General features: G+C 71.3%; 39 protein-coding genes. 15 read left to right on the top strand and 24 right to left on the bottom strand.

Going from position 1 to position 51,187, the window contains the following annotated elements:
* Window positions 1–230 precede the first annotated feature (230 nt).
* From QH270_RS08885 to QH270_RS08925, 9 genes are all read right to left on the bottom strand, one after another.
* Entirely contained in the window at window positions 231–1,076 is an 846-nt protein-coding gene (locus QH270_RS08885) for an ABC transporter permease (RefSeq protein WP_432420327.1), read from the bottom strand.
* A 41-nt stretch (window positions 1,077–1,117) separates the two neighbouring features.
* Window positions 1,118–2,107 (bottom strand): ATP-binding cassette domain-containing protein, encoded by a 990-nt coding sequence (locus tag QH270_RS08890; RefSeq protein ID WP_280340061.1) that lies wholly within the window; start codon window positions 2,105–2,107, stop codon window positions 1,118–1,120.
* Complete coding sequence (locus tag QH270_RS08895; RefSeq protein WP_280340063.1) at window positions 2,104–15,768, bottom strand: non-ribosomal peptide synthetase; 13,665 nt, start codon at window positions 15,766–15,768, stop codon at window positions 2,104–2,106. Before QH270_RS08895 ends, QH270_RS08890 begins: the two co-directional genes overlap by 4 nt.
* Window positions 15,769–15,970: 202 nt before the next feature.
* Window positions 15,971–17,527: an apolipoprotein N-acyltransferase gene (gene lnt / locus QH270_RS08900; protein WP_280340110.1), complete on the bottom strand. Its 1,557-nt coding sequence runs from the start codon at window positions 17,525–17,527 to the stop codon at window positions 15,971–15,973.
* A 292-nt stretch (window positions 17,528–17,819) separates the two neighbouring features.
* Window positions 17,820–19,412 carry an amidohydrolase gene (locus tag QH270_RS08905; protein ID WP_280340065.1) on the bottom strand — a complete coding sequence of 531 codons (1,593 nt, stop codon included), beginning with the start codon at window positions 19,410–19,412 and terminating at the stop codon, window positions 17,820–17,822.
* 30 nt (window positions 19,413–19,442) lie between these two features.
* Entirely contained in the window at window positions 19,443–19,646 is a 204-nt protein-coding gene (locus QH270_RS08910; protein ID WP_280340068.1) for a hypothetical protein, read from the bottom strand.
* Window positions 19,647–19,664: 18 nt separating this feature from the next.
* Complete coding sequence (locus QH270_RS08915) at window positions 19,665–20,183, bottom strand: FxsA family protein (protein WP_280340070.1); 519 nt, start codon at window positions 20,181–20,183, stop codon at window positions 19,665–19,667.
* Between the two features lie 65 nt (window positions 20,184–20,248).
* Window positions 20,249–20,908 carry a response regulator transcription factor gene (locus QH270_RS08920; protein ID WP_280340072.1) on the bottom strand — a complete coding sequence of 220 codons (660 nt, stop codon included), beginning with the start codon at window positions 20,906–20,908 and terminating at the stop codon, window positions 20,249–20,251.
* Window positions 20,909–20,929: 21 nt separating this feature from the next.
* Window positions 20,930–22,096: a sensor histidine kinase gene (locus QH270_RS08925; RefSeq protein ID WP_280340073.1), complete on the bottom strand. Its 1,167-nt coding sequence runs from the start codon at window positions 22,094–22,096 to the stop codon at window positions 20,930–20,932.
* 88 nt (window positions 22,097–22,184) lie between these two features.
* Between QH270_RS08925 and QH270_RS08930 the strand changes: the two genes are divergently transcribed.
* Window positions 22,185–22,952, top strand: coding sequence for a TSUP family transporter (locus QH270_RS08930; protein WP_280340075.1), 768 nt, complete (start codon window positions 22,185–22,187; stop codon window positions 22,950–22,952).
* Here the strand turns inward: QH270_RS08930 and QH270_RS08935 are convergent.
* Window positions 22,949–23,593: a TetR/AcrR family transcriptional regulator gene (locus tag QH270_RS08935; protein WP_432420322.1), complete on the bottom strand. Its 645-nt coding sequence runs from the start codon at window positions 23,591–23,593 to the stop codon at window positions 22,949–22,951. The genes QH270_RS08930 and QH270_RS08935 overlap by 4 nt on opposite strands.
* 103 nt (window positions 23,594–23,696) lie before the next feature.
* Here QH270_RS08935 and QH270_RS08940 point away from each other — a divergent pair, with 103 nt between their 5' ends.
* Entirely contained in the window at window positions 23,697–25,226 is a 1,530-nt protein-coding gene (locus QH270_RS08940; RefSeq protein ID WP_280340076.1) for a TldD/PmbA family protein, read from the top strand.
* On the top strand, window positions 25,223–26,617 hold the full coding sequence (locus QH270_RS08945) for a metallopeptidase TldD-related protein (RefSeq protein ID WP_432420323.1): 1,395 nt from the start codon (window positions 25,223–25,225) through the stop codon (window positions 26,615–26,617). Before QH270_RS08940 ends, QH270_RS08945 begins: the two co-directional genes overlap by 4 nt.
* A 40-nt stretch (window positions 26,618–26,657) precedes the next feature.
* Here the strand turns inward: QH270_RS08945 and QH270_RS08950 are convergent, their stop codons facing one another.
* The gene (locus tag QH270_RS08950) at window positions 26,658–27,941 is read right to left on the bottom strand and encodes an acetyl-CoA C-acyltransferase (protein ID WP_280340077.1); all 1,284 of its coding nucleotides are present in this window, start codon (window positions 27,939–27,941) and stop codon (window positions 26,658–26,660) included.
* Between the two features lie 83 nt (window positions 27,942–28,024).
* Window positions 28,025–28,405 carry a PPOX class F420-dependent oxidoreductase gene (locus QH270_RS08955; protein WP_280340078.1) on the bottom strand — a complete coding sequence of 127 codons (381 nt, stop codon included), beginning with the start codon at window positions 28,403–28,405 and terminating at the stop codon, window positions 28,025–28,027.
* 150 nt (window positions 28,406–28,555) lie between these two features.
* On the opposite strand from QH270_RS08955, the gene QH270_RS08960 reads away from it, so the two are divergent.
* From QH270_RS08960 to QH270_RS08975, 4 genes are all read left to right on the top strand, one after another.
* Entirely contained in the window at window positions 28,556–29,764 is a 1,209-nt protein-coding gene (locus tag QH270_RS08960; protein ID WP_280340079.1) for a glycosyltransferase, read from the top strand.
* Window positions 29,765–29,802: 38 nt separating this feature from the next.
* Window positions 29,803–30,531 (top strand): glyoxalase, encoded by a 729-nt coding sequence (locus tag QH270_RS08965; protein ID WP_280340080.1) that lies wholly within the window; start codon window positions 29,803–29,805, stop codon window positions 30,529–30,531.
* A 190-nt stretch (window positions 30,532–30,721) separates the two neighbouring features.
* A complete protein-coding gene (locus QH270_RS08970; protein ID WP_280340081.1) occupies window positions 30,722–31,495 on the top strand; it encodes a 2-phosphosulfolactate phosphatase in 774 nt (257 codons plus the stop codon).
* A gap of 50 nt (window positions 31,496–31,545) precedes the next feature.
* Window positions 31,546–31,809 carry a helix-turn-helix domain-containing protein gene (locus QH270_RS08975; protein ID WP_280340083.1) on the top strand — a complete coding sequence of 88 codons (264 nt, stop codon included), beginning with the start codon at window positions 31,546–31,548 and terminating at the stop codon, window positions 31,807–31,809.
* Here the strand turns inward: QH270_RS08975 and map are convergent, their stop codons facing one another.
* From map to QH270_RS08990, 3 genes are all read right to left on the bottom strand, one after another.
* Window positions 31,810–32,577, bottom strand: a complete 768-nt coding sequence (gene map, locus QH270_RS08980; RefSeq protein ID WP_280340085.1) for a type I methionyl aminopeptidase — start codon at window positions 32,575–32,577, stop codon at window positions 31,810–31,812. It abuts the gene before it with no gap.
* Between the two features lie 58 nt (window positions 32,578–32,635).
* Window positions 32,636–33,445 carry a mycofactocin-coupled SDR family oxidoreductase gene (locus tag QH270_RS08985; RefSeq protein WP_280340087.1) on the bottom strand — a complete coding sequence of 270 codons (810 nt, stop codon included), beginning with the start codon at window positions 33,443–33,445 and terminating at the stop codon, window positions 32,636–32,638.
* Window positions 33,446–33,565: 120 nt separating this feature from the next.
* The gene (locus tag QH270_RS08990; protein ID WP_280340088.1) at window positions 33,566–34,150 is read right to left on the bottom strand and encodes a hypothetical protein; all 585 of its coding nucleotides are present in this window, start codon (window positions 34,148–34,150) and stop codon (window positions 33,566–33,568) included.
* Between the two features lie 198 nt (window positions 34,151–34,348).
* On the opposite strand from QH270_RS08990, the gene QH270_RS08995 reads away from it, so the two are divergent.
* The 4 genes from QH270_RS08995 (at window position 34,349) to QH270_RS09010 (ending at window position 38,696) form a co-directional block, all read left to right on the top strand.
* The gene (locus QH270_RS08995) at window positions 34,349–35,524 is read left to right on the top strand and encodes a Rieske 2Fe-2S domain-containing protein (RefSeq protein WP_432420324.1); all 1,176 of its coding nucleotides are present in this window, start codon (window positions 34,349–34,351) and stop codon (window positions 35,522–35,524) included.
* A 31-nt stretch (window positions 35,525–35,555) separates the two neighbouring features.
* Window positions 35,556–36,734, top strand: coding sequence for an acyl-CoA dehydrogenase family protein (locus tag QH270_RS09000; RefSeq protein ID WP_280340091.1), 1,179 nt, complete (start codon window positions 35,556–35,558; stop codon window positions 36,732–36,734).
* A 26-nt stretch (window positions 36,735–36,760) separates the two neighbouring features.
* Window positions 36,761–37,666 carry a biphenyl-2,3-diol 1,2-dioxygenase gene (gene bphC, locus QH270_RS09005; protein WP_280340092.1) on the top strand — a complete coding sequence of 302 codons (906 nt, stop codon included), beginning with the start codon at window positions 36,761–36,763 and terminating at the stop codon, window positions 37,664–37,666.
* A 181-nt stretch (window positions 37,667–37,847) separates the two neighbouring features.
* Entirely contained in the window at window positions 37,848–38,696 is an 849-nt protein-coding gene (locus tag QH270_RS09010; RefSeq protein WP_280340093.1) for an IclR family transcriptional regulator, read from the top strand.
* 39 nt (window positions 38,697–38,735) lie between these two features.
* On the opposite strand, the gene QH270_RS09015 is transcribed toward QH270_RS09010, so the two are convergent.
* The 4 genes from QH270_RS09015 to QH270_RS09030 all read right to left on the bottom strand — a co-directional run bounded on the left by QH270_RS09015 (window position 38,736) and on the right by QH270_RS09030 (window position 42,836).
* Window positions 38,736–39,368: a Dabb family protein gene (locus QH270_RS09015; protein ID WP_280340095.1), complete on the bottom strand. Its 633-nt coding sequence runs from the start codon at window positions 39,366–39,368 to the stop codon at window positions 38,736–38,738.
* Window positions 39,361–39,708, bottom strand: a complete 348-nt coding sequence (locus QH270_RS09020) for a hypothetical protein (RefSeq protein ID WP_280340097.1) — start codon at window positions 39,706–39,708, stop codon at window positions 39,361–39,363. Before QH270_RS09020 ends, QH270_RS09015 begins: the two co-directional genes overlap by 8 nt.
* A gap of 65 nt (window positions 39,709–39,773) precedes the next feature.
* Entirely contained in the window at window positions 39,774–41,759 is a 1,986-nt protein-coding gene (locus QH270_RS09025; RefSeq protein ID WP_280340098.1) for a hypothetical protein, read from the bottom strand.
* A gap of 36 nt (window positions 41,760–41,795) precedes the next feature.
* On the bottom strand, window positions 41,796–42,836 hold the full coding sequence (locus QH270_RS09030) for an ATP-grasp domain-containing protein (protein ID WP_280340114.1): 1,041 nt from the start codon (window positions 42,834–42,836) through the stop codon (window positions 41,796–41,798).
* Between the two features lie 416 nt (window positions 42,837–43,252).
* Here QH270_RS09030 and QH270_RS09035 point away from each other — a divergent pair, with 416 nt between their 5' ends.
* Window positions 43,253–43,669 (top strand): ATP-binding protein, encoded by a 417-nt coding sequence (locus tag QH270_RS09035; RefSeq protein ID WP_280340099.1) that lies wholly within the window; start codon window positions 43,253–43,255, stop codon window positions 43,667–43,669.
* A 125-nt stretch (window positions 43,670–43,794) separates the two neighbouring features.
* A complete protein-coding gene (locus QH270_RS09040) occupies window positions 43,795–44,760 on the top strand; it encodes an alpha/beta hydrolase (RefSeq protein ID WP_432420325.1) in 966 nt (321 codons plus the stop codon).
* On the opposite strand, the gene QH270_RS09045 is transcribed toward QH270_RS09040, so the two are convergent.
* The 4 genes from QH270_RS09045 to QH270_RS09060 form a co-directional block, all read right to left on the bottom strand.
* Window positions 44,757–45,551, bottom strand: a complete 795-nt coding sequence (locus tag QH270_RS09045) for a carboxymuconolactone decarboxylase family protein (RefSeq protein ID WP_280340102.1) — start codon at window positions 45,549–45,551, stop codon at window positions 44,757–44,759. The two genes, QH270_RS09040 and QH270_RS09045, sit on opposite strands and share 4 nt — an antisense overlap.
* A gap of 65 nt (window positions 45,552–45,616) precedes the next feature.
* Window positions 45,617–46,456, bottom strand: a complete 840-nt coding sequence (locus QH270_RS09050; RefSeq protein ID WP_432420326.1) for an ABC transporter ATP-binding protein — start codon at window positions 46,454–46,456, stop codon at window positions 45,617–45,619.
* Window positions 46,449–47,540: a FecCD family ABC transporter permease gene (locus QH270_RS09055; RefSeq protein WP_280340104.1), complete on the bottom strand. Its 1,092-nt coding sequence runs from the start codon at window positions 47,538–47,540 to the stop codon at window positions 46,449–46,451. Before QH270_RS09055 ends, QH270_RS09050 begins: the two co-directional genes overlap by 8 nt.
* Window positions 47,537–48,583 (bottom strand): FecCD family ABC transporter permease, encoded by a 1,047-nt coding sequence (locus QH270_RS09060; RefSeq protein WP_280340106.1) that lies wholly within the window; start codon window positions 48,581–48,583, stop codon window positions 47,537–47,539. Before QH270_RS09060 ends, QH270_RS09055 begins: the two co-directional genes overlap by 4 nt.
* A gap of 67 nt (window positions 48,584–48,650) precedes the next feature.
* Here QH270_RS09060 and QH270_RS09065 point away from each other — a divergent pair, with 67 nt between their 5' ends.
* Window positions 48,651–49,586, top strand: a complete 936-nt coding sequence (locus QH270_RS09065) for an ABC transporter substrate-binding protein (protein ID WP_280340107.1) — start codon at window positions 48,651–48,653, stop codon at window positions 49,584–49,586.
* Between the two features lie 34 nt (window positions 49,587–49,620).
* Here the strand turns inward: QH270_RS09065 and QH270_RS09070 are convergent, their stop codons facing one another.
* Entirely contained in the window at window positions 49,621–50,310 is a 690-nt protein-coding gene (locus QH270_RS09070; protein WP_232999221.1) for a PadR family transcriptional regulator, read from the bottom strand.
* A 130-nt stretch (window positions 50,311–50,440) separates the two neighbouring features.
* On the opposite strand from QH270_RS09070, the gene QH270_RS09075 reads away from it, so the two are divergent.
* Window positions 50,441–50,947: a flavin reductase family protein gene (locus tag QH270_RS09075; RefSeq protein ID WP_280340109.1), complete on the top strand. Its 507-nt coding sequence runs from the start codon at window positions 50,441–50,443 to the stop codon at window positions 50,945–50,947.
* Window positions 50,948–51,187: the final 240 nt, after the last annotated feature.

The following is a 51,187-nucleotide window of genomic DNA, read 5'->3' on the forward strand; positions in this document are numbered from 1 at the left end:
GGACGACGAGGTCGAACAGGTGCGACGGCTCTTCGAGCGCACGCTGCTGGACTGGCCCCGAGCCTGAGCCCGGGCCGGCGCCGGGGCCGGCCCGCCCCGTGAGGACAAAGAAAACAGGAGGCCGCCATATTTACCCGGGCCACGCTACCCCGGCGGGCTGGCCGACAACGGCGGAACCCACCGCCGCCCCCCCCCTTGTGGGGGGGGGGGCCGGGCGTGGTTCCGCGCCGCTAGTGGCTGGCGACCTTGCGGTACTGCAGCAGCGCGGCGGGCATCGCGGTCGCCAGGATGACCACCGAGCAGATCACCGCGTACAGGATGCAGTTGTCGGCCGCCCAGCCGGTGGCGGGCGCGAACGACGGCGGGGCGTCGTTGTCGAACAGCTTGCGACCGGCCGCCGACACCGCGGTGATCGGATTCCATTCCGCGATGGTGCGCAGCGGGCCGGGCAGGGTCTCGGCGGAGATGAACGCCGAGGAGATGAACGACAGCGGGAACATCCAGATCAGGCCCGCGCTCTGCGCGACCTCGACCGTCGGCGAGATCAACCCGGTCAGCGCGCCCACCCAGGACATCGCGAAGGCGAACAGCAGGATGATGGCGAACGCCAGCGCGGCGTCGGCCAGACTGCCGTGGATGCGCCAGCCCACGATGTAGCCGCAGATCACCATCACGCCCAGGCTCAGAATGTTGACGACGAGGTCGGACAGCGTGCGCCCCATCAGCACGGCCAGCCGCGACATCGGCAGCGTCCGCATCCGGTCGATGATGCCCTTCTGCAGGTCACCGGCCAGGCCGACGGTGGTGAAGGCGGCGTTGAACGCCACCGTCTGGGTGAAGATGCCCGCCAGCAGGAACTCGCGGTACTGATCGCCGCCGAGGGACGCGCCGAAGATGTAGGCGAACAGGAACACGAACATCAACGGCTGGATCGTCGCGGTGACCAGCAGCGTCGGCACCCGCAGGATGGTCAGCAGGTTGCGGTGCGCCACGATCGCGCTGTCGCGCAGGAACCTGGCGCGCGGCTGGGCTCCCTCCGGAGCGGCGGGCCGCGGTGTACTCGCCGGGATCGGCATATCGCGGGTGTCGGGATCTTCCGCGACGTCCGGTGCCACGCTCACGACAGAATCTCCTCTTGCACATCGTCGGTTTCGGGCTCGACGGCCGGTTCGGCCGGGGTGCCGGTGAGGGACAGGAACACGTCGTCGAGGGTGGGCCGGACGACGACGGCGTCGACGACGCACACGCCCGCGTCGTCGAGGCGGCGCAGCGCCTCGACCATGGTGCGCGAACCGTTGCCGACCACCACGGACACTTCGTCGCTGCCCGGTTCGTGGATGGGTTCGCCGAGACCGACCTGTCCGAGCACCGAGATCGCCGGCGCGGAGTCCTGCCCGGCCGCCAGGGTGACGGTGAGCCGGTCGCCACCGATCGAGGTCTTGAGCTCGTCGGCCGAGCCGCGCGCGATCACGGTGCCCTTGTCGATCACCGTGATCCGGTCGGCGAGCAGGTCGGCTTCCTCGAGGTACTGGGTGGTCAGCAGCACGGTGGTGCCGTCGTCGACGAGCTCACCGATCACCTGCCACATGTCCAGCCGACCACGCGGGTCCAGGCCGGTGGTCGGCTCGTCGAGCACGACCACCGGCGGCCGCGCGACCAGCGCGCCCGCCAGGTCGAGCCGGCGCGCCATGCCCCCGGAATAGGTCCCGGCCCTGCGGCCCGCCGCATGGTCGAGGCCGAGCGCGGTGAGCAACTGCTCGGCCCGCTCGACCGCCTGCTTGCGGGACATGCCGTACAGGCGGGCCACCATCCGCAGGTTCTCGTAGCCGGTCAGGTTCGCGTCGACCGCCGCGTACTGGCCGGACAGGCCGATCCTGGTCCGCGCGGTGGCCGGGTCGGCCAGCACGTCGATCCCGGCGACCCGGACCGAGCCGGCGTCGGGGCGCAACAGCGTGGTGACGATCCGCACGGTCGTCGTCTTGCCCGCGCCATTGGGCCCCAGCAGGCCGAGCACGGTGCCCGCCGGGATCTCCAGGTCGATCTCCTTCAGTACCCGCACCTTGCCGTAACTCTTGGCGAGGCCGCGTACTTCTACCGCCAAACTCACGGACGCATCTCCTTCTGGCCGCCGCCGCACACGGTGATCTCCGGGACGGCGTCGAGGTGGCGATGCAGCACGGGGCCGATCACCGCCAGCGATTCCGGCGTCGTCATCGCCGCGTGCCTGCAGGGCAGGTCGTGGTTGTGGATGTTGCCGGTGACGAACGGCTGCCACGCCTCGGCCCGGCGGGCCGGATCGGCGGCGTTGATCTCGTCCGCCGCTGCGGTGAAGAACAGCAGATCACCGTCGAAGGTGCGGGGCCGGAACCGGTTCGCCATCACCGTGCCGTCGGCGTAGCCGGTGTAGAGCCGTTCGAGGTTCTCGACCGAGAGCGCGGCGAACGGGCCCGGCTGTGCCCGCAACAGATCCGCCGCTTCGTGCAGGTCGATGTCGGCGGGCACCGGTGCCCCGCCGAGGACGTCGGCGCCGAACTCGCCGAGGATGTCGGCGACGCTGGGCATCGAGGTGTCGAGCCAGCGGTCACCGAGCTGGTAGCTGTCCAGCATGGCCAGCAGGGCGACGTCCTCCCCCGCGTCCTGCAGCTGCACCGCCACCTCCTGCGCGATCAGGCCGCCGAGCGACCAGCCGAGCAGGTGGTAGGGACCGTGCGGCTGGATCGACTTGATATGAGCCACATAGTGTCCGGCGGCTTCGGGGATGGAGGTAAAGCGTTCGTCGCCGGAGACGTGGGGGGCCTGCAGGCCGTACACCGGGCGCCCCGGCGCCAGGTGTGCGAGCAGTCCCGCGTAGCACCAGGACAGGCCGATCGCCGGGTGCACGCAGAACAGCGGGGTGTCGTGCGGGCCGGTGGACGGCCGGATCGGAAGGACCGGTCCGGTGGCCGCCGCCATCGCCGCACTCACGTCGGCCCCGTCGAGGCGGGCCGCGATCGCGGCCGGGGTCGCGTCGCCGAACATCAGCTGGACCGGCATGTCGTAGCCCTGCTCGCGCAGCGCCGCGACGACCTTGGTGGCCAGCAGCGAGTTGCCGCCGAGTTCGAAGAACCCGTCGTCGGCGCCGACCCGTTCCACCCCGAGCACCTCGGCGAAGACCGCGCACAGCGCCACCTCGGCCGCGGTCACCGGCGCGCGGTAGCCCTCGGTCGCGGTGAAGACCGGTTCGGGCAGCCTGGCCCGGTCGAGCTTGCCGACCGGGTTCAGCGGCACCTCGTCGAGCAGCATGACCGACTGCGGGACCATGTAGTTCGGCACGTGCGCACCGACGTGGTCGAGCAGTTCCCGCACCGTCGGCGCGAGGCCTGCCCGCGCCTTCACGTACGAGACCAGTGCCGTCGCGCCCGCGGTGGTCTTGTGCCCGATGGTGAGCGCGAACTCGACATCGGGGTGGCGGCCGAACGCGACGTCGATCTCGCCGAGTTCGATGCGGAATCCGCGCACCTTCACCTGATGGTCGGTGCGGCCGACGTACTCCACGTCCAGCGCCGACTTCGCGCCGTCGCGCCAGCGCACCAGGTCGCCCGTGCGGTACATCCGTTCGCCCGGCGCGCCATAGGGATTGGCGACGAACCGCTGGGCGGTCAGCCCCGGCCGGTTGTGGTAGCCGCGAGCCAGCGCCGAACCGGCGAGCTGCAGTTCGCCGGTGACCCCGATCGGGGTCGGATGCAGGCGCCGGTCGAGCACGGTGGCCGCGACGCCGCGGATGGGGCCGCCGATGGTGATCGGCCCCTGCGGGCTCATCGGCTGCGGCATCAGCGTGACGATGGTGGTCTCGGTGGGCCCGTACACGTTGTAGAAGTTGCGGCCGGGCGCCCACCGCGCCAGCAGATCCGGCGGCAGCGCCTCACCGCCGACGAGCACGTGCGCCAGCGAGTGCACCCCGGTCGGGTCGACGGTGCCGAGCGCCGCGGTGGTGACGAAGGCATGCGTGATTCGCTCGCGGATGTAGAGCTGCCGCAGTTCCTCGCCACCGACGATCCCGGTCGGCGCGATCACCAGTGTCGCGGCGCCGCCGAGCGCGAACAGGATGTCGAGCATGGCGCCGTCGAAACTCGGGGTGGCGAAGTGCAGGATCCGGCTGCCCGGGCGCACGTCGTAGCGGTCGGCGCACTCGGCGGCGAAGTTCGAGATGCCACCGTGGGTGACGACCACGCCCTTCGGGGTGCCGGTGGAGCCGGAGGTGTAGACGATGTAGGCCGGGTTGGCCACCCGCAGCGGCCGGATCCGGTCCGCGTCGGTGATCGGCGCGTCGTCGGTGCCGAGCACGGTGGCGCGGGTCTGCGGGTCGTCCAGGACCAGCCAGCGGCAGTCGCCGGGCAGCCGGTCGCGGTGCGCGAGCAGGGTGAGCCCGACCGCCGCGCCGGAGTCGGTGAGCATGTGGCTGATCCGCTGGGCGGGGTAGTTCGGGTCGACCGGCACGAACGCCGCACCGGCCTTGGCGACGGCGAGCATCGTCGCCACCGACTCCACCGAACGCGGAATGCCGAGGGCCACCAGGCTTTCCGGCCCGATACCCTGCCCGATGAGGACCCGGGCCAGCCGGTTGGTCCAGCGGTCGAGGGCGTCGTAGGTGACGACGGTGTCGCCGGAACTCAGCGCCACCCCGTCCCTGGCCCTGGCCACCGCCGCGTCGAACACCGCGGGGAAGGCGACCGGGACGTCGGCGCGGGCGCCGTGCACCGGTGCCAGCGCGGTCCATTCGACGGCGTCGAGCAGCGCGAGATCGCCCACGGCCGTGTTCGGGTCGGCCGCGACCGCGGTGAGCAGCCGCACCAGGCGGTCACCCAGCCTGCGCGCGGTGACCTCGTCGAACAGGTCGGCCGCGTAGTTCACCGACAGCCCGATCCCGTCGCCGACGCGCTCGGTGGTCTGGGTCTCGGTGAACGTGAACTGCAGATCGAACTTGGCGATCCCGGCGTCAGCGTCGACCGCCTCGATGCGCAGGCCGGGCAGTTCCAACATCCGCACCGGGGTGTTGCGGACCGACAGCATCACCTGGAACAGCGGGTGATGCGACTGCGAGCGCGCCGGGTTGAGCACCTCGACCAGCCGCTCGAACGGCATGTCGGCATTGGCGAAGGCGTCCAGATCGCGGTCGCGGACCGAGCGCAGCAGGTCGACGAAGGCGCGCTCGTCGCTCACCTCGGTGCGCAGCACCAGGGTGTTGACGAACATGCCGATCATCGAGTCGAGCGCCGGGTGGCCACGGCCCGCGGTCGCGGTGCCGACGGCGATGTCGTCGTCGCCGGTGACCCGGTGCAGCAGCACCGCCAGCGCCGCGTGCAACACCATGAACATGCTGACGTTGTTCGCCGTGGCGATCCCGCGCAGCGCGCGGTGGGTGGCCGCGTCGACCACGCAGTCCACGGTGCCGCCACGGTAGGAGGGCACCGGGGGACGCGGCCGGTCGGCCGGGACGGTGATCAGTTCGGGCAGCCCGTCGAGCACGCCGCGCCAATGCGCGAGTTGCTTGCTGATCAGCGAGTCCGGGTCGTCCTCGGTACCGAGGAGTTCCTGCTGCCACAGGGTGTAGTCGGTGTACTGGATCTCCGGGACCAGCTCACCGAACTCCTCGCCCGCCCTGATCCCGCGGTAGGCGGCGGCCACCTCGGCCGCGAGCGGTTCCAGCGACCAGCCGTCCATCGCGATGTGGTGCACGACCAGGACCAGCACGTGCTCCTTGGATCCCGCGACGGCCAGCTTGGCCTGCGCGGGCACCGGGAGCCCGGTGTGGTCGACGGTGATCAGGGCCGCCCGCATCGGCACCGAGGACGACAGGTCGAAGCCCGGCGTCACGAAGCGGGTGACAGCGCCGTCCACGTCGTCCGGCGTCGCCGTCGCGTGGAACAGCGTGACCGCGCCGATCTCGGGGTCGAGCACGAGCTGTTCCGGCTCGCCCGCGCTCTCGGGGAACACCGTGCGCAGCGTCTCGTGCCGACGTTGCACCGCGTGCAAAGCGGCAATGAGCGCATCCAGGTCGATCGGCCCGTGCAGGCGCAACACGACCGGGATGTTGTAGGCGCCCGCCGACTGGCTCTCCCCCTCGGCGCCGGCGTTGAACCGGTTGAGGAACCAGAGCCTGCGCTGCGCCGCGGACAGCGGGATCCGTTCCGGACGATCGCGCCGCACCAGGTCGGGGCGGCGCTCGTCACCGGAGGGGCCCGCATCGATGAGCGCGGCCAGTTCCTCGACGGTCGGTGACGCGAACACGGTCCGCACCTCGAGCCGCACGGTACTGGCCGCGGCCAGCCGCGCGACCAGCTGCGTGGCCAGCAGCGAGTTGCCGCCGATGTCGAAGAAGCTGTCGGTGGCCGAGATCTCACTGCCACCGACCAGGTCGGCGAAGACCTGGGCGACCAGACGCTCGGACGCGGTCTGCGGCGCCCGGCCCGCGGTGGCGGTGAACTCGGGCTCCGGGAGGGCCGAGCGATCGAGCTTGCCGACCGGGGTGAGCGGAACCCGGTCGATCAGGTTCAGCGAGGCGGGCACCATGTGCCCGGCGAGGCGGGCCACGGCCCGCGCGCGCACCGCGGCCAGCTCGGCCGGGTCGGTGCCGTCGGCCAGCTGGACCCAGGCGACGATGCGGTCATCGCCGGCGATCCGGCGGACCTCGGTGTGGGCGAAGCGGACCGCGGGGTGGCTGCCGAGCACGGCGCTGATCTCGCCGAGCTCGATCCGGAAGCCACGGACCTTGACCTGGTGGTCGCTGCGGCCCAGGTATTCGATCTCGCCGTCGGCGGTCCACCGCACGACGTCGCCGGTCCGGTACATCCGGCTGCCGGCGGGACCGCACGGGTCGGCGACGAAGCGACCGGCGGTGAGGCCGAAGCGTTCGTGGTAGCCCTGCGCGATGCCCGCGCCGCCGAGATACAGCTCCCCCGGCACCCCCGTGACGACCGGCCGCAAGCGCTCGTCGAGCACCAGCACCCGCGCTCCGCGCACCGGCGTGCCGATGGTCACCGGCACCCCGACTCGTAGCCGCGACATCGCCGCGATGACGGTGAATTCCGTGGGACCGTAGGCGTTGACGAACCGCCGACCGGGCGCCCAGTTCTCCACCAGGTCCGGCGGGACCGCCTCGCCACCGGCCATGAGACCACGCAGGTGCGGCAGCGGCCAGCGGCCCGCGTCGATGGAGGCCAGCACCGCCGGGGTGAGGAAGGTGTGGGTGATGTCCTCTCGCTCCAGCAGGGCACCGAGTTCGTCGCCGCCGTAGACGTCGATCGGGCCGATGACCATCTCGGCGCCGGACCAGACCGCGAGCAGCAGGTCGAGGACCGACACGTCGAAGCTGGGCGTGGAGAAGAAGAACGTGCGGGCGAAGCGGTCCAGGCCCATCCGCTCCTGCAGGTCGACCGCGAGGCTCACCAGGCCACCGTGGGTGACGGTGACGCCCTTGGGCAGACCGGTGGAACCCGAGGTGTAGATCTGATAGGCCAGGTCGGCCGGCCGGATCGGGCGGATCCGCTCGGCGTCGGTGATCGGCGCGCCGTCGTAGGAGGCCAGCTCGGCCAGCAGGTCCTCGTCGTCGACGAGCAGCCACTGGGTGTCGAGCTCGCCCGCCGCCGAGCGCAACGCCTCGGCATCGGCCCTGGTGGTGAGCACAGCACTGGCCCCGGAGTCGGTGAGCATGTGCCGCACCCGATCCGCGGGGTAGCGCGGGTCGACCGGGACGAACGCGCCGCCGCTGGCCGCGACACCGAAGATCGCCAGCGCGCACTCGAGGCCACGGGTCAGACCGACGGCGACGCGGTCGCCGGTGCCGATACCGCGGGCGATGAGCGCGCGACCGAGCTGATGCGACCGGACGCCGACCTCGGCGTAGTCGAGCTCACCCACCGCCCCGGCGACACTGCCACCCTCGAACCAGCGCAGCGCGGGCCGGTGCGCGAACTTGGTCGCGGCCCGTTCGATGATGTCGGCCAGTACCACCGGCGTCACCACGGCCGGACCGAGCGCCGGGACCAGCGCGCGGTGTTCGGCCACGGTCAGCGGCTCTATCTCGGACACCAGCTGCCGCGGATCGGCGGTCACCTGGAGCAGGATCTGCTGGAAGCGGACGGCGATGGTCTCGATGGTGGCGGCGTCGAACAGTTCCGTCGCGTAGACGAACTCGAAACGGTGCCGGTCGCCGTCCGGCGAGACCCGCAGTTCGAGATCGAACTTGGCGCGGGCGATGTCGAGCTCCTCCGCGGCCAGCCGCAGGCCCGGCAGTTCCAGCTCGGGCGCGCCCTCGTCCTGCATGCTCAGCGCGACCTGGAACAGCGGGTGCCGGTTGGCCGCCCTGCTGTCGCGGCCGAGCGCGTCGACGACGCGTTCGAACGGCAGATCGGAGTTGGCGATCGCGGCGAGTTCGTCGTCGCGGTCGGCATGCAGCAGGTCGACGAAGCTGCGGCCGGGGTCGACGTCGGAGCGCAGCACGAGCGTGTTGACGAACATGCCGACCAGGTCGTCGAGCTGGATGTCGGTCCGCCCGGCGACCGGCGTACCGAGCGGGATGTCGCGGCCGCCGGTGACGCTGCGCAGCAGCACCGCCAGCGCCGAGCGCACCACCATGAACAGGCTGACGCCGGTCTCGGCCGCCAGTTCCCGCATCGCGTGCTGCAGCGGCGCCGAGATCTCGCACCGCACGCTGCCCGCCTCGCCCGTCGGCTCGGCCGGACGTGGCCGGTCGAACGGCAGCGGCAACTCGTCGGGCAGCTCGGCCAGTGCCTCGCGCCAGTGCGCGAGCTGGGTGGCGGCGATGCTGTCCGGGTCGTCCTCGGCACCGAGGACTTCGCGCTGCCAGAGGCTGAAGTCGGCGTACTGCACCGGCAGCGGCGCCCGGTCCGGTGCCGCTCCGCCGCAACGGGCGACGTAGGACAGTGCCAGATCGCGGGTGAGCGGGCCGAGCGACCAGCCGTCGGCGGCGATGTGGTGCAGGACGACGCCGAGCAGGTGCTCACCGGGCGCCACGCGCAACAGCTCGGCGCGCAGCGGGGTCTGCGTGGTGAGGTCGAATCCCTGCCGCGCCAGGGCGGTCAGGGCGTCGCGGGCCCGGTCGGGATCGCTGTCGACGACCTCGACGGCGGGCACGTTCCCCGGCACGGGCAGCACGACCTGCTGGGGACCGGACAGGTCCTCCGGGAACACCGTGCGCAACACCTCGTGCCGCTCCACCAGGTCGGCGAGGGCGGCGCGCAGGGCCGAGACGTTCAGATCTCCGCCGATTCGCAAGACGAATGCGATGTTGTAGGCGCTCGATTCGGGGGACAATCGGTTGAGGAACCACAGCCGCTGCTGCGGCAGCGACAGTGGTATGCGTCCCGGGCGTGGGGTGTGTACCGCCAGCGCCACCCGCTGCGTCCGGGGCGCTTCCGTGATCAGCTGGGCGATCCCGGCCACGGTCGGCGCCTCGAAGATCTGCCGGACCGGCAGGTCGACACTGAAGTCCGCGTGCAGTGCGGCGGCCAGCCTGGTCGCCAGCAGCGAGTTGCCGCCGATCTCGAAGAAGCTGTCCTCCGCGCCCGGCACCGGGCGGCCCAGGATCTCGGTGAACACCGCAGCGACACGCATCTCGAGATGCGTGCGTGGCGCCCTCGTCGCGGTGGACACAGTGAATTCCGGTGCGGGCAGCGCCTTCCGGTCCAGCTTGCCGGCCGGGGTCACCGGCATCCGGTCGAGCACGGCGATCGCGGCGGGCACCATGTAGCCGGGCAATCTGCCGCGCGCGGTGTCGAGGACGGCGGCCGGTTCGACCGGCCGATCGGCGGTCACGTACGAGGCGAGTCGCTGCTGACCCTGGTCGTCGACGTGCACGACGGTCAGCGCCGAGCGCACCCCCGGGTGTTCGCGCAGCACGTGGTCGATCTCGCGCAGCTCGATACGGAAGCCGCGGATCTTGATCTGGTCGTCGGCGCGGCCGAGGAAGCGCAGCCTGCCGGTGGCGTCGGAGACCACGAGATCGCCCGTGCGGTACATCCGTTCGCCGACCCGGCCGTGCGGATTGGCGACGAAGCGCTGCGCGGTCAGGCCGGTCTTGCCGAGGTAACCGCGGGCCAGACCCGGCCCGGAGACATACAGTTCGCCCGGCGTGCCCGGCGGCGTCGGCCGCAGCCGGGCGTCGAGCACGAACAGCCGCATGCCGCGCACCGGCGCGCCCAGCGGCACCGGCTCCCCCGCCACCATGGCGGCGCTGGCGGTGACCGCGACGGTCGCCTCCGAGGGGCCGTACATGTTGTGCATCCGGTACTTCGTCGCCCAGGCGGCGACCAGCTCGTCCGAGCAGGCCTCACCGCCGACGATCACCGTGCCCAGCTCGGGGAACTCGCCCGCGGGCACCGTCGCCAACGCGGCCGGGGTGATGAAGGCGTGGGTGATCCGCTCCGAGCGCAGGAACGCGGCCAGTTCCGCGCCGCCGTACAGGTCGGCCGGGGCGACCACGATGGTGGCCCCCGCGGCGAAACCGAGCAGCAGTTCCAGCACCGAGGCGTCGAAACTCGGCGACGAGAAGTGCATGGTCCGCGCGGCATCGGTGACCTTGAACAGCTGGGTCTGCTCGCTGGCGAGCGAGGCGATGCCCGCATGGGTGACGACGACGGCCTTCGGTGTCCCGGTGGAGCCCGAGGTGTAGATCAGGTAGGCGGGCTGCCCCGGCCGCATCGGATGCCTGCGGTCAGTGTCGGTGACCGGTGTCGCCGAGCGGCGCGCGCAGTCGGATTCGAAGTCGGCGGTGCCGAACACCAGCCATTCCGGCGCCCTGCGGTGCTTGCCGGTGGTGGTGGGCAGGGCGGCGAGGTGCTCGGGCAGGGTGAGCCCGAGGATCGCGCCGGAATCGCCGATCATGTGCGCGATGCGCTCGGCCGGGTAGGCGGGGTCGACCGGCACGTAGGCGGCGCCGGACTTGGCCACCGCCCAGATGGCCACGATGGACTCGAGGCTGCGTGGCAACGCCACCGCGACCACCGTCTCGGGGCCCGCGCCGTGCGCGATGAGGCTGCGCGCCACCCGGTTCGAGCGTTCGTCGAGCTCGCGATAGGTGGTGTCGAAGCCGAGATAGCGCACGGCGACCGAGTCGGGGAGCCGCTGCGCGGTGTCGCCGAGCAGGCGGGCCAGGGTTCCGGCCGGTTCGGCGGGGGCGCCGGCGACCGGCACCAGCCGGGCGATCTCGCGCCGGTCGAGCAGGTTCAGGTCACCCGTCGGCGCGGTCGGGTCGGCCACCGCCGCGGCGAGCAGCGCGGTGAACCGGCGGGCGATCGCCTCGACCGTGCCGCGATCGAATACGTCGGTGGCGAAGCCGAATTCGGCGTGCAGCGGTCCGTCGTCGTGGTTGTCGCGGACCTCGAGCTGCAGGTCGAACTTGGCGACGCCCGCCTCGATCGGCACCAGCTCGGCGGTGACACCGGGCAGTTCGACGCGCAGGTCGGGGGTGCGGTCGTAGGACAGCATCACCTGGAACAGCGGGTGCCGCGCGGTCGAGCGGTCCGGGTTCACCAGGTCGACGAGCCGCTCGAACGGCACGTCGGGGTTGGCGAACGCGTCGAGGTCGGTCTCGCGGACCAGGTCGAGCATCCGGTCGAAGCCTGCGCTGAGGTCGACCTCGGTGCGCAGCACCAGCGTGTTGACGAACATGCCGACGAGTTCGTCCAGCGCCGGGTCGGAGCGGCCCGCGATGGGGGTACCGATCGTGACGTCGCCGCCGGCGCACAGGCGGGACAGCAGCGTCGCCAGGGTGGCGTGCAGCACCATGAACATGCTGACCCCGTGACTGGTGGCGAGCTCCCCCGCGGCCCGGCGCAGCTCGGCGTCGATGGTGAATTCGACGGTGTCGCCGCGGGTCCCGCGCTGCAGCGGCCGCGGCCGGTCCAGCGGCAGATCGAGCTGATCGGGCAGCCCGGCCAGGGTGTCGCGCCAGTGGCCGAGCTGTTTGCCCAGCGGCGCGTCGGGGTCGGTCTCCTCGCCGAGCAGCGCGCGCTGCCACAGCGCGAAGTCCGCGTACTGCACCGGCAGCGGCGTCCACGCGGGTGCGGTGCCCTCGGCGCGGGCGGCGACGGCCACCATGAGGTCGCGCGCCAGCGGAGCGACCGACCAGCCGTCTCCGCTGATGTGGTGCAGCACGACCAGCAGCAGGTGATCCTCGGCGCCGATCCGGTACAGGGCCACCCGCAGCGGGGTCTGCGTGCGCAGGTCGAAGCCGCGGCCGGTGACCTCGCCGATGAGGTCGGTGAGGTCGGCGGCGGCCACGTCGATCGGCGCCAGGTCCGGTTCCACCGCGGCGGCCGGATGGATCAGCTGATAGGCGCCGTCCGGTCCCTCGGGGAAGCTGGTGCGCAGGCTCTCGTGCCGCTCGAGGACGTCGCGCAGGCCCGCCCGCAGTGCCGCCAGATCGAGCCGGCCGGTCAGGCGCAGGGCCAGCGGCATGTTGTAGGCGGCGGCGTGTTCGGCGAACCGGTTGAGGATCCACAGCCGCTGCTGGGCCAGCGACAGCGGCACCCGCTCGGGGCGCACCGCGGGAACCAGTTTGGGCGTGGGTGTTTCGGACCGGTGGGTGCTGAGGTACCCGGCGAGCGCGGCGATGGTCGAGGCCTCGAACAGCTCGCGGATGGTGAGGTTCGCGTCGAGGATGGTGTTGATGCGCGCGACCGCGCGGGCGGCGACGAGCGAGTTGCCACCGAGGTCGAAGAAGCTGTCCTCCACGCCGATCGCGGTGCCGTCCAGGGCGAGGACCTCGGTGAAGATCTCGGCGAGCGCGCATTCCAGCTCGGTCTGCGGCGCGGCGGCGCCGGTGGTGACCCGGATGCCGATCTCGGGTTCGGGCAGCGCCTTCCGGTCGACCTTGCCGTTGGCACTGAGCGGCAGCTCGTCGAGCACGACCAGCGCCGAGGGGACCATGTAGGACGGCAGCCCACGGCGCAGGGCCGAGAGCAGCGCGGCGGGTTCGGGCGCGGGCGCGCCCGGTGCGGCGACCACGTAGGCCACGAGTTCGTCGTCACCGGTGCGGCCGGTCCTGGCGACGCACACCGCGCGGGCGATGCCGTCCTGGGCCAGCAGCGCGGACTCGATCTCGCCGAGTTCGATGCGCAGCCCACGGACCTTCACCTGGAAGTCGGTGCGCCCCAGGTACTCCAGGATGCCGCCGTCGAGCTGCCAGCGCGCCAGGTCACCGGTGCGGTACATGCGCTGCCCCGGGGTGAACGGGTTGGCGACGAACCGGTCGGCGGTCAGGTCGGGACGGCCGAGGTACCCGCGCGCGAGTTGCGCGCCGGCCAGGTAGAGCTCACCGACGACACCGGGTGGCACGGGCCGCAGCTGCGGGTCGAGGACATAGGTCTGGGTGTTCCAGACCGGGGAGCCGATCGGGACCGTGGTGGCCTCGGCCGAACAGGGCCAGTAGGTGACGTCGACCGCGGCCTCGGTGGGGCCGTACAGGTTGTGCAGCTCAGGACCGCCGTCGGGACCGTGCAGCGCGGCGTGGAAGTCGGCGACGGTGGCGCTGGGCAGCGCCTCGCCACTGCAGAACACCCGGCGCAGCCCGGCCCCGCCCGCGACCCGCGGATCGGTGACGAACAGCGACAGCATGGACGGCACGAAATGCGCGGTGGTGACGGACTTCTCGGTGATGATCCGGGCCAGATAGGCCGGATCGCGGTGCCCGCCGGGCGCGGCGATCACCAGGCGGGCGCCCACCTGCAGCGGCCAGAAGAACTCCCAGACCGACACGTCGAAGGTGGCGGGGGTCTTCTGCAGGACAGCGTCGGTGCGGTCGAGCGGATACTCGGCCTGCATCCACCGCAACCGGTTGACGATCGCCGCGTGGGTGACGCCGACACCCTTGGGCTTGCCCGTCGACCCGGAGGTGAAGATGACGTAGGCCAGCTGCTCGGGGCGCAGCGGAGCGCGCCGATCGGCGTCGGTGAGCGGGCCAGCGTCGCGGCCACTCACATCGAGGGTGTCGAGATCCAGCCGCGGCACCCCGGCGGGCAGGCGCACCTGGTCGCGGTCGGCGGTGAGCACGCACACCGGGCGCGCCTGCGACACGACCGCCTCGATGCGGTCGGCCGGGTGCTCGGGGTCCAGCGGCAGATAGGCGGCTCCGGTGGCCAGCACCGCGTACATGCCCACGACCAGCTCGACGCTGCGGTGCAGGCACACCCCGACGGTGGTCTCCGGGCCGGCGCCGCGGGCGACGAGTTCGCGGGCGAGCTGGTTCACCCGGCGGTCGAGTTCGGCGTATTCCACGACGCTGTCGCCGAATTCGAGCGCGACGGCGCCCGGGCCGCGACGCACCTGGTCGGTGAACAGCGAGACCAGGGTGCCGGTCGGGACCGGCATCTCGGTGGCGTTCCACTCCCGCAGCACCGTCGCGCGTTCGGCCTCGGTGATCGCGGCCAGCGCGCGGGTGGGCGTGGTGGGATCGGCGGCCAGGAAGCGGGCGAGGAAGTCGAGGTAGCGGCCGTGATGCGCGGCCACCTCGGCTTCGCCGTAGAGCTTCGGGTTGGCCTCGAAGTCGAGCTGGATGCGCCCGCCGTCGCCGTTGTAGATGTTGATCGAGAGGTCCTCGACCGGCCCGGTCGCCAGCACGTGCAGCTGGCCGGCGATGTCACCGAACTTCAGCTCGTCGTGGAACAGCATGATGTTGACCATCGGCCCGAAGAAGCCGCGCGCGTCGCGGGAGTAGCCGCAGTCGCGGCGGATGTCGTCGGAGCGGTAGCGCTGGTGCCGTAGCGCGCCGGTGATCTGCAGTTCGGTCTGGCGCACCACGTCGGCGACGGTGGTGTCGTCGTCGAAGCGCAGGCGCAGCGGGACCACGTTCGACACCACGCCCGCCGAGCGGCGCAGCGCCACGGTGGTGCGCGCCGAAACCGGCAGGCTCAGTACGACATCCGGGTCACCGGTGACGGTCCGCACGTAGGCGGCGAGCGCGGCGACGATGAGCGCGGAGTTGGCCGAGCCGTGCGTGGTGATCGCCTCGGTGAGCAGCGTGTCGAGGTCGGGGTCGAGCACCGCGGTGGCGCGATGACGTCCCGGATCGTGGGTGTCGCCGGTGGCGGTGACCGAGGACAGCGTCATCGGCTCGCCGACGCCGTCGAGCTGCGCCATCCAGTACTCGCGGTCGGCCAGGAAGCGGCTGGATTCGCGGTAGCGGGACTCGTCGGCGTAGAGGTCGACGAGCGCGGCGGCCCGGGAGACCGACGGTTCGCGCTGTTCGCCGACGGCGGTGTAGATCTCGGCGGTCCGCGAGAGCGCGTTCATCGCGCCGTACCCGTCGATCACGATGTGGTGACCGCGCTCGTACCAGAACCAGTCCTTGTCACCGATTCGCAACACGACATTGACGGTGAGCGGCTCGTGCTCCATGTCGATGGGCGTGCTGGCGTGGTCGTTCATCCAGCGCAGCGCGGCCGCGCGCGGGTCGGGCTCACCGCGCAGGTCGATGCGCGCCCAGCCCGGCCGCCAGCCCAGGTCGACCCGCTGGTGCGGGACGCCGTCGATCTCGAGAAGACGCACGTGTCCCACTTGTGATTCCGCGCCGTAGCGTTCGACCGCGTACAGCAGCCGGCCGACGTCGAGATCACCGTGCAGCTCGACGTAATGGGCGATGGTGAGCGGGATATCGGGCCTGATCCGTTGCGCGTACCACAAGGCCGTCTGACCGGGCGAGAGAGCGAACGGCTGGCCCGAATCGTCGTCGGTGACGCTGGAGCTGACGCGGTCGGTGGCCAATGAACTCATCAAGCACTCCGTTCTGCCTTGTGTCGCAACTCCCCGAGCAGCGCCCGGGCACACGACGGCCCAGGGCGTGGCTATCCACGCCCATTGATTCGGAGTACTGGGGCAGCCGGATGGCTACCGATGTGGATTTGTTTCGAGCGCTGTGGATCGGACCCCTATGACGGCGACTTTCGGCCGCTTCCCCCGGGTTGAAACAAACCGCTTATTCAGAATTCGGCGAGCTTCGCGAAACCTGCGCCTGATTCACTCGGCGACGCCGGAAAAACGTCAGCGCCACGCCGATCGCGGTCAGGATAACGGACGCCACTTCGGGCGCCGCGCCGATCCGTGTCGCGATCGTCGCCGTGTCGCGCAATGGTAGCTGGGCGACCAGCGCGGCGGGGTCGAGTTGCCGGGTTCGCTGTGTGAGCGTGCCGTCCGCGGTGATGATTCCGCTGACCCCGGTGGTTGCCGCGACCACGAGAGCGCGGCCGTGTTCGACCGCCCTGACCCGGGACATCGCGAGTTGCTGGTAGGTCATCTCGCTCAGCCCGAAGGTCGCGTTGTTCGTCGGCACGGTGAGCAATTGAGCGCCCGAGTCCATCGATTGCCGGAACGCCCGATCGAACGCGACCTCGTAACACGTGGCGACACCGATCGGAATTCCGGCGGCCGTTACCGAACCGTCACCATTTCCCGGTACGAAATGTCCGGCTTGGTCGGCGTAGGACGAGAACAACCGAAAGAAACTCCGCATCGGCAAATACTCACCGAAGGGCTGGATGATTTTCTTGTCGTGCCGGTCGCCCGGCCCCGCGGCGCCGTTCCACACCATCACCGAGTTCGTGGTCGTGCGATCACCGTTCACCAGGACTGCGCCGACCAGGATCGGCGCGCCGATCCGCTCCGAGGCCTCGGTGATCTCGGCGGCGGCGTCGGCGTTGCGCAGCGGATCTATATCGGAGGAGTTCTCCGGCCAGATCACCACATCCGGCCGGGCCGCCGCACCGCGGTCGACGGCGGCGGCGAGCTCCTCGGTGCGCCGGACGTGGTTGTCCAGCACGGCGCGCCGCTGCGCGTTGAAATCGAGTCCGAGCCGCGGCACGCTGCCCTGGATCGCGGCGACCGTGATCGACCGGGTGCCTTCGTCCGGGGCGGGCAGCGTCGGCCGGAGGATCACTCCGGCGAGGGGCATGATAGCCACAGTGGCGGCGGCCGTGGCAAATCCGACCCGGGTGGCGCGGTCGCGCACGCGCGGCGCCGGTGTCGCGATCCAGGCGCGCACGCGCAGCCCGAGGGCCGCGAGCGCGGTACCGGTCAGCGCCACCGCGAAGCCGACCAGGGGGGCGCCGCCGTAGGCGGCCAGCGGCAGATACCAGCCGTCGGCCTGGCCGAAAGCGATACGGCCCCAGGGGAATCCGCCGAAGGGGAAGCTCGAGCGCGCCCATTCGGTCGCGGTCCAGGCGAGGGCGACCCAGATCGGCCAGCCGGGCAGCTCCCCCAGCCTGCGGGCCAGCACGCCCCACAGCCCGAAATACACCGCGCAGGTCGTCGAAAGCGCCAGCCAGGGCACCGGCCCCACGTAGATGCCCGTCCACGGCAGCAACGGCACGAAGAACGCCAGCCCGCCGAGCATGCCGTAGCCGAAGCCGCCACGGAGCTTGCCCGGCCCGCGCACGGCCACCGTCAGCAACGCCACGGCCACCGGGGCCAGAAACCACCACGGCCGGGGCGGGAAGCTCGCGAACAACAGCAGCCCGCCCGCGGTCGCGGCGAGCATCCGCCACAGGATCTCGTACCGGCCGGGCCCCGACGCTACGGTCGCGGCGGCCGTGGCGCCGGTCGCCGCGTCCGGGCCGGGTTCGGTGGCGGGATGGATCATTCTGTCGGACTCCATGATTCGTCGCGGGCGGAGACGGCCGGGCACGCCGCCGGTCTTCGCGTCCCCCTCGGGGAGACACGCGGTGGTCGAGAGCCGAGCGCCGGACCGAGGTCCGCCGGCTCCCGCCGTGCGCCCCGGCCACCTGCCCGCGCCGGACGACCGGCGGTCGAGGCGGCGCGGGACATGCCGGTCAGGCCGAGTAGATGGTGACGCCGTCACGCACCGTGCGCAGGCAGGTGGGCAGGTCCGCGCCCGGGTCGAGGCGCGGCAGGCCGGGCACCCGCGAGCGCGGGTCGGTGGACCAGCGCTGGACGGTGTCGGCGGCCGCGGCGACGACGAGCTCACCCGCGTCCCAGACCGCGTAGGAGGCGGGGGCGCCGGGGACCAGGGTGCCCGCGACACCGTCGCGCACCCCGCCCGCCCGCCAGGCGCCGCGGGTGGCGGCGGCGAAGGCGGCGCGCGGGGACAGGCCGTGACCGGGGGTGCGGTGGTGCACCGCCGCCCGGACCTGCTTCCAGGGGTTCAGCGTGGTGACCGGCGCGTCCGAACCGATCGCGAGGGAGACGCCGGCGGCGGCCATGGCGGCGAACGGGTTCAGGGTGGCCGCCCGCTCGGCGCCGAGGCGGGTGGCGTACATGCCGTCCGCGCCGCCCCAGGCCGCGTCGAAGCCGGGCTGCACCGAGGCGATCACCCCGAGCGCGCCGAGCTGCTCGATGGCGGCGGCGTCGGTCATCTCGGCGTGCTCGACCCGGTGCCCGCGCGCGGCGACGGCGGGTCCGCCGAGTTCGGCGGCGACGGCGGCGAATCCGGCGACGACGAGGTCCATGGCGGCGTCACCGATGGCGTGGAAGCCGGCCTGGATGCCCGCCTCCGTGCAGGCCCGCAGGTGCGCGGTGACCGCGTCGCCGTCGAGGAAGTTCTTGCCGCAGCCGCCCGCGTCGGCGTAGGGCTCGCGCAGCAGCGCGGTGTGCGAACCGAGCGAGCCGTCGACGAACAGGTCACCGCCGAGGGCGGCGACGCCGAGTTCCTCGACCAGCGCGCGGGCCTGGCCGGCGGTGCGCACGGCCTCGCCCCAGTACGCGCGTACCTCGACACCGTGCTCGAAGGCGAGCAGTTCCCGCAGGTCGTCGCGACCGGAGATGTCGGGCCCCGCGCATTCGTGCACGGCGACGATACCGTGCGCGGCGGCGGCGTCCAGCGCCGCGGCGCGGGCCCGGTCACGGTGCGCGGCATCGAGTTTCGCCAGGGCGACGGTGCGCACCCGGTGGTGGGCGTCGGCGCGGAGGGGTTCGCCGCGGCGGTATCCCTCGTCGAGGTCCCCGGCCGCGTCGAGCAGGGCCGAGGAGGCCACGGCCGAGTGCGCGTCGACGCGGGCCAGGTAGACGAGCCGACCGGGTCCGGCGGCCTCGTCGAGCTCGGCGACCGTGGGCGGACGCTGCTCGGGCCAGGCCGTGTCGTCCCAGCCCTCACCGATGATCACGCCGTCGGGATGCGCGGTGGCGTGCGCGCGCACCGCGGCGAGCAACTCGGCCAGCGACGCGGCGCCGCGGACATCGAGCCCGATGAGCTGCAGGCCCAGCGCGGTGACGTGCACGTGCGGGTCGACGAACGCCGGCGCGACGAACGCGCCGTCGACGTCGATGATCTCGGCGTCGGGATGCATCGCCCGGCCGGGCGCCTCGGCGCCGAGCCACACCACGGTGCCGTCGGTGACCGCCATCGCGGTCGCGTCCGGGGAGCTGGAACTGTAGAAACGACCGCCGATCAGCAACTGGGTACTCACGGTGACCCAGTCTGCCGTATCGGCCGATCGTCAGGTCGGCAGGGACAGGACGGCGCACACGTCGGCGTCGCGGAGCCCTTCCGGAGTGTGTCCGCCCGCTTCGACGGCGATCAGCTCGAGTCGCCACGCGGCGACCGTGAAATCCGACATGGACTGTCCGGCAGCGGCACTCGCCCTACGCACCGCGTCGGCCAGTTCCGCGCTCACCTCGATGGTGACTTGCTCGGTGGCCATCGGCACACTGTAGACCTTTCACCGCCACGGCGCGGCATCCTGCGGCCTACCCGGTCCGAGCGCGGGCCGAAGGCCGGTGTGGCCGTCGTCGTACCACTGCCCGACGACGTCACCGTCGACCACGTCACCGTCGGCGTCGACCACGACACCGCGGTACGGCGACGGCGCGAAGGAGGGCAGCGGCCCGAAGCGGCGGGTGCCCAGCTTCTCCAACACCGGCCGCAGCAGCGCCCTGGTCGGCGGGAACAGCGCCAGCAGCCCGACGACGCCGGTGACCAGGCCGGGGACGAACAGCAGCACCGAGCCGGTGGCGACGAGCAGGCCGTCGGCGACGGCGCTCTCCGCGGTGACCTCGCCGCGCGCGGCCCGGCGGAACCGGTCGAAGACCCGCCTTCCCTGCGCGCCGAGCAGCAGCAGGCCGGCACCGGAGATCGCGAGCAGCACCACCAGGGCCCAGCCCGCGCCGATCAGCTGGGCGAGGCCGACGAACGCGGCGATCTCGACGACGAGGTAGAGCACGAACAGCAGGGCGGTCATGGCGATCCTTTCGGACGATCTACTCCACTCAACGCGCGAGCGCCCGATTTTTCTCCCGGGCGCGCTCAGCCCCCCGGGCGCACCAGGCCGGTCTCGTAGGCCAGCACCACCGCCTGTACCCGATCCCGCAAGCCGAGCTTGGTCAGCACGCGGCCGACGTGGGTCTTCACGGTCGCCTCCGACAGGAACAGCGCGGCGGCGATCTCGGCGTTGGAGCGGCCCGCCGCGATCTGTTCGAGGACTTCGCGTTCGCGGGCGGTCAGCACGTCGAGGATGCCGGGGTCGCGCAGCCCGGCGGGGTCCTCGGCGACGAGCCGGTCCAGCAGGCGCTTGGTGACCTTCGGGGAGACCACGGCGTCACCCGCGGCGACGCTGCGGATGGCGGAGACGAGGTCCTCGGGCGGGGTGTCCTTGAGCAGGAAGCCGCTGGCTCCGGCGCGCAGCGCGCCGAGGGCGTGTTCGTCCAGGTCGAAGGTGGTCATCACGAGGACGCGCACGCCGTCGCCCGCGGCGACGATGCGGCCGGTCGCGGTGACCCCGTCGACGACGGGCATCCGCACGTCCATCAGGACCACGTCGGGGCGCAGCTGGGTGGCGCGCAGCACCGCCTCGTCGCCGTTGCCCGCCTCGCCGACGACCTCGATGTCGGGGTGCGCGCCGAGGACCATCTTCAGGCCCATCCGCATGAGTTCCTGATCGTCCACCACGAGCACGCTGATCGGCATTGCCTCACCCTAGCGGGCGGATCAGTCGGCTTCGGCGCGCAGCGGCAGGGTGGCCAGCACCCGCCAGCGGCCGTCCTCGGTGCGGCCCGCGCTGAGGGTGCCGCCGAGCACGGCCACCCGCTCGCGCATGCCGACCAGGCCCATCCCGGTGCCGGGGATCCCGGTGTCCACCACCGGAACGCCGCCGCTGTCGACGATCTCGATCCGGATCTCGTCCGCGCGCCGGTGCACCCGGACCACCGCCTTGGGGCTGGCGCCCGCGTGCCGCAGCGTGTTGGTGAGCGATTCCTGCACGATGCGGTGCACGCCGAGACTGACCTCGGGGGTGATGTCGTCGAGTTCGCCGGTCAGTTCCAGGTCGACGGCCAGTCCGGCGTCGCGCATCATCTCGGCCAGCCGGGCGATCCCGGCGCTGCCGTGCTGGGGCAGCAGTTCGGGCGCGTGCTCGGTCCGCAGGAGGGCGACCGTGCGGCGCAGCTCCCGCAGCGCGTCGCGGCCGGTGCCCGAGATCGTGGCCAGCGCGCGCTCGGCGGCGTCCGGGTCCTGGCGCAGCGCGTACTTCGCGCCGTCGGCCTGCACGATGATGACGCTCACCGCGTGCGCGACCACATCGTGGAGCTCGCGGGCGATGCGGGTGCGCTCGGCGGCCACGGCCTCGTGCGCGCGGCGCTCCTTGTCGTAGTCGGCGACGGCCAGGCGGGCCGCGACCTCCGCGTCGTAGGCGTGGCGGGCACCGTTGAACTCGGCCAGGGTCCAGCACAGGGCGTAGATCACGGCGACCAGGATCAGGTCGCCGCCCTCGGGGGTACCGAGCAGCAGCACCGAGGTCACGACGTCGACGCCGAGGAACGCCAGGTAGATCAGTCCCTCGCGCCTGCCGACATAGGCGACCAGGGTGTAGAGCATCACACCCAACCCGATCAGTGCCACGTGATCGGAGGTGTCCTGGCCGAGCACGTAGCCGGTGATGCTGCACACCTGCGACAGCGCGAACATCACCGCCGCCACCGCGCGCGGATACACCCGGCGCAGGATCAACGGCAGCGGCAGGATCACCGAGAAGACCAGGTAGACGGCCTTGTGTGGTTCGTCGCCCACGCCCGCGGCGTCGAAGACCAGCAGGCAGGCGGCGAGAACGGAATCGGCGACGATGGGCCGTCCGCGGAGCCACAGACTGAACCGGCGCACCCGACCAGCTTGGCACGAGTGGCGCGCGCCGCCGCGCCCCGACATGAATCGACTGGCTTTCCGCTCGCGATCTTGATTGCCTTACCGGGTGCAATTAGGAGACTGGGCGGTCCTGTTGGTGGCCGCGGCCGCGGCGGGATGGGTCGACGCGGTCGTCGGCGGCGGCGGGTTGATCATCCTGCCGACGCTGTTCCTGGTCGCGCCGGGCATCGCCCCGCAGACCGCGCTGGGCACCAACAAGCTGGCCGCGCTCTCCGGGACGGCGACGGCGGTGCTGACCTTCGCGCGCAAGGTGCCGATGCAGTGGAAGGTGCTGATCCCGGGCGCGGTGATCGCGGCGATCACCGCGGCGTGCGGCGCGGCGGCGGTCTCCCTGATCGACCGCGACCTGTTCATCCCGCTGGTCATGGTGGTGCTGGTCGCGGTGGCGGTGTTCGTGACACTGCGCCCCTCGGTCGGGATGACGATGGCGACCCACCCGCCGACGCGGCGCAAGGTGATTCTCGTGGTCGCCCTCGCGGCGGGGCTGATCGGCCTCTACGACGGCCTGCTCGGCCCCGGCACCGGCACCTTCCTGATCATCACCTTCGCCACCCTGCTCGGCACCGAGTTCGTGCGCGCCGCGGCGATGGCCAAGGTGATCAACTGCGGGTCGAATGTCGGCGCGCTGCTGTTCCTCGGCACGACCGGGCACGTCCTGTGGGGCCTGGGCGCCGCGATGGCCGTGGCGAATGTGGCCGGTGCGCTGGTCGGTTCCCGTATGGCCCTGGCCAAGGGCGCCGGGTTCGTGCGGATCGTGCTGCTGGTCGTGGTCGTGGTGATGGTGGTGCGGCTGGGCTTGCAGCAGTTCGGTTAGTTCCGCGATTCGGCCGAGGCGGCCAGCCACGGCTGCAGGACCCGCGAGGTGGTCTCGTGGATCTTGCGGTGCAGGCGCTCGCCGTCCTCGATCCCCTGGTGGGGTTGCTGGAACAGCACCGTGAGTGCCCCCGAGACCGCGCCGACCACGGCGCCGACCAGCGCCGCGGCACCGACCTCGTCGAGCTCGTGCGGGAACGCGGCGTGCAGCTGCCTGGCGATCTCACGCTGGGCGACCAGCTGGGCGTGCGCGGCGCGACCGCTCACCGCGGGCACGGTCCGCGAGACCTGGGCGCGCAGCGCGGCGATGCGGCCGTTCAGGTCGTCGACGAGATGTTCGCCGGGGTTGTCGCCCGCGGCGCGCAGGGCCCGCAGCAGCACCTCCACCGGTCGCTCCCCCGGGCGCCGCGTGGCGATGGCGGCCACGGCCGCGCGCACCCGCTCGTCGGGTTCGGGGAAGAGCAGTTCTTCCTTGCTGGCGAAGTAGTTGAAGAAGGTCCGCGTGCCGACCTCGGCCTCGGCGGCGATCTCCGCCACCGTCGTCTCCTCATAGCCTCTGGCCTCGAACAATCCGACGGCGGCGAGCAGAATCGCGCGGCGGGTTCGTTCCCTTTTTCGATCGCGGAGGGCGGATGGCGGCACGGCGGGCACCCTACGGCATCGGCGTGGCCCGCCGCGGGAGGACGGGGTCAGCGCGTCACGGTTGTGACTGCCGGAACCGGTATTTCACGCTAGCGTAGGCCGGGTGACTACCGCGACTTCCCGGGAAGTGGACGACGAGTTCCGCGCGCTGCGCTTGCGCGCGCTGGCCGACGCGGCGCTGTCCGCGGCGCGGGCGGCGGGCGCCGAGCACGCCGATCTGCGCGTGCACCGTTTGCTCACCCAGTCGATCCGCCTGCGCGACGGCCGGGTGGAGGCCGTCACCGACTCGACCGAGCTCGGGCTGGCCGTGCGCGTGATCGTCGACGGCACCTGGGGTTTCGCCTCGCACGCCGCGCTCACGCCCGACACCGCGGCGGAGGTGGCGCGGCGCGCGGTCACCGTCGCGACGACGTTGCGCGCGCTCAACCGTGAGCGGGTGGAGCTGGCCGACGAGCCGCGCTACACCGACGTCTCCTGGGTCTCGGCCTACGATCTCGATCCGTTCGCGGTGCCGACGGCCGACAAAGTGGCGCTGCTGCAAGACTATTCGGAGCGCCTGTCGGCGGCCGACGGCGTCGACCACGTGACGGCCTCGGTGCTGCAGGTCAAGGAACAGGTCTTCTACGCCGACACGGCCGGGTCGGCGATCACCCAGCAGCGGGTGCGGTTGCATCCGCAGCTCGAGGCGATCACCGTCGACTCCGCGTCGGGGGTGTTCGAGACCATGCGCACGCTGGCGGCGCCGGCGGGTCGCGGCTGGGAGTACGTGACCGGCGCCGACGGAATCTGGGACTGGGCCGACGAACTCGCGCGGATCCCCGGCTGGCTGGCCGAGAAGGTGAAGGCGCCCAGCGTCGTCGCCGGGCCCACCGATCTGGTGATCGATCCGACCAATCTGTGGCTCACCATCCACGAGTCCATCGGGCACGCCACCGAGTACGACCGGGCGATCGGCTACGAATCCGCCTACGCGGGAACCTCGTTCGCGACCCCGGACCAGCTCGGGACGCTGCGGTACGGCACGCCGATCATGCACGTCACCGGGGACCGCACCCAGGTCAACGGCCTGGCCACGGTCGGCTACGACGACGAGGGCGTGGCCGGGCAGCGCTGGGATCTGGTCCGCGACGGCGTGCTGGTGGGCTATCAGCTCGACCGGGTCTTCGCGCCCCGGCTCGGCCTGGACCGCTCCAACGGCTGCTCCTACGCCGATTCCCCGCATCACGTGCCGATCCAGCGGATGGCGAACGTGTCGCTGCAACCGGATCCCGAGCGGGACACGAGCACCGCCGAGCTGATCTCCCGGGTCGAGGACGGCATCTACATCGTCGGCGACAAGTCGTGGTCGATCGACATGCAGCGCTACAACTTCCAGTTCACCGGGCAGCGGTTCTTCCGCATCCGCGACGGCGAGCTGGCCGGGCAGCTGCGCGATGTGGCCTATCAGGCCACCACCACCGACTTCTGGGGGTCGATGGAGGCGGTCGGCGGGCCGAGCACCTGGCAGCTGGGCGGCGCGTTCAACTGCGGCAAGGCTCAACCCGGGCAGGTGGCGGCGGTCAGTCACGGCTGCCCGTCGGTGCTGGTGCGCGGGGTCAATGTTCTCAACACCCGGACGGAGGCCGGTCAGTGAGCGATTCGGGTGTGTTCCCCGCGGGCGCGGTGGTCGAGCGGGCACTGGCCGCGTCGAAGGCCGACGAGGCGATCGTGATCGTCACCGACGCGCACGAGGCCTCGCTGCGCTGGGCCGGGAATTCGATGACCACCAACGGGTCCTCGGTCTCGCGGGACTGGGCGGTGATCTCGCTGTTCCGCGACGGCCCGAACACCGCGCGGGTGGGCAGCATCAGCTCCACCAGCGTCGATCCGGCCGACATCGAGGCCGTGGTCCGCGCGAGCGAGGAGGCCGCGCGCACCGCGACGCCCGCGCGCGACGCGATGCCGCTGCTCACACCGACCGAGGACGACTCGGCGACCTGGGAGCACGCACCCGGCGCCACCGAGATCGAGGTGTTCGCCGGCCTGGCCCGCGACCTCTCGACCGGTTTCGACGGCGCCGACCGGCTCTACGGCTTCGCCCACCACCAGGTGCACACCACCTGGCTCGGCACCTCCACCGGCATCCGCCGCCGCTTCAGCCAGCCCACCGGGTCGGTCGAGATCAACGGAAAGCGTGGCACCGGAGCCGATCTCGCGAGCGCCTGGGTGGGTGTCGGCACCGCCGATTTCACCGACGTCGACACTCCCGGACTGCTCGCCGAACTGTCGCGACGCCTCGACTGGTCGGCGACCCGCGTCGATCTGCCCGCGGGCCGCTACGAGACGCTGCTGCCGCCCTCGGCGGTGGCCGATCTGATGATCTACCTGGCCTGGTCGATGGAGGGTCGCGGCGCGCACGAGGGTCATACGGCGTTCGCCCGCGCGGGCGGCACCCGGATCGGCGAGCGGCTCAACGACATTCCGCTGACGCTGTACTCGGATCCGTCCGCGAGCGGGCTCGAGTACCGGCCGTTCGTGGCGACGCCGTCGTCGTCGGAGTCGCTGTCGGTCTTCGACAACGGGCTGTCCGCTCAGCGCGTCGACTGGATCGGCGCCGGCGTCATCGAGTCACTGGTCTACCCGCGCGCCACCGCGGCCGAGTTCGCCGCGCCCGCCACCCTGCCCGGCGAGAACCTGCTGCTCACCGGCGGCACCGACGCGTCGCTGGACGACATGATCGCTCGCACCGAACGCGGCCTGCTGCTGACGTGCCTGTGGTACATCCGCGAGGTCGACCCGGCGACCCTGCTGCTCACCGGCCTCACCCGCGACGGGGTCTACCTCATCGAGGACGGCCGGGTCACCGCGGCGGTCAACAACTTCCGCTTCAACGAGAGCCCCCTTGACCTGCTGCGCCGGGTCTCGGAGGCGGGCGCCACCGAGATCACCCTGCCGCGCGAGTGGAAGGACTGGTTCACCCGCACCGCCATGCCGCCCCTACGGATCCCCGACTTCCACATGTCCTCGGTGAGCCAGGCGACCTAGGCGCGGTCACCGGGCAGGCATGCGGCCTGCCCGGGCCCGGTCACACCCGCTCGAGCACCGCCGAGGCGCCGATGCCGCCTGCCGCGCAGATGCCCAGCAGGGCGGTCTCCTTGCCGGTGCGGGCCAGTTCGTTGGCCATGGTGGTCACCATGCGGGCGCCGGTCGCGCCGAAGGGGTGGCCCAGCGAGATGGATCCGCCGTGCACATTGAGCTTGTCGAGGTCGACCGAGCCGACGGCCTCGTCGCGGTCGAGGCGGGTCTTGGCCCACTCCGCGCTCTCGAGCATGCGCAGCACCGACAGGGTCTGGGCGGCGAACGCCTCGTGGATGTCGACCAGATCCACGTCGGCCAGCGACATCCCGGCCTTGTCCAGCGCGCGGGGCATCGAGATGGCCGGGCCGATGAGGACCTGGTCGGCGGGGTCGACGCTGACGAAGCTCCACGAGCGGAAGGCGGCCAACGGCGTGAATCCGAGGGCACGCGCCTTCTCCTCGCTCATCAGCAGCACCGCGGAGGCGCCGTCGGTGAGCGGACTGGCATTGCCCGCAGTGACCGTGCCGCCCTCGGCGAACACCGGGCGCAGGGTGGCGAGCTTGTCGACGCTGGTGTTGGCGCGGACCAGGCCGTCGGTCTCGATCCGGGTGCCCGCGGGGGTGGTCAGCGGGACGACCTCGTCGTCGAAGCGGCCCGAGGCGATCGCGGCCGCGGCGCGGTGGTGCGAGCGGGCGGCGAACTCGTCCTGGTCGGCCCGGGAGATGCCGTTGATCCTGGCCATCTTCTCCGCCGACTCCCCCATCACCTCGCCGGTGGTGCGCTCGGAGATCTTGGGCTGGCGCGGCAGGATGTCGGTGAACGGCGCCAGCTGGCGGACCACGTCCAGGTAGTCCTTGGGCTTGGGCTTGCCCAGCGCCACCGGCGCCACCGCGTGCACGACCTTCTGCGGCAGCTTGATCTCGGCATTGCTGGTGGAGTCGCTGCCGCCGGCGATCATGATGTCGTATTCGCCGCGTTCGATCGCGGCGGCCGCCGAGGTGACGGCCTGCAGACCCGACGCGCACGCCCTGGTCACGGTGTAGCCCTCGCAGCCGAAGTCCAGGTTCAGGTCGAGCGCCACCTCGCGCGCGATATTGGGCGCGTGGCTGGGCAGCACGACTCCGCCCCAGACGATGGACTGGATCTCGCCGGGCGCGATCCCGGTGCGTTCGAGCAGACCACGGACCGCGGCGCCCGCGAGGGCGATGCTGTCGAGGCGGGTGAAATCGGTGAAGGCGCGCACGAATGGGGTGCGCGCGCCCGCGACGATGACGGCGCGATTCTTGGCCATGTGAGTCCCTTCGGAGAGTCCGCTGAGCCCCACGTTATCCGATACCGCCGGTACTGGATACCGCTTCGCGGGAACCCGGCGGCTCAGGCCGGGGTGATCTCGATGCCGATGGTTCCGTCCTTGCCGCGGCGCAGGTTGCTGCCGAGGATCACCAGCGGGCCGGTCAGCCAGTACTTGCGGCGCAGCCAGGACCGCACCTGGTCGGTCTCCGCGGCGTCGAGGATCCGCGCGGTGCCGCCGACGACGGCACCGTGTGCCACTCCGCGCGCGTTGCACGGTTGCAGGGTCACCTCGGGATTGCGCCGGATGCGCTTGACCTTCCAGCTGTCGGTGACGGTCCAGACGAACAGCTTGTCGTCGTGCGCGACCGCCCACACGGGCGTGCCGACGGGTGTGCCGTCTTTCCGAAAGGTGGTGAGCAGCACGTAGTTCGCGGCCCGCAGATCGCCGAGGCGGTTCGTCATGCTCGCAGCCTAGCGGGCGCACTGGAAGTCGGCCCGGCCACTGTTTCCCCTTTCATTGTCTACCGGGCATCGGGGCTTGCCGCAAGGCCGGGGGCGGCGGGCAGAATCGCTGATCGCGCGCCGAGATCCGGGCGCAGGGCGGGGTGTGACATGCGGGTTCTCCTGTCGACCATCGGCTCACGCGGCGAGGCGCAGCCGCTGCTCGCACTGGCGGTGCGGCTGCGCGAGTCCGGCCATGCGGCGGTGGTGTGCGCGCCGCCGGACTTCGCGGACCAGGCGTCGGCGCTCGGCGTCGAGTACGTACTGGTCGGGCCCCCACTGCGCGGCACCGGCCGGGCCGGCGCGGAGCCGACGCCGGAGCAGCGCCGCCTGCTGGTAGACGGCACGGTCGCCGCGCAGTTCGACCCGCTGGAGGCGGCGGCCACCGGATGCGACGTGGTGGTCGGCGGCGGTGGGCTGGCGATCGCCGCGCGCTCGATCGCGGAATCGCTGGCCGTGCCCTACGTCTACGTGGCGTTCGCGCCGATGACCCTGCCGTCACCGCACCACGCGCCGCCGGTCTACGGCGACGCCGCTCGCGACGGCGACAACGCCACCGCGTGGGAACGCGATCGCGCGATGTGGAACGGGGTGTGGCGGGCGCCGTTGAACGCCGCGCGGGCCCGGCGCGGGCTCGGCGAGGTCGACGATGTCCGCGATCATCTGTTCACCGATCGCCCCTGGTTGGCCGCCGATCCCGGGCTGGCGCCGTGGCCGGGCGCACTGGATCGCACTGTGTTCCAGCCCGGAGCCTGGCTGCTCGACGACGACCGCCCGCTGGATCCGCAGCTCGAGGCCTTCCTCGATGCCGGTGACCCACCCGTCTACCTCGGGTTCGGCAGCGCTCGGGCGCCGGAGGACCTGGCCGGCGGAGCGATCCGGGCCGCGCGCGCACTCGGCCGACGGGTGATCCTGAGCCGCGGCTGGGCGGACCTGCGCCCTCTCGACGACCAGCCCGATTGCCACACCATCGGCGAGGTCTCGCATCAGGCGCTGCTGCCCCGGGTCGCGGCGGTGATCCACCATGGCGGCGCCGGAACCACCACGGCCGCGGCGCGTGCCAGCGTCCCCCAGGTGGTGGTGCCGCAGATGTTCGACCAGTTCTACTACGCCCGCCGCGTGCGCGAACTGGGCCTCGGCGAGACGGCCACCCGGGTGACGGAACTGGGCACGGCGCTCGCGCGCGCCCTGGCACCGGAGACGGTGGCCGGGGCCAGGGCGTTCGGTGGGCGGATCGTGACGAACGGGACAGACGCGGCCGTCGAACGGTTGCTCGGTGCGCCGAAAACGGGACGGGCGGATGCGCGAAATTCTTCTTAACCTCGGAGCCGTCCGACTCGTTCTCCGGAAGGCCAGCCATGACCGACACCGCCGTACCGCTGCTGTGGGCCGGTGACCTGCCGAGCACCCTCGACTTCTATCGGGCGCTGGGCTACACCGTCGTCGACGAGCAGACCCGGCCCTACGTCTACGGCGCGATCGAGGGGCACGGGTGCGCGCTGCACTTCGCGCCTGCCCCGCCGGGACTCGACCTGCCGACCGAGCACGTGGGCGCCCTGCTGCTGGTCGAGGATGTCGCCGCCCGCCATGCCGAGTTCACCGCGGCGCTGCGCGCCCACTACGGGAAGGTCCCCGCCAAGGGTTGTCCGCGGATCACCAGGTTCCGGCCGGGCCAGTCCCGGTTCTCCCTGGTCGACCCGGTCGGCAACACCCTGCTGGTGATCCAGCGCGACGAGTCCGACGACGTCGAGTACGGCGGCTCGCGTGATCTCGATGGCCTGGCCCGCGTCCTGGACAATGCCCGCATCCTGCGCGATTTCAAGAACGACGACCGCGCCGCCACCCGCGCACTCGAAGCAGGCCTGCACCGCTTCGGCGCCACGGCCGCCGCGATCGACCGTGCCCGCGCCTACGCCGCCCTGGCCGAACTCGCGGTGGCGACCGAGAACCCAGACCGCCTCGCCCACTGGAAGTCCGAACTCGATTCCGTCGACCTGACCATTGAGGAACGCGCCGCCCTGTCCACCGACGCCGCCGCCTCCGACCTGCTGACCGCCTGGCTCACCGCCACCAGTCCGACGGATTGAGTGCCCCCAAGGCTGTTCCCGCCAAGGGGTTGTATCCCGGCCACACCGGAGTGGCCGCGACAGCGGAGTTTCTGGATCACCGTCGATCGGGGCGCCGTCGCCGATCATCGCCACACGGCGAACAACCCGGAGATCAGTCATGCTGTCGGCAGTCGGCCGACCGCGGTCGGCCGGATGAGTGGGGGGTTCGATGTCCTCGGTACCGGAGTGGTCGCGCCAACGGGGATTCGGGATCAGCGTCGACTGGGGCGCGGCGGGAGCCGCCGCCATCGGGCCGGCAGCCGCCGCGCTGGTGGTGATCGACGTGTTGTCGTTCACCACCTCGGTGTCGGTGGCGACCGACGCGGGCACCCTCGTGTTCCCCTACCGCTGGCGCGATGCTTCGGCCCGGGCGTTCGCCGATCGGCACGGGGCCGCGCTCGCGGTCGGCCGTCGCGAGGTCGAGGCCGACCAGCCCTGGTCGCTGTCCCCCGCGGCACTGCGGCGGGCGCCGTTCACCGAGCGGCTCGTGCTGCCCTCACCCAACGGTTCCACCATCGCGGCCGGCGTCACCGGGGTGCCGGTGGTCGCGGGCTGCCTGCGCAACGCCCGCGCGGTCGCCGCCTGGCTCCGCGCCCAGGGCTGGGGCATGCCCGGGCTGCCGGTCGCGATCATCGCCGCGGGCGAACACTGGCCGGCCAGCGGCGGCGTGCGTCCCGCGCTCGAGGATTGGCTCGGTGCCGGAGCGGTGGCCGCGGCCCTGCTCGACCTCGGCGCGACCGATCCCTCACCCGAAGCACGAACGGCCGCGGCGTCGTTCACCGCCACGACTGACGTCGCCACCGCTGTCGCGGACTGCGCGTCGGGGCGCGAGCTCATCAGCGGGGGCTTCGCCGAAGACGTCGCCGTGGCGACAGAACTCGAGGCCGAGCCGACGGTGCCCGTCCTGATCGATGGCGCGTTCGCCGCCCAGCCCGTCCACTGACCGGTCCGCGCGGCTTGCGGTATTTAAATACCCACCTTAGGCTCGCTGCCATGGTGCGTCTCCCCCTCAGCCCGGCCCAGGTCGAAGCAGGTCGCCGCCTCGGACGTCGGCTGCGGTCCGCGCGCGGCGACCGCGACCTCGCCGCCGTGGCCCAGGCCGCCGGAATCTCCCCGGAGACACTGCGCAAGATCGAATCCGGGCGCCTACCCTCCCCCGCCTTCGGCACCGTCGTCGGCCTCGCCGAGGCGCTCGGCATCCCGCTCGCCGAACTCGCCGAGGTCTACCGCGCCGAGCCGATCGCCGAATCCGCCTGATCAGTCCCGCAGGGTCAGGATCATCGGTCCGTCGGCGGTGATCGCGACCGTGTGCTCACTGTGCGCGCAGCGGGAACCGTCGGCGGAGCGGATGGTCCAGCCGTCGGGATCGGTGATCACCTTGTCGGTGGTCGCGGCGAACCACGGCTCGATCGCCAGGGTGAGCCCCGGCCGCAGCCGGAAGCCGCGGCCCGCGCGGCCGTGGTTGGCCACGTGCGGATCCTCGTGCATGGTCCGGCCGATCCCGTGCCCGCCGAATTCGGTGTTGACCGGATAGCCGTAGCCACGGGCGACGGCGGAGATCGCGGCGGAGATGTCCCCGATATGGTTGCCCGGCAGCGCGACGTCGATCGCGGCGGCCAGTGCCTCCTCGGTGGCCCGCACCAACCGCAGATCCGCGGGATCGGGCGTGCCGACGATGGCGGTCACCGCGGAATCGGCGGCCCACCCGTCGATCGTGACGGCCAGATCGGCGGTCAGCACGTCACCGTCGCGCAGCACGTAGTCGTGCGGAAGACCGTGCAGCACCGCGTCGTTGACCGCGAGGCACACGGTGTTGCGGAACGGCCCGCGACCGAACGACGGCGCGTAGTCCCAGTAACACGACACCGCGCCGCGTTCGCGAATCCGTTCCCGGACATACTCTTCGAGCTCGAGCAGGTTCACGCCGACGGCGGCGCGCGCGTGCACGCCCGCCAGCACGTCGGCCACGAACCGGCCGGTCACCCGCATGCGCTCGAGCTCCGCGGGCGACTTCAACTCCACCATCACGCCTCCAGTTGGTATTTTCATACCAATCTAGCGGCGCCGGTATAAAAATACCAATTCAGCGGTTCAGGTTGCCCATGTCGATCGGGATCTGCGCGCCGGTGACCTTCGCGGCGTCGTCGGAGCACAACCACGCGACCGTCGCGGCGATCTCCTCCGGCTCGATGATGTAGTCCGGCAGCGAGTTCATGAAGATCGGCGCCAGCGTGCTCGCGTACTCCTCGAGCAGCGGCCCGATGTCGTTGGGCTGCATACCCGAGGCGACACCGGCCGGGTGCACGGTGTTGACCCGGATGCGGTGCGCGCCGAGCTCGTTGGCCATCGTCTTGGCCAAGCCGGTGATGGCGTGCTTGGTCGCCACGTAGTGACCGGTGAACGGAATGCCCTTGAGGCCGCCCACCGAACTGGTGAACACCATGGCCCCGCCCTCGCCCTGCGCGATCAGGTGCGGCACAGCGGCTTTCGCGGTGTGGAAGACACCGGTCAGGTTGACGTCGACCGTCTCCTGCCACTGCTCGGCGGTGATCTCCCACGACAGCGCCGCCGAACAGATGCCCGCGTTCGCGACGACCACGTCGAGGCGCCCGAACTGCTCGATCCCCGCCGCCAGCGCGGCCGAGAGCGCGTCGAAGTCGCGCACGTCGACCTTGCTCGCGACGATCTTCGCGCCGGTCTCCTCGACCAGGCGCACCGTCTCGGCGAGGTCGGCCTCGGTGGCGCCGGCGTAGGCCGTGCTGGCGAATTCCGCGCACGCGTCGATCGCGATGATGTTCGCGCCCTCCTGGGCGAATCGCACCGCCTCGGCGCGGCCCTGCCCGCGGGCCGCGCCGGTGATGAAGGCGACTTTGCCTTCGTAGCGTCGCGTCATGTCGTACTACCTCCGAACGTCGATGTGCATTATGAACACCACACCATCCCCGGCCGTCTCACGGTGGCGAATCCACGGATTCGGCCCGAGAATCTGGACGGCGGTTCAGATCGGGGCGGGTCAGTCGCGTGCGAAGCTCGCCCACGCCCGCACGACGACCTCCCCCGCCGCGTCGACCCCGCACAGGCTCACGTCGACGCGCGATTCCCCGTCCTGCGTGTAGCTCTGCGTGATGTGCCCCGAGCAGCTCATGACGTCGCCGGGCGGCAACGCGCGCACCACCCTGGTGCGGAAGCGCCGGATGTTCTCCGCGCCGAGCCAGTCGGTGGCGTAGGTGGCCAGCAGCGCCGCGGCCTGCGGTGAGGCGGGCCCGCCGACCTCGGCAGCCCCGGCCCACGACTCGGCGACGAGTCCGCCGGTGCGGTCGAAGTAGCGGGTCAACGACTCCGCCGCACTGATCGCGGCCGGGTTCGCCGGATCGCCACCGCTCGCGCGCACCGCGGTGAGCCGATCGCCGGCGCGGGGTGGCGGCCCGAAGAAGCGGTGATCGGTCTCGGTCCGCGCGGCGCCCGAGGCGTCGGCGGGCAGGAAGGTCGGCGGCACCACGGGCCGCTCGGCGAGCCGGTAGGCCGGATGCGCGGAGCGCGCCGACTCCGCGAACAGCCGGATGGCCTCGGTCTCCAGAACCACGGCGACGTTGTGCATCGTCACTCCTCTCAGGCAGGTGCCGTCACGGTAGGGCGCGCCCGCGCCGTGTGACCGGTTCCGCTCCCGCTCATCGGGACGCCGGGCAACCGGGACGAAAACATGTCCGCTGACCGGGAACTCCGCCCGCCGATCCCCCGTCGGCAGCGCGACCATCGGCGCAGCTCATCCCACTCCGTCCGATACATGGAGGTTTCGATGCCGGAGAACACGCCGAACGGTCGATCGCTGGACGCCACCGCCGACTACCGGCAGATCGAGGCCGCCGCGGCGCCGACTCGGTTCGCTCGCGGCTGGCACTGCCTCGGCCTGCTCTCGTCGTTCCGTGACGGCAAACCGCACGAGGTGAAGGCCTTCGGCACCACCCTGGTGGTGTTCCAGTCCGAGACCGACGGCGCGCTGCACGTGCTCGACGGCTTCTGCCGTCACATGGGCGGCAACCTCGCCCACGGCACGATCAAGGGCGATTCGATCGCCTGCCCGTTCCACGACTGGCGCTGGGGCGGCAACGGCAAGTGCACCGCGATCCCCTACGCGCGCCGCGTGCCCCCGCTGGCCAAGACCCGCTCGTGGCCGACGCTCGAGCGCAACGGCCAGCTCTACATCTGGCACGACCCGCAGGGCTCCAAGCCCACCGACGAGGTGACCATCCCCGAGATCGAGGGCTACGGCACCCCGGAGTGGACCGACTGGACCTGGAACTCGATGGTCATCGAGGGTTCGCACTGCCGCGAGATCGTCGACAACGTGGTGGACATGGCGCACTTCTTCTACGTGCACTACGCCTTCCCGCGCTACTTCAAGAACGTGTTCGAGGGCCACGTCGCCACCCAGTACATGCGCTCGACCCCGCGCCACGACATCGAGGTCGGCACCAGCTACGACGATCCGAACTCCACCCTGCGTTCGGACGCCTCGTACTTCGGCCCGTCGTACATGATCGACTGGCTGTGGAGCGAGGCCAACGGCATGACGATCGAGACGGTCCTGATCAACTGCCACTACCCCATCAGCGAGAACGCCTTCGTGCTGCAGTACGGCGCGATGGTCAAGAAGCCGGAGGGCATGTCCGACGAGGACGCCACCGCGATGGCCGCCCAGTTCGCCCAGGGCGTCGAGTACGGCTTCGAGCAGGACGTCGAGATCTGGAAGAACAAGGCGCCCATCGACAATCCGCTGCTGTCGGAGGAAGACGGACCCGTCTACCAGCTGCGCCGCTGGTACAAGCAGTTCTATGTCGACGTCGATGACGTCACCGAGGACATGACCAAGCGCTTCGAGTTCGAGATCGACACCGAGCGCGCGGTGACCAGCTGGGAAGCCGAGGTCGCCGACAACATCGCGCGCGGCGCCGTCATCAACACCATGTCCTGACCCTCCCCACGAACAGAAAGCACGACCTCCGATGACCAAGGTTCTCGACAACATCGCCGCGATCGCCGATCAGCTGCGCGATCAGGCTCCCGAGGCGGAGCGGCTCGGACAGCTTCCCGACGCCACCGCGCGGCTGCTGAAGGAGGCGGGCCCGATCCGCCTGCTGCAGCCCAAGAAGTACGGCGGGTTCGAGTCGCACCCGCGCGAGTTCGCCGAGACGGTGATGGCGACCGCGGCGCTGGACGGGGCCAGCGGCTGGATCACCGGCATCGTCGGCGTGCACCCGTGGCAGCTGGCCTTCGCCGATCCGAAGGTGCAGGACGAGGTGTGGTCGGACGACCACGATACCTGGATCGCCTCGCCGTACGCGCCGACCGGCATCGCCCGGCCGGTCGAGGGCGGCTACATCTTCAACGGCCGCTGGCAGTTCAGCTCCGGTACCGATCACTGCGACTGGATCTTCCTCGGCGCCATGCTCGGCGACCCCGAGGGCAAGATGGCGCAGCCGCCGACCATGCTGCACATGATCCTGCCGCGGTCGGACTACACCATCGTCGAGGACTCCTGGAATGTGGTGGGCCTCAAGGGCACCGGCTCCAAGGACATCATCGTCAAGGACGCCTTCGTGCCCGACTACCGGGTGATGAACGGCGATCACGTCATCGACGGCACCGCGCAGAAGGAGTACGGCGTCACCGAGACGCTGTTCAAGATGCCGTGGTCGACGATGTTCCCGCTGGGCATCAGCTCGGCGGTGGTCGGTATCGCCGAGGGCGCGCTGGCCGCGCACCTGGACTACCAGCGCGACCGGGTCGGCGCCCAGGGCACCGCGGTCAAGGACGACCCGTACGTGCTCTTCGCCATCGGCGAGGCCGCCGCCGACATCAACGCGGCCCGCCAGGAACTGCTCACCAACGTCGATCGCGTCTTCGACCTGGTCGAGGCGGGCAAGGAGATCGGCTTCGCCGAGCGGGCCGCGGTCCGGCGCACCCAGGTCCGCGCGGCCTGGCGCGCGGTCACCGCGGTCGACCAGATCTTCGCCCGCTCCGGCGGCAACGCCATGCGGATGGACAAGCCGCTGCAGCGCTTCTGGCGCGACGCGCACGTCGGCCTGGCCCACGCCATCCACGTGCCGAGCACCGTGTACCACGCCTCGGCACTCAGCTCACTCGGCATCGAGCCCGCGCAGAACCTGCGCTCGATGATCTGACCGAACACCACGAAGGACACACCGACATGACAGACATCAAGGGCCTCGGCTACGTCAAGATCCAGACGGCCGACATGGACCGCTGGCGCACCTTCGCCTTCGACGTCCTCGGCTTCGCCGAGGGCAGCGGACCGGACGAGAACGCGCTGTACCTGCGGATGGACGAACGCGCCGCGCGGATCACGGTGGTGCCGGGCGACACCGACGCGATCGTGACGATCGGCTGGGAGGTGCGTGACCACGCGGCCCTGCTCCGCGTGCAGGAAGCCGTCACGGCGGCAGGCATCGCCGTCAAGCCGCTCTCGGTGGAGGAGGCCGACGCGCGCCGGGTCGAGGAGGTCGTCACCTTCGAGGACCCGACCGGGGCGACCCTCGAGATCTTCCACGGCGCGGTGCTCGACCACAGCCCGGTGGTGACCCCGTTCGGCGCGAAGTTCGTCACCGGCGCCCAGGGCCTCGGCCACGTCGTGCTGCCGACGATGGACCCGAACGGCGCGTTCGGCTTCTACACCGAGGTGCTCGGGTTCCTGCCGCGCGGCGCGTTCCGCATCCCGGCCCCGCCGGAGTTCGGGCCGATGCGGGTGCGCTTCCTCGGCGTCAACGAGCGCCACCACAGCCTCGCGCTGTGCCCGGCACCGCACGGCGGTGCGCCGGGCCTGGTGCACATCATGGTGGAGGTCGACAGCCTCGACGCCGTCGGCCAGGCGCTGGACCGGGTGACCAAGGACGGGTTCTCGGTGTCCTCGACGCTGGGCAGGCACACCAACGACAAGATGGTCTCGTTCTACGTCCGCGCGCCCGGCGGCTGGGACGTCGAGTTCGGCACCGAGGGCATGCGGGTCGACGAGAAGTACTACACCGCGGAAGAAATCACCGCCGACAGCTACTGGGGCCATGACTGGTCCGGCAGCGAACCGCTCGCCGCGATGTAAGCCGGCGCATTCCCTTTCCCCACGGCCCCCGGCCCGAGCCTCACCGCTCGGGCCGGGGGCCGTTTTCATGATCGACATGGCCATTCATGTGACAGCGACCACAAGCGCATGGTATGAATAGGCATATGCCTAATCGAAATATACGACGGGCATCAGCACGTAGATCCGAAATGGAGATCTCATGGTCATCCAGGCCGAGGCCACTACCCCCAGCGCGATCCTGGATCGCGCGTCCCTGCTGCTCGACGCCTTCGACGGTCCGGGCCGGCTCACGCTCGCCCAGATCGTCCGGCGTACCGGCCTACCCCGGTCCTCGGCGCATCGCATGCTGGAACGACTCGTGCAACTCCGGTGGCTACGCCGCGAGGGGCGCGACTACGAGCTGGGCATCCGCCTGATGGAACTCGGCTCGCTCGCGGTGCACCAGGACCGGATGCATCGCGCCGCGATGCCGTTCCTGCACGAGCTGCACCGGGTCACCGGGTTCGTCGTGCACCTGGCCGTCCTCGACGGTCCGGACGTGGTGTACCTGGACAAGATCGGCGGCGATCTGTCGGTGCCGACCCGCGTGGGCGGCCGCCGTCCCGCGGCCTACACCGCGGTCGGCAAGGCGATCCTGGCCTACGCCGACGAGGGTCGGGTCGGCGAGGTGATGAGCGGGCTCACCGGCACGCGCACCAGGTACTCGCTCACCACCAGGGCCCAGCTCGACGCCGCGCTGGACAAGGTGCGCGCGCACGGTGTCGCGGTCGAGCGCGAGGAGTCGCTGCCCGGCTTCGGCTGTCTGGCCGCGCCGATCGGCGATCCCGGCGAGGCCGCGGTCGCGGCGGTGTCGGTGTGCGGGCCGGTGGACCGGATGGTGTTCGATCACCGCCTGGCCGCCGCCGTGCGCACGACCGCGCTCAACATCTGGCGCCACGTCGACGACGGCCGAGTGCGGGTCCATCCGACCCTGCAGCACGCCCGGCCGCTCGGCGTCGGCCCGACCAGCCGGCCGCATCCCGAGCAGCGGGTGTCGCACTCCGCGTGACGTCGGCGTCGCCGTCGACCCGAGGGCCGACGGCGGCCGTCAGGACGGTGTCGTGGTGCGGCAGAAGCTGTGGCAGACCCGGTCGCGCACGATCATCTCCGGGCATTCGGGATCGAACCACCGGTCCACGTGCGCCCAGTGCACCGGATGCATCAGATAGGGCCCGTTCAGACCGTCCAGGTCGGTGAACTCCTGTTCCCAGACATGCGTCCACGGGGCCGCTCCGACGGCCCGCAGCACGGGACTCAACTGCCAGGTGCGCATGGTGGCGATGTGCTCGGGCATGCGCAGCAGATCGGCTTCGAAGCGCCGTACGGTCGGGTCAGGGGTCTCGGGCGCGACGCGCAGCAGCAGCACGCGGTGCACCGTACCGGTGGCGCCGGGTGCCGCGAGACCGCCTGTCCCGCCGAGGTATTCGGCACCGTCGACGTGCGCCACCGCCGGGACGTCGAGCGCGGCCGCGACCGGCCCGGCGGCGCGTGCCCAGTCCGTGGCCTCGTCGAACCACCAGTGCGCCAGCACATCACCGCCGTTGCGGACTCCGGGCAGCGTCGGCTCGACCAGGGTGCGGCGCGCGCCCGGCAGCAGGGTGCGCAGCGCGCCCGTCCATCGCTCGGCCACCGCCGGGTCGGTGCCGGGGGCGAAATGGATCAGCCGGATCACCTCAAACATCGGCGAGCCGCTCCAGATCGGCGACCGCCGCGGCGGTCGACCTGGTGCGTTCGACCACGAATTCCGCCGCGTCGGCCCACCACCGGCGCACCGCCTCGTCCCCGCGCCCGCGCCATGTCATGGCCCACCAGCCCGCGGCGCCGTCGAGCACCCACGTCGCGGTCACGGTGTTCGTCTCCCCGGCCAGCCACACGGGCGGACTCACCACGATCCGCTCGAGCACCATCCCCCGCTCCCGCGCCCCCGGCGCGTAGTCCCGCAGATAGGCGTCGACGAAGTCCCGGCCCCGCCCGGGTTTCGTCACCACCGTATCGATCACATAGACCTTCACGTCGTCCATCCACCGACGGTAGACACGCCGGGTCCGGCCCGGCGGCACCGTTTCCGCCCAGCGGGAGGCCGCGCTCAGCCGGCGGGCAGGCGATCGGCGCCCCAGCTCCGATGGACATACCCGGTCACCCGGTCGAGTTCCGCGCGCTCCACCGCCGCCAGTTCCCCCGGTTCCAGCGGGTCGAAGTGGAAGATGTACAGCCGCGAGGCGAACTGCTCGAACGGCAGCGACGCTTCGCCGAATCGTTCCCCGTGGCCCGCCGTGCCCACGACGACACCGTCGCCCCAATCCTGGCCGCTGTCGTTGTTCGGGTTGTAGAAGTACACCCGCATCTGCCGCTGCGGGTCGAGCGCTACCCGCAGCACGGTGATCGCGTGCCAGCCGACGAACCGTGCGGCGCTGTCGGTCACCGCGATCCCGGCCGGCTGCGGGTGGATCACCGGCTGGTTGCCGTTGTAGTAGGGGTGGTAACTCGCGTAGAAGTGGCGATGGAACTCCTCGAGCTCGACCAGCTGACCGGTCGCGACATCGACATTGATCCGGAAGCCCCGCCCGGACCACCACCCGTGGAACTCCGGGTTGATCCAGCGGTGCGGATCACCGTCGCGGCCGAGGCAGCGCCGCCCCATCTCGGCGTAGACACGGTCCAGATGCGGCACCACGAGCAGCGAGACCGGATCCAGATCGTGCTGCACCGCGGCGGCGAGGCCGTCGCCGCCCGCGCGCGAGGAAATCGGCTGCCCTTCGAAATGCATGACGATCTCGTCGTCGCGCGCCGCCCACACCACCGTCTGCAAGAGGTAGTCGGGATCGTTGTACGCCCACATCGACAGTGCCCGCGCCGATTGACAGGTCGGATTGTCGCCCTGGCCGATCCCCAGCGGTAGGCCCAGCACCGACAGCACGCCCGACACCAGCCACGCCCTGGCATCCGGCGCCGGGCCGAACACCTCGATCAACCGTTGCCGCGAATGCTCGGAGAGCCGTAGTGCCAGCTGCCGCCACAGCGCGGGGGCCACCGGCGGTTGCGCGAGGATCTGGCGTTCGAGCAGCAACGCGAGTCCGTAGACACACTGGGCGGTTTCGACGTGCACGGCCTGCTCGATCAGCGCGCGCACCAGTTCGTGATAGCACAGCAGGCTGTCGCGCCCGGTGCTCGACAGCCCCATCGCCTCGCCGAGCAGATACTCGCCCTTGCCCACCAGGAACCGCAGCAGGACAGCGTGATACGGCGAGACCAGACCGGTGTCGTGCATCGACCGGGCGAAGCCGGTCGCCTCGTACTGCAGCGCGCTGTCGTCCATCGACTCCAGGCGCGCGCGGTAGACATCGACGCCGGGATCCTCCCTGCACCCTTCGGTGGTGCCGTAGAGGCTGCTGATCAGCCGGTCCGCCCCGAGCCCACTCGCACCGAGGTCCACGTCGGGGTTGGCGCGCGCGACGGCGATCTGGGTGATCATCCGCTTCACCGAGTCCACCTGGATCGGCCGCTGCCGCAGGATCCGCCAGATCTCGTCGACGAGGTTCTCGAGCACCTTCTCGTACCCGATCTCGGCGACGAGGTAGCGCAGCAGTTCCCGCGACACCTGCGCCATCCGGCCCTGTTGCGCGCGTTCGGCTTCACCGGGCGGGGAGAACAGCAGCGCCAGATTCACCGCGAGCACCTGGGACAGGTGCTCGCCGGCCTGTTCGGCGGTGATCAGCGGATGCTCGTACTCGCCGGTGGCGACGGCGAGCAGCCGCAGATCGCTCACCGCCTCCAGCACCACGGTGTCGGCGTTGGCGCTGCGCAACGAGCCGGTGCTCAGGGCCGGGATGAGGATCTGCGGTTGCGCCCAGTCCGTGCCGAGGTACAGGCCCGCGGCCTCGAGCCGGGCGGCGCGGGCGCGCAGCGCGGCGCATCCGCCGGGCAGCAGCAGGACCCGCCGGAGCGCGTCCAGGATCCTGGGCAGGACGAGGTGTTTGCCGAAATCGCTGGCGTCCGAGAGGGACTGCGTGGCGTGATCCAACGTGGTGAGGCGTTTGTCCAGCGTCGCCTCGTTGCCGCCCTGTGGACTCATCGCCGAGCCTTCCCGTGTTGTCGCCGTCGCGACCGATCAGAGATAGAAATCGAGTTCTTCTTGTCGCTTCAGCAGATCCCGCAGCGCGTACGGATCCTCGCCGAAGAAGTAGAGCAGACCCCAGTGGTTGCCGAATGCCGTGCGCTTGGTGACCTTTTCGGTGAGGGGCGCGGTGAGCTCGTGCGACTCGAAGTAGTCGTGGTCCTCGGTCTCCGGCGGCACCGACAACCGGCTGACCACCCGGCGGCGCGGGTAGACGCCGAAGCAGCCCGCGTGCCCGGTGGCGTCCACCACCTCCTTCGGGAAGAACGCCGCGATCTCCTCCTCGGTGGTCTTCGGGTCGAACGCCAGCACCAGGGCGTGGTAGGCGTTGAAACCGTAGGTCCGCTCCAGCAGTTCGAACACCTTGAAGCCCGGCGGCCGATACGCGACCTCGCCGAAATACATCTCGCCGTCACTGGTCACGAAATACTCGGGGTGCAAGAAACCGAAATCGATGTCGAAGGTCTTGATCAGTTTTTCGACCTGCCGGGTGATCTCGGGCCGGTATTGCTCCAGTTCGGGGGTCGCGGGAACGAACACCGAGTATCCGAGCGTGACGTATTCGGAGATGTTCAGGAAACAAATCCGGCCGTTGTGCACCCACGCCTCGACGGCGAATTCCCACCCGTCCAGGTGCGACTCCATCAGCATCGGGAATTCGTCGTCCGGGATCGTGTCGACTTCGTCCGGCGTGCGGATGATCCGGTGACCGAGACACCCGGCCTTGTCGAATGCCTTCAGGTGAATCGGATCGTTCGGGTCGCCGTCGAGTTTCAGCAGGGTCTGATTGACGCGTTTCAGGAACCGGATCACGTCGTCGCGCTCGTGCGCCTCCTCGAAGATGCCGACCCGGATTCCGCCGAGTTGCGCTCGCCGCTTCATCAGCGATTTGTCGCGCAGCAGCATGGACTGGCCGAGCAGTCGCGGGTTGTCCAGGAGCACGGAGTTGATCGCGCCCGCCCATTCCACGGTCTCCTCGAAGATCGGGATGGCGACATCCACCCCCATGTCGCGCAGGGTCTCGGCGATTTCCATCGACCGATCGTTGAGCCGCTCGAAATCCCAGGGTAGATAGGGGATGTCGTGTGCAGTGCAGTAGTCTCGCGCCCAGTCCGGCGCCACCACGACATAGCGTCGATCGAAGCGATCGACAGCGTCCACGGCACTCGGACTCCACCCCAGCAGGGCGACATAACCTTTGTTCGGGTTTCGACTTTTCGATTCATCAGCGGAAATCGACAAACCTTATCCCTTCTCGACCGGCAGCACAGGACGCCGGGATCCGGAACAGATCACTGTCGTGCCGCCACCACCGAGAAATACCCGCCCGAGCGGACACCAACCATGACAGTGTCGTGACCACGGGAAGGCGAGCACAATCCCGTTTTCCCGGAGTGGGTCGGGGTATGCCGCTGACACAAGGCATTCGACGAGCGCGAGGAGGACCATCGATGAGCATCGTGACTCCACATCGGGCGGGTGCGGATGGCCGGGCCCGCGACGCGGTCGTGGAACTCGACCTCGACGCCGTCTCACTGAGCCGGCTGCGCGCCGCCGTGCGGGGGCTGCTCGCCGGATGCGACGACATCCGGGTCGAGGACGCGGTGCAGGTGTGTGACGAGCTGGCCAGCAATGCCGTTCGGCACGGTGCGGGCCCACGCGCCTGCCGGTTGACAGCGACCGGGGACCGCACGTTCCGGGTGGAGGTCGACGACGTCTCCCCCGCACCACCGCGGATCCGGCGGCCCGACCACACCGGCGGCAACGGCCTCATCCTGGTCACCCGGATCGCCACGCACTGGGGCGTGGACCACCACCGCACCGGCAAGACCGTCTGGGCCGAACTGGCCGGGCTCACCGCGCGCTGACCCCGCCGCCGACACCGCTGTTTCCGCCCAGTGGGAGACCACGGTCCCGCTCGCCGCGGACCGGCCTACGGTGGCCCGACAGCTGCTCGAGCGCCGCGGGCGCGGCCGAGATCTCAGGAGGGTCAGTGACGACGCGTGTGTTCCCGACCAGTGGGCCCGGGGCGGTCCCCGATCCGGAAGTGGCGGCGATGCTCGCCGCGCTCGACGCCGGCTTTCCGGAGGTGGCGACGATGACGGCGGCCGAGGCGCGGGCGGCGATCCTCGGCAGAAGGGCTCCGCTGCAACGGCTTCCCGACATGCGCCTGGCGCGCGACCGCACGATCGACGGCCCCGGCGGTGACCTGCCGATCCGGGTGTACCGCCCGCACGGTCCGGAGACCGCGCTCCCGGTGATCGTGTTCGCGCACGGCGGCGGCTTCGTGTTCTGCGATCTGGACAGCCACGACGAATTCTGCCGGTCGATGGCCCAGGGCGTGGGTGCGGTGGTGGTTTCGGTGGATTACCGTCTCGCGCCGGAACATCCGGCTCCGGCCGCGCACGAGGACGTGCGCGCCGCGCTGGGCTGGGCGGCCGAGCACGCGGGCGAGTACGGCGGTGATCCGACCCGGATCGCGCTCGCCGGTGACAGCGCGGGCGGCAATCTCGCCGCGACGGTGGCGATCGCGGTGCGCGACGGCGGCGGCCCGCCCCTCGCGGCCCAGATCCTGATCTACCCGGTGATCGACGACGACTTCGACACCGAGTCCTACCGCCGCTTCGGCACCGGCCACTACAACACCACCAGTGCCATGCGCTGGTACTGGCAGAACTACGCGCCCGACGGCACCGACGACGTCCGCCTGGTCCCGACCCGCGCCGAAACCCTGGCCGGGCTACCGCCCGCCGTGGTGATCACGGCCGAACTCGATCCGCCGTGCTCGGCGGGCGACGCCTACGCCCAGCGCCTGGCGGCTGACGGTGTCGCGGTCCGGCATCGCCGCTACAACGGCCTCTTCCACGGCTTCCTCACCATCCCGTCACTGACGGCCACCACCACCGCCCGCACCCAGATCTGGGCCATGATCCGCGACGTCCTCGGCCCGACCGCTTAGCGCTCGGCGAAGACGCTGCGCGCCACCGCGATTCCGTTGAGCGCGGCGGGGAAGCCCGCGTAACTGATCATCTGGATCAGCACCTCGACGACCTCGTTCCGGGTGGCGCCGACGTTGAGCGCACCGTGGATGTGCACGCCGAGCTGGGGTGCGACGCCGAGGACGGTGCACATCGCGATCGTCACCAACTCGCGGGTCCGCAGGTCGAGGCCGGGCCGGGAGTAGATGTCGCCGAAGGCGAATTCGACCAGGTAGCGCGCGAAGTCGGGGGCGATGTCGGCGAGCGAGGCGAGTACCTGTTCGCCGGCGTGGCCATCGATGGCGGCCAGCGCCGCGCTCCCGCGCTCGAAACGGTCGCCCTCGGGGACGGCGGCGGCCGATTCGTCGGACAGGTCGGCGCGGGCGGCGAAGACCTCCTCGGCGACGCGCAGCCCGTTCAGCGCGGCGGGGAAGCCCGCGTAGACGCTGGCGTGGATCAGCACCTCGACGATCTCGGTGCGGCTCGCACCGACGTTGAGAGCGCCGTTGATGTGCCAGCGCAGCTGCGGGGCGGCGGTGCCGAGCGCGGTCAGCGCGCCGACCGTCGCCAGCTGCCGTTCCCGCAGGGGCAGGCCGGGGCGGGCGAGGATGTCCCCGTAGCCGAACTCCACGGTGAGTCGGCCCACGTCGGGCGCGATGTCGGCCAGGCTGTCCAGCACGGCGGCCCCCTCGGGTCCGCCGATGTGCCGGAGCAGTGCCGAGCCGCGCTGGAACCGGTCGGCGGTGGCGTCGAGCTGCTGAATCGTGGTCATGGCACGAACAGTAGGAGGTGGAGTTCGCTCCAACGCAAGCCCCGATCTCCCGCGCCGGACACGACTCAGGGCGTGCCGCGCCGGCCCGGCACGATCATCGGCGAGCCGGTGATCGGGTCGTCGATGACGACGCACTCCAGGTCGAACACCTCGCGTACGAGGTCGGGGGTGACCAGATCGCGGGGGTCGCCGCGGCCGATGATCCGGCCGTCGCGCATGGCGATGAGGTCGGTGGCGTAGCGGCAGGCCAGGTTCAGGTCGTGCAGGACGGCGACGACGGTCCGGCCGTGGTCGCGGTGCAGCCGTTCGCACAGGTCGAGGACGTCGATCTGGTGGCTGATGTCGAGGTAGGTGGTCGGCTCGTCGAGCAGCACGATCGAGGTCGCCTGGGCAAGCACCATGGCGATCCAGACCCGTTGGCGCTGACCGCCGGACAATTCGTCGACCCGGCGGTGCCGCAACTCGGTGGTGCCGGTCGCGGCCAGCGCCTCCTCCACCGCAGCGGCGTCGTCGTCGGACCACTGCCGCAGCAGACCCTGGTGCGGGTAGCGGCCGCGGGCGACCAGGTCGCCGACGACGATCCCGTCCGGTGCGCCCGGCGTCTGCGGCAGCAGGCTGAGCCTGCGCGCCGTCTCCTTGGTCGAGTAGCGGTGGATGTCCTTGCCGTCCAGGATCACCGAGCCCGCGCCGGGGCGCAGGATCCGCCCGAGCGTCGCGAGCAGGGTCGACTTCCCGCAGGCGTTGGGCCCGATGATGACGGTGAACCGGCCGTCGGGTACGGCGATGTCCACGTCGTGCAGCACGGTCCGCTCGCCGTAGGCGACGCGCACCGACGCGCCACACAATCGGGCGGCCCCGTGCTCGTCGCCGGTGGATTCGACCGTCCCGGTGGATGTTTCAGACACGATGGCGCAGACCCTCTCGTACCAGCAGCCAGATGAGGAAGACCCCGCCGATGCTCACCGTGATCACGCCCACGGGCACCGGTGCGGGAAAGGCGTGTTCGGCCACCAGGTCACTGACCCCGAGCAGCAGCGCGCCGACACACGCGGCGGCGAAGATCGCGGCGCCGGTGGTACGGGTGAGCCCGCGCGCGAGATGCGGTGCGGCCAGGGCGATGAACGCGATCGGTCCGGCGGCGGCCACCGACAGGCCCACCAGCACGGTCGCGCCGGCCATCAGCCCCATCCGCGCCCGACCACTGCGCACGCCCAGGGTCGTGGCGACGGTGTCGCCGAGGTCGAGGGCGTGGAAGGCACGGTTGAGCACGAGGAGCACCGGGGTCACGAGCGCGAGACCGACACCGATGATCAGCACCTGCCCCCAGCCGCGACCGCTGAGCGAGCCGATCAGCCAGGCGTTGGCCACCGCGGCCGAGGGCAGGTACGCCTGGCTGAGCAGATAGTACGTCGCCGAGGTCGACAGCGCGCCGAGCGCGATGCCGACCAGCACGAGCCGCGTGCCGCGCAAGCCGCCGAGCACGGTGAGCACGGCCATGACCGCCAGCGTGATCAGGGCACCGAGCGCGGCGCCGAGCGCGCCCACGCCGAGCGTCCCGCCGAAGGTGATCAGGACCAGCACGGCGCCGACCGCCGACCCGTCGGTGAAGCCGATGATGTCGGGGCTGGCGAGCGGATTGCGGTACAGCCGTTGGAAGATCGCGCCCGCGGCGGCGAGCCCGCCGCCCACCCCGACCGCGACGAGCGCGCGGGGCAGCCGCCGGTCGACGACGAAGAACTGATCGAGCCTGCGTCGCGGCTGCCCGGTGAGCACGTCCCACAGCGCGCCCGGCCCGATCGTGTACTCCCCCACCATGAGTGAGATCGCGACCATCGCCAGGACCGCGAGCACCAGCAGCACGGTGACCACGCTCGCGCGCCGGTCGAATCGCACGGTGCCGCGCCCGAGCCGCAGCACCGCGTCGGTCGGGGTGATCCCGGTGGCGGTGACCCGGCGCGACCCCGGCCCGGACAGCTCGGTGACCGTCACGACTCGGCCCCCATCCGCGGACTGAAGACGATGAGCGCGATGAGCGCGGGACTGCCGAGGAAGGCCGTCATCACCCCGACCGGGACCGGTTCGCCACCGGCGATGATCCGGCCGAGCACATCGGCGGCCAGCAACAGCACGGGGGCGAGCAGCATCGACACGGGCACGAGCAGGCGGTAATCGGCGCCGACGAGGTAGCGCGCGATGTGGTACACCAGCAGCCCGACGAAGGCGATCGGCCCGGCCAGCGCGGTCGCGGCCCCGCACAGCACGGTGACCACGACGAAGCCGAGGAAGCGCACCCGGCCGAGGTTCACCCCGAGCGCGGCGGCGGTGCGGTCACCGAGGCTCAGCGCGTTGAGCGACCGGCACAGCAGCAACGCCAGCAGCGCGGCGCCGACCACATACGGCAGCAGCGGCACGATGTCGGCGAGATCGCGCGCGGCCAGGGAACCGATCCGCCAGAAGCGGAAGGAATCCAGGACGTCCTCGTCCATGAACACCAGCAGCTGCGTCACCCCCGACAGCACGGCCGCCAGCGCCACGCCCGAGAGCGCCAGCCGCAACGGCGAGGCCGTGGCCTGCCCGATCATCGACAGCAGGTACACGACGATCGCCGCCGCGCCCGCCCCGGCGAAGGCGAACCAGGTGTATCCGCTGACGCCGAGACCGCCCGTGAGACTCAACCCGACCACCACCCCCAGGGCCGCACCGGCGTTCACGCCGAGCAGTCCCGGGTCGGCGATCGGATTGCGGGTGAGCGCGCCGATCACCACGCCCGCGGCGCCCAGCGCGACACCGCAGACCAGGCCGACCACCGTGCGGCTCAATCGCCAGTCCCCGATGATCACCCGCACGCTGCCGTCACCCTGCCCGAACAGCGCGGCGACCACCTCGCCCATCGGGATCGACTTCGCGCCGATCGCCAGACTGGCCACGCACACACCGAACAGCAGCACCGCCGAGATCAGCAGCACGGCACCGCCGCGCGCGAACGGGGTGACGCGGGGGCGGGCCGTCGCGGCGGGAGGACTCGAACGCACCGGCGGGACTGTACCCGCCGCCGAGAAGCGAGGGCAACCTTGGTTAGGTTAGGCTAATGTCACTGGGGTGGAGATCAAGAAGAGAAGAAGCCGACGGCTGCTGACCGCCCTCGGCGCGCTGGTCGCGGCGACGAGCCTGGCGCTGACCGGCTGCGGTTCGGCCGATTCCGAGGTCGCCGACGGCCAGGTCGTCACCCACGCGATGGGCGAGACGAAGGTTCCGGCAAACCCGCAGCGCATCGTAGTCCTCGACTCACCGCACCTCGACGCGCTCGTGGCGCTGGGCATCACGCCCGCGGCGGTGACCGAACGCGCGATGGGCTATGGCGCGCCGAAGTACCTGGCCGACAAGCTGTCCGGGGTCCCGACAGTGGGCACCATCCAGGATCCCGACGTGGACGCCATCGCCAACCTGGCCCCCGATCTGATCATCGGCACCAAGGTGCGCCACGAACCGCTCTACACCCAGCTCAGCGGCATCGCACCGACCGTGTTCTCGGAGAACTCGGGCACCAACTGGCACGAGCAGGCGAACCTGACGGCCGCCGCGGTCGGCAAGTCCGCCGAGATGACCGAGCTGCTCACCCAGCTCGACACCCGCGCGAAGGCGGTCGGTCAGCGGATCGGGGCGCCGGGCAGGACGGTGTCGATGGTGCGGTTCACCGAGGACCGGTTCCGCCTCTACGGCCCGGAGACGTTCTCCGGTTCGCTGCTGGCCCAGGTCGGTTTCCAGCATCCGCCGCGGGAGTGGAACAAGTACTCGATGGCCGAACTCGATCCCGAGCAGTTTGAGCAGATCAACGGTGACGTGGTGTTCCACGCCGACTACACGGGATCCTCGACCGGGACCACCAAGGCCAGGGTGACCGCGCTGTGGGGCGCGCTGCCCGCGGTGGCCGGTGGCCGCGCCTACGAGGTCGCCGACGACACCTGGATGCTCGGCATCGGCGTGCTCGGCGCGAACAAGATCATCGACGACATCGAGCGGCTCGCCGCGAAGTGATCCGGTGGGGGCGCCCACGGTGCCCCCAACCCGGTCAGTCGCCGTTCGGGTGCCCACCCTCTTCGTTGACGCGCTGCTCGATCTCGCGCCACCGTCCCGGTGTGGGATGCGGGTATTCGGCCCGGTCGTCGTGCTCGGCTTTCGCCAGCACGGTGGCGGCGGCGTCGATCTCGTCGATCAGTTGCTCGGCGAGATCGCGTTCGGTCTCGTAGTGGCGCTGCGCCCACTGCAGCACGATCTGCGAGTAGGCCCAGCCCGGTTCGGATTTGGCGGCCTCGGCGTCGACCGCGGCGTGCTTCTGCAGCCGGTCGACGTCGGCGATGTGGTCGCGCAGGATCTGCTTGAGCCGGTCGGGCGACCCGAGGTGGCCGAACATGACCCGCAGCAGCACATGGTGTTTGAGCACCGACGGGTCCACCGGCGCGTTGTTCCACCAGGTGGTGACGGCGCCGCGGCCGGCGTCGGTGATCTGGTACAGCCGCCTGCCCCGGGTCGCGTTGTCGCGATCCAGCCGCGAGGTCGCGAACCCGTGCTGTTCGAGCTTTTTCAGCTCGGCGTAGATCTGGCTGTAGGACGGCGTCCAGTAGATGTAGCGCAGACTCCAGTCGGCCCACTTCTTCAGGTCGTAGCCCGAGACTTCCTCCTCGTAGGAGAGCATGGCGAGGACCGCCCAGCTGGTCGGCGGCAGATTGGGCACGCCGGAGTCGGGGTCGGGAGTCGCCATCGGTGCATGGTAGCAAGCCTGGGCAGTGGTCCAGTCCGCATGGCAACCGCTGACCGGGAGGACGTCTTGAGCCGGGCGCCGGGCACCACCGAAGGTGGAAGGCATCGAATTCCGTCCGGGAGGATCCCCCATGAATGCAGACCACGTCGTCGTCGACGCGGATGTCCCCGCCCCCGCCGAGCTGCGCAGAGTGCTCGGGCATTTCGCGACCGGTGTCGCGGTGATCACCGCCCACGACGGGACGGGGCCGCTGGGTTTCGCCTGCCAGTCGGTGGTATCGGTCTCGCTGGATCCGCCGCTGCTGTCGTTCTGCCCGGCCAAGACCTCGACCAGCTGGCCGCGGCTGCGCGAGGTGGGCGCGCTGTGTGTCAACGTCCTGGCCGAGAATCAGGGCACGTTGTGCCGTCAGTTCGCGGTGAGCGGCGCGGACAAGTTCGCCGGGATCGACTGGGAGCGGGCAGGCAACGGCGCGCCCGCGCTGGCGGGCGCGCTGGCCCGGATCGAGGTGACCGTCGAGCTCGAGCACGACGCGGGCGACCACACGGTGGTCCTGGCGCGGATCGGTGCTCTGCGCGCCGTCGAGGGCGCGCGGCCACTGCTGTTCTATCGCGGCGGGTTCGGCGGCTTCGCGGCCTGACAGCCGAGGGGGGGGGGGGGGGGGGGGGGGGGGCCCCCCCCCCCGGGGGGGGGGGGGGGGGGGGGGGGGGGGGGGGGGGGGGTTGGGGGGGGGGGCCGGCGGGGGGGGCGGGGGGGGGGGGGGCCCGCCCGCCCCTCCCCCCCCCGCCCCCCCGCCGCGCGGGGGGCCCCCCCCCCCCCCCCCCCCCCCCCCCCCCTCGGCTGTCAGGCCGCGAAGCCGCCGAACCCGCCGCGATAGAAC

The organism is Nocardia neocaledoniensis (assembly GCF_029868625.1).
Taxonomy (GTDB): Bacteria; Actinomycetota; Actinomycetes; order Mycobacteriales; family Mycobacteriaceae; genus Nocardia; species Nocardia neocaledoniensis_A.

What these genes read in the sequence shown, in the direction of transcription:
- QH270_RS08885 (WP_432420327.1), bottom strand. Translation starts at nt 1,076, where the DNA reads ATGCCGATCCCGGCGAGTACACCGCGGCCCGCCGCTCCGGAGGGAGCC.
- QH270_RS08895 (WP_280340063.1), bottom strand. Translation starts at nt 15,768, where the DNA reads ATGAGTTCATTGGCCACCGACCGCGTCAGCTCCAGCGTCACCGACGAC.
- lnt (WP_280340110.1), bottom strand. Translation starts at nt 17,527, where the DNA reads ATGCTCGCCGCGACCGCGGGCGGGCTGCTGTTGTTCGCGAGCTTCCCG.
- QH270_RS08910 (WP_280340068.1), bottom strand. Translation starts at nt 19,646, where the DNA reads ATGGCCACCGAGCAAGTCACCATCGAGGTGAGCGCGGAACTGGCCGAC.
- QH270_RS08915 (WP_280340070.1), bottom strand. Translation starts at nt 20,183, where the DNA reads ATGACCGCCCTGCTGTTCGTGCTCTACCTCGTCGTCGAGATCGCCGCG.
- QH270_RS08920 (WP_280340072.1), bottom strand. Translation starts at nt 20,908, where the DNA reads ATGCCGATCAGCGTGCTCGTGGTGGACGATCAGGAACTCATGCGGATG.
- QH270_RS08950 (WP_280340077.1), bottom strand. Translation starts at nt 27,941, where the DNA reads ATGGCCAAGAATCGCGCCGTCATCGTCGCGGGCGCGCGCACCCCATTC.
- QH270_RS08955 (WP_280340078.1), bottom strand. Translation starts at nt 28,405, where the DNA reads ATGACGAACCGCCTCGGCGATCTGCGGGCCGCGAACTACGTGCTGCTC.
- QH270_RS08960 (WP_280340079.1), top strand. Translation starts at nt 28,556, where the DNA reads ATGCGGGTTCTCCTGTCGACCATCGGCTCACGCGGCGAGGCGCAGCCG.
- QH270_RS08965 (WP_280340080.1), top strand. Translation starts at nt 29,803, where the DNA reads ATGACCGACACCGCCGTACCGCTGCTGTGGGCCGGTGACCTGCCGAGC.
- QH270_RS08970 (WP_280340081.1), top strand. Translation starts at nt 30,722, where the DNA reads ATGTCCTCGGTACCGGAGTGGTCGCGCCAACGGGGATTCGGGATCAGC.
- QH270_RS08975 (WP_280340083.1), top strand. Translation starts at nt 31,546, where the DNA reads ATGGTGCGTCTCCCCCTCAGCCCGGCCCAGGTCGAAGCAGGTCGCCGC.
- map (WP_280340085.1), bottom strand. Translation starts at nt 32,577, where the DNA reads ATGGTGGAGTTGAAGTCGCCCGCGGAGCTCGAGCGCATGCGGGTGACC.
- QH270_RS08985 (WP_280340087.1), bottom strand. Translation starts at nt 33,445, where the DNA reads ATGACGCGACGCTACGAAGGCAAAGTCGCCTTCATCACCGGCGCGGCC.
- QH270_RS08990 (WP_280340088.1), bottom strand. Translation starts at nt 34,150, where the DNA reads ATGCACAACGTCGCCGTGGTTCTGGAGACCGAGGCCATCCGGCTGTTC.
- QH270_RS08995 (WP_432420324.1), top strand. Translation starts at nt 34,349, where the DNA reads ATGCCGGAGAACACGCCGAACGGTCGATCGCTGGACGCCACCGCCGAC.
- QH270_RS09000 (WP_280340091.1), top strand. Translation starts at nt 35,556, where the DNA reads ATGACCAAGGTTCTCGACAACATCGCCGCGATCGCCGATCAGCTGCGC.
- bphC (WP_280340092.1), top strand. Translation starts at nt 36,761, where the DNA reads ATGACAGACATCAAGGGCCTCGGCTACGTCAAGATCCAGACGGCCGAC.
- QH270_RS09010 (WP_280340093.1), top strand. Translation starts at nt 37,848, where the DNA reads ATGGTCATCCAGGCCGAGGCCACTACCCCCAGCGCGATCCTGGATCGC.
- QH270_RS09015 (WP_280340095.1), bottom strand. Translation starts at nt 39,368, where the DNA reads ATGTTTGAGGTGATCCGGCTGATCCATTTCGCCCCCGGCACCGACCCG.
- QH270_RS09020 (WP_280340097.1), bottom strand. Translation starts at nt 39,708, where the DNA reads ATGGACGACGTGAAGGTCTATGTGATCGATACGGTGGTGACGAAACCC.
- QH270_RS09025 (WP_280340098.1), bottom strand. Translation starts at nt 41,759, where the DNA reads ATGAGTCCACAGGGCGGCAACGAGGCGACGCTGGACAAACGCCTCACC.
- QH270_RS09030 (WP_280340114.1), bottom strand. Translation starts at nt 42,836, where the DNA reads ATGGAAATCGCCGAGACCCTGCGCGACATGGGGGTGGATGTCGCCATC.
- QH270_RS09035 (WP_280340099.1), top strand. Translation starts at nt 43,253, where the DNA reads ATGAGCATCGTGACTCCACATCGGGCGGGTGCGGATGGCCGGGCCCGC.
- QH270_RS09045 (WP_280340102.1), bottom strand. Translation starts at nt 45,551, where the DNA reads ATGACCACGATTCAGCAGCTCGACGCCACCGCCGACCGGTTCCAGCGC.
- QH270_RS09070 (WP_232999221.1), bottom strand. Translation starts at nt 50,310, where the DNA reads ATGGCGACTCCCGACCCCGACTCCGGCGTGCCCAATCTGCCGCCGACC.
- QH270_RS09075 (WP_280340109.1), top strand. Translation starts at nt 50,441, where the DNA reads ATGAATGCAGACCACGTCGTCGTCGACGCGGATGTCCCCGCCCCCGCC.